Source organism: Pseudomonas citronellolis, from assembly GCF_001586155.1.
GTDB classification, from domain to species: domain Bacteria; phylum Pseudomonadota; class Gammaproteobacteria; order Pseudomonadales; family Pseudomonadaceae; genus Pseudomonas; species Pseudomonas citronellolis.
Window position 1 is genome coordinate 3,207,108 of sequence record NZ_CP014158.1, and the last position, 55,635, is coordinate 3,262,742.

Below are 55,635 nucleotides of genomic sequence, written 5' to 3' on the forward strand. Positions count from 1 at the left end.
GATCCTCCTTGGCTCCACCATCTCCGAATCGTTGTAAAGCTCAGACAGGAATGTTCGATAGATCGAACCTTGCTGTCTGGTCTTTGTACCGGAACCGTTCTTTAAAAATTTGGGTATGTGATAGAAGTAGACTGAATGATCTCTTTCACTGGGGATTGTTCAAGTCAAGGTAAAATTTGCGAGTTCAAGCGCGAATTTTCGGCGAATGTCGTCTTCACGTTCGAGACGTATGACCAGATTGCTTGGGGTTATATGGTCAAGTGAAGAAGCGCATACGGTGGATGCCTTGGCAGTCAGAGGCGATGAAAGACGTGGTAGCCTGCGATAAGCTTCGGGGAGTCGGCAAACAGACTTTGATCCGGAGATCTCTGAATGGGGAAACCCAGCCAGCACAAGCTGGTTATCACACACTGAATCCATAGGTGTGTGAGGCGAACCAGGGGAACTGAAACATCTAAGTACCCTGAGGAACAGAAATCAACCGAGATTCCCTTAGTAGTGGCGAGCGAACGGGGACTAGCCCTTAAGCTTCTTAGAATCTAACAGAACGCTCTGGAAAGTGCGGCCATAGTGGGTGATAGCCCCGTATGTGAAAGGTTCTTGGAAGTGAAATCGAGTAGGACGGCGCACGTGAAACGTTGTCTGAACATGGGGGGACCATCCTCCAAGGCTAAATACTACTGACTGACCGATAGTGAACCAGTACCGTGAGGGAAAGGCGAAAAGAACCCCGGAGAGGGGAGTGAAATAGAACCTGAAACCGTATGCGTACAAGCAGTGGGAGCCCACTTGTTGGGTGACTGCGTACCTTTTGTATAATGGGTCAGCGACTTATATTCAGTGGCGAGCTTAACCGAATAGGGGAGGCGTAGCGAAAGCGAGTCTTAATAGGGCGTTTAGTCGCTGGGTATAGACCCGAAACCGGGCGATCTATCCATGAGCAGGTTGAAGGTTAGGTAACACTGACTGGAGGACCGAACCCACTCCCGTTGAAAAGGTAGGGGATGACTTGTGGATCGGAGTGAAAGGCTAATCAAGCTCGGAGATAGCTGGTTCTCCTCGAAAGCTATTTAGGTAGCGCCTCACGTATCACTCCAGGGGGTAGAGCACTGTTTCGGCTAGGGGGTCATCCCGACTTACCAAACCGATGCAAACTCCGAATACCTGGAAGTGTCAGCGTGGGAGACACACGGCGGGTGCTAACGTCCGTCGTGAAAAGGGAAACAACCCAGACCGTCAGCTAAGGTCCCAAAGTTGTGGTTAAGTGGTAAACGATGTGGGAAGGCTTAGACAGCTAGGAGGTTGGCTTAGAAGCAGCCACCCTTTAAAGAAAGCGTAATAGCTCACTAGTCGAGTCGGCCTGCGCGGAAGATGTAACGGGGCTCAAACCACACACCGAAGCTACGGGTGCATCGCAAGATGCGCGGTAGAGGAGCGTTCTGTAAGCCTGTGAAGGTGAGTTGAGAAGCTTGCTGGAGGTATCAGAAGTGCGAATGCTGACATGAGTAACGACAATGGGAGTGAAAAACTCCCACGCCGAAAGACCAAGGGTTCCTGCGCAACGTTAATCGACGCAGGGTTAGTCGGCCCCTAAGGCGAGGCAGAAATGCGTAGTCGATGGGAAACAGGTTAATATTCCTGTACTTCTAGTTACTGCGATGGAGGGACGGAGAAGGCTAGGCCAGCTTGGCGTTGGTTGTCCAAGTTTAAGGTTGTAGGCTGGGCACTTAGGCAAATCCGGGTGTTCAAGGCCGAGAGCTGATGACGAGCTTTCTTTTAGAGAGCGAAGTGGTTGATGCCATGCTTCCAGGAAAAGCTTCTAAGCTTCAGGTAACTAGGAACCGTACCCGAAACCGACACAGGTGGTCGGGTAGAGAATACCAAGGCGCTTGAGAGAACTCGGGTGAAGGAACTAGGCAAAATGGCACCGTAACTTCGGGAGAAGGTGCGCCGGTGAGGGTGAAGTATTTACTGCGTAAGCCCACGCCGGTCGAAGATACCAGGCCGCTGCGACTGTTTATTAAAAACACAGCACTCTGCAAACACGAAAGTGGACGTATAGGGTGTGACGCCTGCCCGGTGCCGGAAGGTTAATTGATGGGGTTAGCGAAAGCGAAGCTCTTGATCGAAGCCCCGGTAAACGGCGGCCGTAACTATAACGGTCCTAAGGTAGCGAAATTCCTTGTCGGGTAAGTTCCGACCTGCACGAATGGCGTAACGATGGCGGCGCTGTCTCCACCCGAGACTCAGTGAAATTGAAATCGCTGTGAAGATGCAGTGTATCCGCGGCTAGACGGAAAGACCCCGTGAACCTTTACTGTAGCTTTGCACTGGACTTTGAGCCTGCTTGTGTAGGATAGGTGGGAGGCTTTGAAGCGTGGACGCCAGTTCGCGTGGAGCCAACCTTGAAATACCACCCTGGCATGCTTGAGGTTCTAACTCTGGTCCGTGATCCGGATCGAGGACAGTGTATGGTGGGCAGTTTGACTGGGGCGGTCTCCTCCTAAAGAGTAACGGAGGAGTACGAAGGTGCGCTCAGACCGGTCGGAAATCGGTCGCAGAGTATAAAGGCAAAAGCGCGCTTGACTGCGAGACAGACACGTCGAGCAGGTACGAAAGTAGGTCTTAGTGATCCGGTGGTTCTGTATGGAAGGGCCATCGCTCAACGGATAAAAGGTACTCCGGGGATAACAGGCTGATACCGCCCAAGAGTTCATATCGACGGCGGTGTTTGGCACCTCGATGTCGGCTCATCACATCCTGGGGCTGAAGCCGGTCCCAAGGGTATGGCTGTTCGCCATTTAAAGTGGTACGCGAGCTGGGTTTAGAACGTCGTGAGACAGTTCGGTCCCTATCTGCCGTGGACGTTTGAGATTTGAGAGGGGCTGCTCCTAGTACGAGAGGACCGGAGTGGACGAACCTCTGGTGTTCCGGTTGTCACGCCAGTGGCACTGCCGGGTAGCTATGTTCGGAATAGATAACCGCTGAAAGCATCTAAGCGGGAAACTAGCCTCAAGATGAGATCTCACTGGGAACTTGATTCCCCTGAAGGGCCGTCGAAGACTACGACGTTGATAGGTCGGGTGTGTAAGCGCTGTGAGGCGTTGAGCTAACCGATACTAATTGCCCGTGAGGCTTGACCATATAACACCCAAACAATTTGTGTGTTAGACGGTGAAGTCGACGAACCGAAAGTTCGTGAGAACCGCAAAGAAGACCTGTCACATACCCGAATCAGGGTGAGCGTGTGCGTAAGCCACGAGCATCCGAAAGAATTGCTTGACGACCATAGAGCGTTGGAACCACCTGATCCCATCCCGAACTCAGCAGTGAAACGACGCATCGCCAATGGTAGTGTGGGGTTTCCCCATGTGAGAGTAGGTCATCGTCAAGCACCTATCCCAAAACCCCTGATCAGCCTGGCTGGTCGGGGGTTTTGCTTTGGCGCGCGGAAAAGCCGGAACGGCAGAAGCGCTCCCGGCGTAGGGCGCATAACGCCTACGGCGTTATCCGCCGTTTGGCCTTGGCTCCCGGCGGCTCCGGGGTTGGCCTGGGCACGGCCTGTGGCCTCGGTGTATCGGCGGATAACCGCGAACGGTTATTCGCCCTACGGCTTGCCCTGGGCCGGCTGTGGCGATGGGTATCGCTTCGCTCAACGCCATCCTACGCGTCCCGCCGACGCCACCATCCTACGCCGCCCCACCTGCGCCATTCCCCCTGTAGGAGCGCGCCCTGCGCGCGAATCGCGAGCAGGGCCCGCTCAGCAGGCAGACGTTCGGAACTTCGCCTCGCTGTGTAGCGCCTATAGTCAGAAACAATAGGTAACAAGTTCCCGGCCACCGCCACTGCTCGCCGGGAGTCCACCGTCTGCAGGACGCGCTCTCGAGGATGGGGAGGCCCGGTCGTGGAGTCGGGTGCCGTGGCCAGGAGGGCCGGCGCCGATCTGGAGAAAGGTAGCCGCCATGAGCAAGAAACCCTTCTACAAGAGCCTCTACGTGCAGGTGCTGATCGCCATTGCCATCGGCATCGCCCTGGGCCACTTCTATCCGCAGACCGCGGTGCTGATGAAGCCCCTGGGCGACGGCTTCGTCAAACTGATCAAGATGGCCATCGCGCCCATCATCTTCTGCACAGTGGTCACCGGCATCGCCGGCATGCAGAGCATGAAGGCGGTGGGCAAGACCGGTGGCATGGCGCTGCTGTACTTCGAGGTGGTTTCCACCATCGCCCTGATCATCGGCCTGGCGGTGGTCAACATCGTCCAGCCGGGTGTGGGCATGCACGTCGACCCGGCCAGCCTGGATACCAGCAAGGTCGCCGCCTACGCCTCGGCCGGCGAGAAACAGAGCACCATCGAGTTCCTGCTCAACATCATCCCCAACACCGTGGTCGGCGCCTTCGCCAACGGTGACATCCTCCAGGTGCTGTTCTTCTCCGTGCTGTTCGGCTACGCGCTGCACCGCATGGGCAGCCTGGGCCAGCCGATCTTCCTGTTCATCGAGCGTTTCACCCAGGTGATGTTCAACATCATCAACGTGATCATGAAGGTCGCTCCTATCGGCGCCTTCGGTGCCATGGCTTTCACCATCGGCGCCTATGGCGTGGGTTCGCTGGTGCAACTGGGCGAGCTGATGGCCTGCTTCTACCTCACCTGCATCCTCTTCGTGCTCCTCGTGCTGGGCAGCATCGCGCGCTTCCATGGCTTCAACATCCTGCGTTTCATCAACTACATCCGCGAGGAGCTGCTGATCGTTCTCGGCACTTCCTCGTCGGAGTCCGCGCTGCCGCGGATGATCGCCAAGATGGAGAAGCTGGGTTGCGACAAGACCGTGGTCGGCCTGGTGATTCCCACCGGCTATTCCTTCAACCTCGACGGCACTTCGATCTACCTGACCATGGCCGCGGTGTTCATTGCCCAGGCCACCGATACGCAGATGGACATCATCCACCAGGTCACCCTGCTGGCGGTGCTGCTGATCGCCTCCAAGGGCGCGGCCGGCGTCACCGGTTCGGGCTTCATCGTCCTGGCCGCCACCCTGTCCGCCGTGGGCCACCTGCCGGTCGCCGGCCTGGCGCTGATCCTCGGCATCGACCGCTTCATGTCCGAGGCCCGCGCCCTGACCAACCTGGTGGGCAACGGCGTGGCCACCGTTGTGGTAGCCAAGTGGTGCAAGGAGCTGGACGAGGAAACCCTGCATCGCGAACTGGCCGCCGGACCCTCGGCGCTCGAAGCATCGATGGATCATTGAAAGCTTCACGCGCTACCCTCTACGGCGCCCCTGCACGGGGCGCTGTCGTTTCCTGAAGCCCGTCATGCAGGCAGTGGAGAAAGCCATGACCGAACGCAAGTCGAACTACCCGCTGTACACCCACTATTCGGGCCCGGCCCTGCTGGAGATGCCGCTGCTGAACAAGGGCAGCGCCTTCAGCCCGCAGGAGCGCATCGACTTCAACCTCATCGGCCTGCTGCCGCAGACCGTGGAGACCATCGAGGAGCAGGCCGAGCGCGTCTACCAGCAGTACCTGCAATGCGCCTCCGACCTCGACCGGCACGTCTACCTGCGCTCCATCCAGGACAACAACGAGACGCTGTTCTTCCGCCTGCTCGAAGGCCACCTGGAGGAGATGCTGCCGATCATCTACACCCCCACGGTAGGCCAGGCCTGCCAGGACTTCTCGAAGATCTACCGCACCCACCGCGGGCTGTTCGTCTCCTGGCCGGACCGCGAGCGCATCGACGACGTGCTGCGCAGCGCCACCAAGGACAAAGTGAAGATCATCGTGGTCACCGACAGCGAGCGCATCCTCGGCCTGGGCGACCAGGGCATCGGCGGCATGGGCATCCCCATCGGCAAGCTGTCGCTGTACACCGCCTGCGGCGGCATCAGCCCGGCCTACACGCTTCCCATCGTGCTCGACGTGGGCACCAACAACCAGGCGCTGCTGGACGACCCGCTGTACATGGGCTGGCGCCACCCGCGCATCAGCGGCAAGGACTACGACGACTTCGTCGAGCTGTTCATCCGCGCCGTGCAGCGCCGCTGGCCGGGCGTGCTGCTGCAGTTCGAGGACTTCGCCCAGACCAACGCCATGCCTTTGCTTGCGCGCTACCGCGACCAGCTGTGCTGCTTCAACGACGACATCCAGGGCACCGCCTCGGTGGCGGTCGGCACCCTGCTGGCGGCGTGCAAGGTCAAGCAGCAGAAGCTCAGCGAGCAGGTGATCACCTTCGTCGGCGCTGGTTCCGCCGGCTGCGGCATCGCCGAGCACATCATCGCCGCCATGCAACTGGAAGGGCTGTCCGAGGCGCAGGCGCGCCAGCGCATCTTCATGGTCGACCGCCACGGCCTGCTGGTGGAGGGCATGGACGGCCTGCTGGACTTCCAGCGCAAGCTGGCGCAGAAGGCTGCCGACGTGGCCGACTGGCAGCGCGGCGAGGACGGCATCGGCCTGCTCGAAGTGGTCAGCCGGGCCAAGCCGACGGTGATGATCGGCGTTTCCGGGCAGCGCGGGCTGTTCAGCGAGGCGGTGATCCGCGAGATGTACAAGCACTGCCCGCTGCCGCTGGTGATGCCGCTGTCCAACCCGACCTCGCGGGTCGAGGCGACGCCGGCGGAAATCCTCCAGTGGACCGAGGGCCGCGCGCTGGTCGCCACCGGCAGCCCGTTCCAGCCGGTGGAGCATGGCGGACGCAGCATCCACATCGCCCAGTGCAACAACTCCTACATCTTCCCCGGCATTGGCCTGGGGGTGATCGCCGCCGGCGCCCGGCGCGTGACCGAGGCGATGCTGATGGCCGCCTCCAACGCCCTGGCCGAGTGCTCGCCGGTGGTGACGGGGGAGGGCGATGCGGTGCTGCCGCCGCTGCGCGACATCCAGCAGGTCAGCCGGCGCATCGCCTTCGCCGTGGCCAAGCAGGCCCAGGCCGAGGGCGTGGCGCTGGAAACCCCGGACGACATGCTCCAGGCCGCCATCGAGCGCAACTTCTGGGTGCCGCGCTACCGCGAGTACCGCCGTCGCTCGTTGTGAGGTTGCCGCTACAGGCGTTGCGCTAGCGCTTCCAGCGCCCGTGGCGCTCTTCGCCTGCCGGGCGCCCTGCGCGGCGCTCCTGCAGGGCGAACTGCAGGGCCTTGGCTGCGCCGGCGCCGAGCAGTCCGCCCAGCAGGGTGGCGACGACCTGCAGCAGCAGGCCCAGCGCGCTGGCGGCGTTCATCTCGCGCAGGAAGGTCGCCGCTTCCGGCCAGAGCGCCAGCCACAGGCCGACGAAGCCCAGCACCAGGTCGTACCAGAAGGCGCCGACCCCGGCGGGGCGGTAACCGCGAACGAAGAGGATGAAGGCACTGAAGGCCAGCGCCAGGAGCAGAGTGCCCAGCGTCTGGTTGAGCGCATCAGGACCGGACATGGCCATCACCTCCCTGCCTCGCGCAGACGCAGGCACTGGCGGCTGTGCAGCCCCAGGCGCACCTCGTCGAGCAGCGCCTCGGCACAGGACAGGGCCTGCTGGCTCGCCTTGTCCATGGGCGCGGCGGCGCGGCTGAAGTCATCGATGCGCAGGCCTTCGGTCAAGTCCGGCGCCTCCACCAGCGTCCAGTTCAGGCCGCTCACCTCCAGGCTGCGCGCAAGGCCGGCGCCGAGTTGCTCGTCGGCGGCATCTTGCGGCGCCACCAGCCACTGCCAGTGGCCCACCAGGAACAGCCGCGGCATGCCGGCGCGCAACGCACCGTCGATGAGCGCGCCGCACTGCGGCGGCAGCTGTTGCGGCGGTTGGTCGCCGAGCATGGCGAAGACCACGTCGAGCCCCGTCACCGCCTCGCTGACCTCGATGGACGACGCCAGGCCGCCCAGCTTGCAGCGCAGGCCGGGGCGCGCACGCAGGTCGTTGAGATCCTCCACCAGGGCGCTGACCTCGTGCTGCCGGTGCAGCGCGGCGGCGACCAGGGCCTGGCCGAGGCTGTCGAAGGGGCGGAACACGCTCAGCTTCAGCGTGGGGGTCTCGAGGTTGTGCATGGCGCTTCCTCCGATTGAAGGGCAGGGCGGGCCTATGCATATCGAAGCCTTGGCGAGGGCGGAGGTTCCGCCGGCCTGGCAGTTGGCCGGGGCAGGGTGCGGAACACGCAGTCCGGTGTCGAGTGCGGGCGGGTTCTTTCCGAGGGGCTTTTCCTCTATCTTCTGCGCTTGCGCCTTCCTTCCTCACGCAGACTCGTCGAATGCCCGTCCCGTCGTTCCTTTCGCCATCCCTCACCGCCGGTATCGAGGCGTTGACCCGTCACTACGCCGACACCGTCCTGCCGCTGTGGCGCGCCGCCGGCTGGAACGAGGCGCTGCAGCTGCCCTACGAGTCGCTCGACGACCGCAGCGGGCAGCCCCTGCCCGCGGTGCGCTACCGCGCCATGGCCTGCGCCCGCCAGCTGTTCGTCTTCAGCCACGCGGGGCCTGCCGGCGCTGCTCGGGCCGAGGCATTGTTCGACTCGCTGCAACGCCATTTCGGCGATGGCCACGGGGCCTGGCTCTATAGCATCGACGCGGCCGGCAAGCCGCTGGACAGCCGCCGCGACCTCTACACCTTCGCCTTCGTGGTGTTCGCCTGCGCGCAATATCACAAGCTCAGTGGCAACGCGGCTGCGCTGGAGCTGATGACGCGCACCACCGAGCTGATCGAGCAGCGCTTCGCCGATGGCCAGGGGTTGTACCTGTCCGCGCTGGCCGAGGATTTCGCAGACGACGGCGCGCCCGTGCTGCAGAACCCCATCATGCACCTCACCGAGGCCTATCTGGCGGCCTATGCCATCGCCGGCGAGCCCTGGTACGGGGAGCGCCTGCAGGCGATCGGCGCCGCGGTATTGGCGCGCTTCGTCGACCCGGCCAGCGGCTGCATCGCCGAGCTGCCGCAAGGCGAGGCGGGCAACCGCATCGAGCCGGGGCATCAGTTCGAATGGTTCTCGCTGGTCATGGGCGCGCCGGCGTTGTTCGCCGGTTCGGCCCTGGAGGCCGCGCTGCGTCGCGCCTTCGTCTTCGCCCGGCAGCATGGCGTGGCCGCCGATACCCTCGGCGTCAGTGCCGCACTGGCGGCGGACGGCACGCTGCAGGACGCCACCCAGCGCATCTGGGCGCAGACCGAGTTCGCCCGCGCCCTGGCCGTGGAGGGTAGCGCCCGGTCCCTCGATACCCTGGCGCTCTGGACCGAGCGCTTCCGTTCGCGCTTCCTCCACGACGGCGGCTGGCACGAGGTGCTGGGGCCGGACGGCGAGGTGCTGCGCGCGGACATGCCGTCCACCACGCCCTACCACCTGCTGGGCGCCTACCAGGCGCTGCAGGCCCTGGTTGGGCGCGTCTGACTCCTTGTACCGCCCGGCGGCCATGCCTTTGGCAGGGGCGATCCGGCGGAACCGCTGGCAAGCTGGAGAGTCCGTGAAAGGGTGGGCGAGCGTCCGCCATCTCGCGCAACTCCAGCCATGTGAACGGCCTGCCAGCGGGCCAGGGGGAACGATGCATGCAACAGCGAACCAGTGAGCCGAACTTCATGCCACCCAGCGAGTACACCACCTCCAGCGGGGTGGCGGTGCTCATCTCGCCGCGCTACGCCGGCCCCGGCAAGGTCGCCGAGATGCTGCTTTCGCTGGCGAAGGTGCCCACTAGCGTATCGCCGCTGGACGTGGTGATCGGGCCCTGGGAATCCCATGAGGCCGCCTTCGAGGCCTCCTTCGCCGCCGCCGAACGCTGGGTGGACCAGCTCGACGGGAGGGCCTGAGCCGGGCTTTTCGCGTTATCCATTAGCGCATTCCCGGGGCATATGGGGCGCCGAGGTGCTTTCGTTTCTTGCAGGCCGCGCTGGGATGCTCTTCGTATGAGCGAGCCATGCCCACCTCCGGCTCTACCTGTAGGAGCGCGCCCTGCGCGCGAATCGCGGGCAGGGCCCGCTCCTACAGGTGTTGGGAGACGCTTCCTGCGCGTCGTGGAAAGGCGACCGGCCGTCCAGAATCGCGATGCGGAAAAGAAAATGCTGTTCAAATCCGTCGAACCCTGTATTCTGCTGCCACTGCCTGCCAGTTTAGCGCCTCCGTCTTGATGTTCAGTCCGTTCTGATTTCCATCTCCTCGGTTTCTCTTCACTCTGCATTCAGTTTCAGCCAGGCATGTCGCCTGTGCTCGTTCCTACCTTGGAGATCTACATCATGGCAAACCGCCAAACTGGTACCGTCAAGTGGTTCAACGCTGAGAAGGGCTTCGGCTTCATCACCCCGGAAAGCGGCCCGGACGTCTTCGTTCACTTCCGCCAGATCGAATCCACCGGCTACAAGAGCCTCGACGAGGGCCAGCGCGTCAGCTTCCTCGTGACTGCCGGCGCCAAAGGCCCGCAGGCCGAGCAGGTTCAAGCCCTGTAAGCGCACCTTCTGGTGCCCGAAGCCCCGCATCGCATTGCGGGGCTTTTCGTTTGTGCTCGAAAAATTCCCTCTCGCAATCGAAACTCCGCTACCTCGGCCGGGCAATCTGGTACTCGATGACCGACGCCGTCGCCTGTCTCGCCCCTGACCGGGCGCTCCGTACCTCCGCGCAGACGCTGTCCGTGGACGGTCGCTGCATCTAGCAGCGTCGCTGCCCTTCCTCTTCCTCCTCTTCCCGCCGATGTCGTTTTCATGCTGTCGCCAGCGCCGGGCCTGGGCGCTCGCGGGCGAGGCCATGTCGTTTTTGCTCATACCCATGGCGATCCTGGGCAAATGCCCGGATAACGCCCTGGAATAGGGTTGTGCCCGCGTCCTGCAGTCCGGGACGCCCGCCAGGTGGCGCCTTGCCACCGCATAACAAATTCAACAAAGGCCGACCGATGAGTATTCCAAGTGCGAAAGGCGCCAGTGGCGAACTGGTCCAGGGCTTCAAGCCGCGCCATGTGACCATGCTGTCCATTGCCGGGATCATAGGCGCGGGGTTGTTCGTCGGTTCCGGCCATGCCATCGCCGCCGCGGGGCCCGCCGCCATCCTGGCCTACGCGCTGTCCGGGCTGCTGGTGGTGCTGGTGATGCTGGTGATGCGCATGCTCGGCGAGATGGCCGTGGCCCGCCCCGACACCGGCTCCTTCTCCGCCTACGCCGACCAGGCCATCGGCCGCTGGGCCGGCTTCACCATCGGCTGGCTGTACTGGTGGTTCTGGGTGCTGGTGATCCCCATCGAGGCGATCGCCGCCGGGGTGATCTTCAACAGCTGGTTCCCGCAGGTGCAGACCTGGGTGTTCGCCCTGGTGATGACGCTGCTGCTGACCGTCACCAACCTGTTCAGCGTGGCCAAGTACGGCGAGTTCGAGTTCTGGTTCGCCATGCTCAAGGTGGGCGCCATCGTGCTGTTCATCAGCCTGGGCGCGGCGGCGCTGCTCGGCGTGCTGCCGGGGCACGAGGTCAGCGGCCTGGGCAACCTGATGCGCGGGCACGGCGGCTTCCTGCCCAACGGCTGGGGCGCCATCTTCACCGCGTTGATCACCACGCTGTTCAGCTTCATCGGCACCGAGGCGGTGACCATCGCCGCCGCCGAATCCAGCGACCCGCGGCGCAACATCGCCAAGGCCACGCGGGCGGTGATCTGGCGCATCAGCGTGTTCTACCTGCTGTCGATCCTGGTGATCATCTCCGTGGTGCCCTGGAACGACCCCATGCTCGCGGCGCAGGGCTCCTACCAGCGCGCCCTGGAACTGATGAATGTGCCCCACGCCAAGCTGATGATGGACGTGGTGGTGCTGGTGGCTGTGGCCAGCTGCCTGAACTCTTCGATCTACATCGCCTCGCGGATGATCTACTCGCTGAGCCGCCGCAACGACGCGCCGGCCTTCATCCAGCGCACCTCGGCGGGGGGAGTGCCGCGGGCGGCGGTGATCGCCAGTACGCTGATCGGCATGCTCACCACCGTGCTGAACTTCATCGCCCCGGCGCGGGTGTTCGACTTCCTCCTCGCCAGCTCCGGCTCCATCGCCCTGCTGGTGTACCTGGCCATCGCCGTCTCGCAGCTGCGCATGCGCGCCAATCTGCAGCGCAGCAACCAGGAGATCGCCTGCCGCATGTGGCTGTTCCCCTGGCTGACCTGGGCGGTGATCGCTTTCATCGCCTCCGTGCTGGTGGTGATGTTCATCCTGCCGGAGCACCGCGTCGAAGTGAGTTCCACCCTCGGCCTGACCGTGGCCACGGTGCTGCTGAGCTTCACCACCCGGCGCCAGGACGCCCATGCCGGCAGCCGCTTCGACCCGTTGCGTTCGGCCGGCTGAAGACAGGAGTCGCGATTGGTAGAACGGCGGCAATTCAGCGGCGCCATGCAGGGCCGCAACCTCAGGTTCCTTTCCGCGCCCCGGGCGGGCGCACAACGCCAGGGGCGGGTGGGTTTCCTGCTGCTGGAGCATTTCTCCCTGCCGGCCTTCACCCAGGCGCTGGACACCCTGGTCACCGCCAACCTGATCCGCGCCGGGGCCTTCGCCACCAGCACCTTCAGTCTGGGCGGCGAATCGGTCACCAGCGACCTGGGGCTGGTCATCTGCCCCGGCTCGGCCCTGGCGCCCGCGCACCTGGCGGGGCTGGACCTGCTGGTGGTCTGCGGCGGCCTGCGCACCCCGCTGCGCGCCGCGCCGGAACTGACGCGCCTGCTGCAACTGGCGGCGGAGAAGGGCGTGGCCCTGGCCGGGTTGTGGAACGGCGCCTGGTTCCTCGGCCAGGCCGGTCTGCTGGACGGCTACCGCTGCGCGGTGCATCCGGAGAGCCGCGCGGCCCTGGCGGAGATCGCCCGGCACAGCGAAGTCACCAGCGAGAGCTACATGGTCGACCGCGACCGCCTCACCGCGGCGAGCCCGACCGGGGCCTTCAACATGGTGCTGGAGTGGATGGACGCGCTGCACGGCCGCGACTGGTGGAAGCCGTGGCGGACATCCTCGCCTTCGAGGAATCGCGCTTCCGCCGCGCCCGGCCGGCGTTGCACGAGAAGCTCAGCGAGCCGCTGCGCGAGGCCATCAACCTGATGAGCGCCAACATCGAGGAGCCGCTCAGCCAGGAACAGCTGGCGCGCTACGTCGGCCGCTCCAAGCGGCAGATCGAGCGGCTGTTCCAGCAGCAGCTGGGCACCACGCCGGTGCGCTACTACCTGGAACTGCGCATCACCGAGAGCCGCCGTCTGCTGCAGCATTCGGACCTGCCGATGTTCGAGGTGGGCCTGGCCTGCGGCTTCGTCTCGCCCAGCCATTTCAGCAAGTGCTACACGTCCTTCTACGGGTATCCGCCGTCGAAGGAAGTGCGCCATGGATGTGTGAAGTCGGTGCGGTAGGTTGGCTTGCGGAAATGGCGGATAACGCTGGGGCGTTCGACCCGTACGCCCTCAGCCGGCGCCTGTTCGAGCGCTTCCTGCGCCTGCCGCAGGTGTTCTATAGCTTCGGCCACGGCCATATCGGCCTGACCTTGGGCGCCATCACCGGTCAACTACTGGCCGGCCCGGAAATGGGTGTGCCCTTATGAAGCATCTGGTACCTGCCGGGTATGCTCCTGCCGACGCTGCTGGGCGCCATGCTGGGGCCGCGTTTGTTGCGTTGGTGAGGGTGCCCGGGGTCGGCAAAAGCGTTCGATCCTGGCGGCCGTTCCCTCACCCCAGCCCTCTCCCAGAGGGAGAGGGGGCCGTTCGGAGTGGGCGGTGAGTTCGGCGTCATCGAACGCCTAACCCCACCTCATCATGCCCGTCGAATCGTGGACGGAGTCCGCTCCTATGCTTACAGGAGTGCCCGGGCGTAGGGAGCGGACTCAACGCCTCCGCCCTACGTTCCTGCGTTCGCAGGCATAACGGGGCTGGGACCAGAGCCTGAAACCAAATTCCAACCAAACAAAAACCTACCCACACACTGCCGACTGTCGGCTCGTCCGCTGGCCAGGCCAAATCGGAGCTATTCCTGCACTGCTCCAGCCGACAATGGAGGAGGAAATGGAACGACTAAGGAAGGTGTTGCTGGCTTCTGCCATCAACGAGACGTCTGCCGTCCAGGTCTTGCGCCAGGCCGCGGCGGAGGCCGTCTCGCCCGTTACCGCCGCGGCCCTGCTCACCGCTGCGAAACGCCTTGAGGAGAATGCCGATGCGCTGCTTCATGCCGCGCATCGGATCGAACTCACATTGCACCCCGACACCCGGGAGGAGGGCGTGGCCGGGCTCGCGCCACTGGACTGAGCCTGCCTTGCCGGCGCGCTCGTCAGGCTGCGGTCGTCGAGGTCCCCTTGCCGTGGACCATCACCCGGTTCCTGCCGGCCTGCTTGGCCTGGTAGAGCAGCTCATCCGCCTCCTTGAGCGTGGCGGCGACGTCGGACCGGTCCGCCGTCCAGCAGGCCACCCCCAGCGACAGGGTGACCTGCCCGGCCGGAGGCATGACGGCCTCGGCCAGCGAGCGCCGGATCCGCTCCGCCACTTCCGCGGCGTCGGCGAGGCCGGTCAGCGGCAGCAGCAGGATGAACTCCTCGCCACCCACCCGGCAGGGCACGTCGCCGTCGCGGCAGTTCTGCCGCAGCAGGTCGGCGAAGGCCTGCAGCACCTTGTCGCCGACGTCGTGGCCGAAGGCATCGTTGACCCGCTTGAAATGGTCTATGTCCATGCTAATCACCGCGAAAGGCTTCTCCAGCAGCGCCCAGTCGCGCAGGCAGTCCTCCAGCATCCGCCGGTTCGCCAGGCCGGTCAGCGGGTCGCTGAGCACCTGGTGGTTGAGCTTGCCGATGCGCTCCTGGGTCAGCAGCGCGCCCTGGATCAGCGCGCGGCGGATGCGCCAGGCCTCGTAGTACCAGGCGCTCACCTGGCCGATGCCGCGGGAGTCGTCCAGTTGCTCGGCGTAGTCGGCGAGCCTGCTCAGGGGCTGGCTGATCCGCGAGGCGGCCCACCAGAGCAGGACCAGCCCCAGCAGGATCATCGGCACTATGCCCTGCACCACCTGGAGCATCAGCGCCCGCAGGGCGGCGAGGGGCGCGCTCATCGGTTGCTGGACGACCACCCCCCAGCCGCTGTTGGGCACCGGGGCATAGCCCGCCAGCATCTGCACCCCGTCGGCATCGGTGACCTGCGTCGCGCCGCTCTCGCCGCGCAGCACGGCGTCCACCGCCGCGTTGCGGCCCACGGCCTTGCCGATGTGGTCGGCATCGGGATGGAACAGCAGGTGGCGGTTGCCGTCCACCAGGTACAGGTGCGAGGCGTCGGTCTGGAAGTGCTTGCTGACGATCTCGTTGAGCGCGTTGTTCTTGCGCAGGTAGATGGTCCCGCCGACCAGCCCCAGGTACTCGCCTTGCGGGCTGCGGATGGGGTGGGAGACGAAGACGATCAGGTTGCCCACCAGCGAATTGAAGGCCGGGCTGATCATCGCCTGGCGCCGCTCCAGCGGCTCCCGCGAGCGCAGGTTCTGGCCGGCCACGCTGAGCGCCGGCGGGTGCGAGGCGAGAATCCGGCCCTGGGCATCGGCGATCACCAGGGTGTTGAAGCTCTGGTCCTGCTCCGCCAGGCGCCGGGCCTCGGCCTGCATCGTCGCCCGGGAGGCGAAGTCCTTGCCCATCACCTGGGCGCTGTAGCGCAGCCGGCCGAGGTCGGCGTCGAGGCTCTGGCCGAGGGTCAGGGCGACTTTCGCCGCATAGGCGCGGTTGGTCTCCAGCGAATTGCGCACCAGCGTCTCGCGCTGGATCCGGTAGGTGGCATAGAGGTCGTTCAACAGCGTGGCGAGGATGGCCAGCGAGGTGAACAGCAGGATCAGCGTGCGCAGGTTGAGCTTGGGGATGGCCCCGGATGGCATGGACGTATTCCAGTGGCGCGTGGTAGATGGCGGCCGGAAACGGCGGGGCCGCCGGGTTCTGGCAAGGCAGCGGCCCGTCAGCGGCCGGTCCTCCGGTGCTGCGTCCGTCTATCCTGCCAAGGTTCATGTTAGGTGAGAAATTGGTGGCATATAGCCATTATTTGACCAATGGCGTGCGACGGCTTGTCCGTTCGCGGTTTGCTCTGGCCCGCCGGTTGGCGAACCGGGCCTTCGTCGGGCCGGGGCACTCGGTCGCCAGGCATGAGCTTAGAACCGCCAGCGATTTGTCGACGGGCCCGGGAAACCCCAGGATAGGCCGGTAATGGTGACGAAGGCTGCCCAGCCGGCCTCCGCTTGAAAAGAACCACGGCATTGGAAGTATCGATACATGCACGAGATCGGCAAACAGAACGAGAACGGCCCGGCAGGCTGGCAACTGGAGCGCATCGTCGAGGAACTGCGCGCGGCGCGCAGCGAATGGCGCAGCCGCAGCGGTCGGCCGCGGGAGCAGGGCGGGCGCGAGCTGCCTTCGCGGCGTTCCATCGAGGAGATCGTCGAACGCCTGGCCAGTGCGCTCTTCCCCATGCGCCTGGGGCCCAACGACCTGCGCGACGAGAGCGAGGACTTCTTCGTCGGGCGCACCCTGGACAGCGCCCTCAACGCGCTGCTGATCCAGGCGCGCCTGGAGCTGCGCTACAGCGCGCGCCAGCGCGGCGAAGCGGAGGACGGCATCGAGGAGCGGGCGCTGGGGATCGTCCGTGACTTCGCCCTGGCCCTGCCGCTGCTGCGCCAACTGCTGGACTCCGACGTGCTGGCCGCCTACCAGGGCGACCCGGCGGCGCGCAGCGTCGACGAGGTGCTGCTGTGCTACCCGGGGGTGCTGGCCATCATCCACCACCGCATGGCGCACCACCTGTACCGCGCCGGCCTGCCGCTGGTGGCGCGGATCATCTCCGAACTGGCGCACTCGGCCACCGGCATCGACATCCACCCCGGCGCGCAGATCGGCGGCAGCTTCTTCATCGACCACGGCACCGGCGTGGTGATCGGCGAAACGGCGATCATCGGCGAGCAGGTACGCATCTACCAGGCGGTCACCCTGGGCGCCAAGCGCTTCACCGCCGACGAGACCGGCCAGTTGCACAAGGGCCAGCCGCGCCACCCCATCGTCGAAGACGAAGTGGTGATCTACGCCGGCGCCACCATCCTGGGGCGCGTCACCATCGGCAAGGGCTCCACCATCGGCGGCAACGTCTGGCTGACGCGCAGCGTGCCGCCGGGCAGCCAGATCAGCCAGGCCAGCCTGCAGCAGCAGGCCAACGACGCGGGGCTGGACTAGGCGTAGGGCGGATAATCGCGGACGGAGTCCGCTCCTACGACCCTGCTTCCTGGAACCGTAGCGGACTCCGTCCGCGATCGGTCCGATCCGTTGCACCGAACTATGCAACTGCACGGCCCTCGTAGGATGGGTTGAGCTTGCGAAACCCATGCGGTTGCGCTGATGGGTATCGCTTCGCTCAACGCCATCCTACGAAAAGCCGTGCTTCCTGGAACCGTAGGAGCAACTGTCTTGCGCCGAGGTGCTCTTCGTAGGATGGGTTGAGCTTGCGAAACCCATGCGGTCGTGGCGATGGGTATCGCTTCGCTCCACTCATCCTACGAAAAGCGTCTTGGCGCGGCCTCGTCAGCGAGGCCCCTGCGCCGGCGCCAGCTTGTCCAGCACCTGCCGGGCCAGGGCGTGGTACAGCGAGACCGGGGCGATCCAGCCGGAAATGCTGGCGGCCATGACCGTGGCGGCCAGCATGGGGATGACCAGGTCGGGGCTGTGGGAGAGTTCCAGGACGATCACCGAGGCGGTCAGCGGCGAGCGGGTCACGCCGGCGAGGTAGGCGCCCATGCCCAGCAGCGCGCAGGTCTGCGGGTTGACGTCGGGCAGCAGCGCCAGCAGCGGGGCGAAGGCCGCGCCTATGCTCAGCGAGGGCGAGAACAGGCCGCCGGGGATGCCGGAGAGGTAGGACACCACGTTGGCCAGGAACTTCCATAGCACGAAGCCCTGGTCGGTCATCGGGTGGCCTTCGAGCAGGGCGCGGGTTTCCTCGTAGCCGGTGCCGAACACGTGGTTGCCCGAGGCCAGCCCCAGCAGCGCCAGCAGCAGGCCGCAGGCGGCGGCGAAGCGTACCGGCCAGCGCTCGCGCAGGCGAAACATGCGGCCCAGCCAGCCGGCCTGGGTGGGCAGCACCAGCTTGACGTAGAGCCCGCCCAGCAGGCCGCCGAGCAGGGCGCAGGCCGGCACCTCGCTCCAGCCCCAGCCGGCCGGCAGGCTGCCGCCGATTTCGCCGAAATAGGAGTAATGGCCCATCAGGCCGAGGGTGACGGCGCCGCCGATCAGCACCGCGGTCAGCACCAGGCCGCTGAAGCGCTGCTCGAAGGTGCGGCTGAGTTCCTCGATGGCGAACACGATGCCCGCCAGCGGGGTGTTGAAGGCCGCGGCGATGCCGGCCGCGCCGCCGGCGAGGATCAGCCCGGCGATGGTGCGTCGGCCGTGCAGGCCCAGGCGCCGGCCGAAGGCGTAGATGACCGCGGCGCCGACGTGCACCGTGGGCCCTTCGCGGCCCACCGAGCCGCCCACCAGCAGCGCGCCCAGGGTGAAGAGCATGCGCACGGCGGCCACCGGCAGCGCCAGCACCCGGGCGCGGAAGCGCCGCGAGGGCGACTCCAGCGCGGCGATCACCTGGGGAATGCCGCTGCCCTTGGCCTCGCCGAACCAGCGCTGGGTGATCCAGGCCAGCAGGGCGAAACCCGCTGGGGTGAGCAGCAGCGGCAGCCAGGGCGTGATGCCGAGCATGCGCTTGAACAGCGCGAAGGACTGGTCCGCCAGCCAGGCGAAGGCCAGCGCCACCAGGCCCACCAGCAGCGCACCGACCCAGAACGCCAGGCGCTGTCGCCATTCCAGCCAGCGTGGCCGTCGGAAGCGCCGGAGGCGGGCGGTGGGGGCGGGTTCTGCGTTGGCAGGGCTGGGCTGTTCGGACATCGACGGGGCCTGGATCGCGGGGCAAGGGCGGATTATGGCCGTCTTGCCATCGCCTTGCACTTCGCGTTCAGGTGTCTCCACGTTCTCCCGTGCAGGCGCTCGCCCTGCATGCGAGTCGTGGACGGAGACGCGATGTTATCCCGTAGGAACAACTGTCTTGCCCACTGCGCCGGGGTGCTCGCTCCTACGAAAAGCCGTGCTCGCCTGCCGCGCAGGAGCGGACTTTGTCCGCGATTGTGCCGGCAGGGTAGGCGATGGGTTTTGCAAATGTTCTGCCGGGACACATAGGTAACGCCTGGGGCGTTATGCGCCCTACGGTTGGGCTGGCGAGCGGGCATAAGAATGCCCTCGTCCTTCCTGAACGACAGGCCCCCGCCAGGGCCTGGCCCAGGAGCCTGGCCGGGCCCGGCGGGGAGCGCTCGCCCGCAACGTGGCGGGCCAGTAGGTCATTGCATCGGAACACGAGAGCCGCCCGCCCGGAACCGGGTGGGCGACACCCCAGGTATAGCCGATGGCTGTGGCCGCTTCGCTGGCGAAGTGTGGCGCAGTCGAGGGTTTCGAGAGTTCGCTGCGCCGGGCCGACGACACGCGGCCAGTCGGCGGCGGCCATCGACACGATGTTGGCGTCGCCGTGCAGGCGCCGGTGCTCCGGGGGCGTCATGTCGAACCAGCGCTGGTGCGCCCGGCCTGCGAGCAGGTGGCCGACGAACTGCGCAAGCAGGGCTACGAGGTGGCGGTGGAGGAGCGCGACGACGGCCGCGTGAGCCTGGCGCTGGACCATGCCGGCGAAGGCCGCTTCCTCTACGAGGTGCGCCCGCGGGCCTTCGCCTCGCCCAGCTTCGTGGTGCAGGACAGCGACGAGGGCAACGACGCCCGCAAGTATTTCCGCGCCGAGGTGCACCTGCGCGAAGGCGGCCAGGACTACGACATCATGGGCTGGAGCCGCGAGGACGTGATCGGCGACATCCTCGACCAGTACGAGCGCCACCTGCACTACCTGCACATGGTGCGCTGAAGCCTCCGGCGCGAGCAGCCCGCGGGGCGCTTCGCCGCGCTCAGCGCAGGTCCAGGCGGCGCGCCAGCTTGCGCAGGTTGCTCGGGTCCATCTTCAGCGCACGGGCCGCCGCCGCCCACTTGCCGCCATGGCGCTGCAGCGCGCGTTGCAGCAGGCGGCGCTGGTAGTCGTCGACCACCTCCTGCAGGGAACGGGCGTCCTCGGTCGAGGGGGCGGTTATTTCGACGGCATCCTCGGCCGCCGGCAGCTCCAGGCCGAGCCCTGCCGCGTCGATGCTCAGCAGTTCGCGCCGCGAGGCCGCCTGGCTCAGGGTCTTGAGCGCCGCGCGGCTGATGAGATGTTCCAGCTCGCGCACGTTCCCCGGCCAGGCGTAGTCCAGCAGGGCCTGCTCGGCATCCGGCGTCAGGCGCAGGCAGCGCAGGCCCAGGCGGGTGCGGTTGAGTTCGAGGAAGTGCCCGGCCAGCACCAGCACGTCCTGGCCGCGCTCGCGCAACGGCGGGATGTGCACCGGGTACACCGATAGCCGGTGATAGAGGTCGGCGCGGAAGCGCCCTCCGCGCACCTCGTCGGCTAGGTGGCGGTTGGTGGCGGCGATGATGCGCACGTCGACGTGCTTGGGCCGGTCGGCCCCCAGGCGCTGGATCTCGCCGCCCTGCAGGGCGCGCAGCAGCTTGGCCTGGATCGACAGCGGCAGCTCGCCGATCTCGTCGAGGAACAGCGTGCCGCCGTTGGCCGCCTCGAAGCGGCCCTGGCGGTCCTGGGCGGCGCCGGAGAAGGCGCCGCGCACGTGGCCGAACAGCTCGCTTTCGGCGAGGGTTTCCGGCAGCGCCGCGCAGTTCACGTAGATCAGCGGCTTGCGCGAGCGCGGCGAGCTGGCGTGCAGGGCGCGGGCGAACAGCTCCTTGCCGACGCCGGTCTCGCCCTGCAGCAGCACCGGCAACTCGGAGTCGGCGACTATCTTCAGCTCGTCCAGCAACTGGTGCAGCACCGGGCTCTCGCCGAGGATGCCGGCGCCGGGTTCCAGGGCCGGCTCGGCCAGAACGCTGCGGGTCAGGCGCAGGCGGCGCACCTCGCTTTCCAGGCGGCCGACGCGCACGGCGGCCTCGATCAGCGGCGCGTAGTGCTCCAGGCGCCGGACCAGCGCCGGCGAGAAGCTGCCGGGGCGCAGGGCGTCCAGGGTCAGCGCGCCCCAGGCGCGGCCTTCCAGGTAGAGGCTCATGCCCATGCAGTCGTGTACCGGCAGGGGCTTGTCGGGGCTGTCCTGGAGCAGGCCGTCGTAGGGATCGGGCAGCTCGCTGTCGGCGCTGAACTGCAGCGGCTCGCGCTGCGCGAGGATGTGCGCCAGGCGCGGGTGGCTGGCCACGGCGAAACGCCGGCCGAGCACTTCGCGGTCCAGGCCCACGGCGGCCTGGGGCTGGAGGCTGTCGCCATCGAGCTGCAGCAGCACCACGGCGCTGCAGGCGAACTCGTCGCGCAAAGCCACCACCAGCCGCTGCAGGCGCTCGGCGGTGGGCAGGTCGTCGGCCAGGTCCGCCAGGAGTCTGTCCAACAATGAGGTATTTTTTACCTTTACGAGGTCATTTGAACCCGTTCCGGGTGCGGTCATTTCGACTCGTGAGTTTCGCAAGTTATTGATCCTGAGAGGTTTATGGGATGGCACACAGCTTGCGATAGCGCAAGCAGTGCCTGACCAAGGAGCCATCCCATGCACGTCCCGCTCAGCAACATCCCAGGCCGCCGCGCCTACGTCAAATCCGCCAGCCCCATTCGCCCGGTCGCCGGGGAGGAGCGCCATCATGGGTGAATACCGCAAGTTGTGGTGGGCGCTGATCGCCGTGCTCGGCGTGACCTTCTGCATACTCGGCTGGTTCGGCCGCGAGGTCTACCGCCAGGCGCCACCGATCCCCGCGCAGGTGCGCAGCGAGACCGGCGAAACCCTGTTCACCGGCACCGACATCCTCGACGGCCAGACCGCCTGGCAGAGCGTGGGCGGGATGCAGCTCGGCTCCATCTGGGGCCACGGCGCCTACCAGGCCCCGGACTGGACCGCGGACTGGCTGCACCGCGAGCTGAGCGCCTGGCTCGACATCGGCGCCCACGAGCAGTACGGCAAGGCCTTCGGCGAACTGGACGGCGACCAGCAGGCCGTGCTGCTCGCCCGCCTGAAGCGCGAGTACCGCGGCAACCGCGCCGAAGATGGCGTGCTGACCTTGAGCGCACGCCGCGTCGAGGCCATCCGCCACACCGCCGACTATTACGTCGCGCTGTTCGGCGACGACCCGGCGTTGCAGCACAGCCGCAAGAGCTTCGCCATGAAGGAGGGCACCCTGCCGGACCTGGCGCGGCGCCAGGAACTGACGCACTTCTTCTTCTTCTGGACCGCCTGGGCCGCCGCCACCGAGCGCCCGGGCTCGGCCGCCACCTACACCAACAACTGGCCCCACGAGCCGCTGATCGGCAACCAGCCGACCGCCGAGAACGTCATGTGGTCCATCGTCAGCGTGGTGCTGCTGATCGCCGGGGTGGGCTTCCTGGTCTGGGCCTGGGCCTTCCTGCGCGGGCATGAGGAGGCGGAACCGGAGCCGCCGCTGCAGGACCCGCTCAGCCTGGTGGCGCTCACCCCGTCGCAGCGGGCGCTGGGCAAGTACCTGCTGCTGGTGGTCGGGCTGTTCGGCTTCCAGGTGCTGCTGGGCGGCGCCACCGCGCACTACACGGTGGAAGGCCAGGACTTCTACGGCATCCCGCTGTCGCAGTGGTTCCCCTATTCGCTGCTGCGCACCTGGCACATCCAGAGCGCGCTGTTCTGGATCGCCACCGGCTTTCTCGCCGCGGGGCTGTTCCTGGCGCCCGTCATCAACGGCGGCAAGGACCCGAAACACCAGAAGCTCGGCGTCGACGTGCTGTTCTGGGCACTGGTCGTGGTGGTGGTCGGCTCGTTCATCGGCAACTACCTGGCCATCGCCCAGCTGATGCCACCGCAGTGGAACTTCTGGCTGGGCCACCAGGGCTACGAATACGTCGACCTGGGGCGCCTGTGGCAGATCGGCAAGTTCCTCGGCATCGCCTTCTGGCTGCTGCTGATGCTGCGCGGCATCCTGCCGGCCTTCGGCAAGCCGGGCGACAAGAACCTGCTGGCGCTGCTGTCGGCCTCGGTGATCGCCATCGGCCTGTTCTACGGCGCCGGCCTGGCCTACGGCGAGCGCACCAACCTGTCGGTGATGGAGTACTGGCGCTGGTGGGTGGTGCACCTGTGGGTGGAGGGCTTCTTCGAGGTCTTCGCCACCACCGCGCTGGCCTTCATCTTCTCCAACATGGGCCTGGTCTCCGGCCGCGCCGCCACCACCGCCAGCCTGGCCTCGGCCTCGCTGTTCATGCTCGGCGGCGTGCCCGGCACCTTCCACCACCTGTACTTCGCCGGCACCACCACGCCGGTGATGGCGGTGGGGGCCACCTTCAGCGCCTTGGAAGTGGTGCCGCTGGTGGTGCTGGGCTACGAGGCCTGGGAGAACTGGCGCCTGAAGAACCGTGCGGCCTGGATGCAGCGGGTGAAATGGCCGCTGGCCTGCTTCGTCGCCGTGGCCTTCTGGAACATGCTCGGCGCCGGGGTGTTCGGCTTCATGATCAACCCGCCGGTGGCGCTCTACTACATCCAGGGCCTGAACACCACGCCGACCCACGCCCATGCCGCGCTGTTCGGCGTCTACGGCTTCCTCGCCCTGGGCTTCACCCTGCTGGTGCTGCGCTACATCCGCCCGCAGCTGCACTTCAACGAAAGGCTGATGAAGACCGCCTTCTGGTGCCTCAACGGCGGCCTGGTGCTGATGCTCGCCACCAGCCTGCTGCCCATCGGCATCATCCAGTTCCACGCCAGCGCCAGCGTCGGCCTCTGGTACGCCCGCAGCGAGGAGTTCATGCAGCAACCGCTGCTGCAGACCCTGCGCTGGGTGCGCACCTTCGGTGACCTGGTGTTCATCGTCGGGGCCCTGTCGATGGCCTGGCAGGTGGTGACCGGCGTGCTTTCCCCGAGCGGCAAGCCCGTGAAAGTCTTCGCGGAAGGAGGTGTGCAGGAACAGGTCTGACGATTCGTTAGGAATATGCGTTGGTAACGCACGTGGCCCGCCAGGGAGGTGGGCCGCGTGCGTTTTTGCATGTGCGGCGGAGTCCGCTTACGTGGCAGGCGAGCATTCCGGTGCGGTCGGCAATGCACCCTACCCCCTTGTAGGAGCGCGCCCTGCGCGCGATTCGCGGGCATGGTCCGCTTACAGGTCGATGCCGAACAGTTTTCGTAGGATGGGTTGAGCTTGCGATACCCATGCGGTCGCGGTGATGGGTATCGCTTCGCTCGACCCATCCTACGGGACTGCGCCTAGACGCTTTTCATAGGTTGGGCTGGCGGCCCCGGTCAGTCATTGGGGTCGATCAGCCCCTGGCGCACCGCGTAGAGCACCAGGTTGGGCACGTCGTGGATGCGCAGGCGGCGCATGATCTGGGCGCGGTGGGCTTCCACCGTCTTCACGCTCAGGCCCAGGCCGGTGGCGATGGCGCGGGTGGAGGCGCCGCGGCTGATCAGGCGGAGGATCTCGATCTGCCGCTGGGTCAGCTCGGGGTCGTTGGCCGCCGGCTTCTGCCGGGCCAGGGCCTGGGCGATGACCGGGGCGGCGATGGCCGAACTCAGGTAGCGCTGGCCGCGGCCCACGGCGCGCAGGGCCATGTGCAGTTCGTTGAGGGCGGCGTCCTTGAGCAGGTAGCCCTGGGCGCCGCGCTCCAGGGCCGCGAGCACCACCTCGGCGTCGGTGTGCATCGACAGCATCAGCACCCGCGAGGCCGGCGCCACGCTGCCCAGTTCGCACAGGGCGTCCAGGCCGCTGGAGCCTTCCATGGTGACGTCCAGCAGGATGATGTCCGGGCGCAGGGCACGGGCCAGTTCCACCGTCTGGCGGCCGTTCTCCGCTTCGCCGATGATCTCGTAGCCCTCCAGGCTGGCCACCATGGCGCGCACGCCGAAGCGGATCAGCGCATGGTCGTCGGCCAGCAGCAGGCGGCAGCTCATGGCCGTGCGACCTGCCCCCGGGCGTTCGCCGGGCCTCGGGCAGTCGACCGTTGTGGGTTCATTGCGACAAGCTCCTGTATCCATGTTCCATGGCCGCGCGCGACGGCCTTCGCTTCAGGACAGAGCCTTTTTTCCGGCCAAGGTTCGGCTCTTGCGCGCGGGCGGCGCGCTCATTCGTCGCCGCCCGCGAACTGAAGGATAGCCCGTGGCAGGTTGGCCAGCCGCTCGCTGGCCTGGGCGGCGCCCAGCCGCAGCGCTTCGCGCGGCATGCCGAACACCACGCAGCTGGCCTCGTCCTGGGCCAGGGTGCGCGCGCCGGCCTCGCGCATGCTCAGCAGGCCGCGGGCGCCGTCGTCGCCCATGCCGGTCATGATCACCCCCAGGGCGTCGGGCCCGGCGTGCCGCGCCACCGAACGGAACAGCACGTCCACCGAGGGCTTGTGGCGGTTGACCGGCGGGCCGTCGAGCACTTCGACCAGGTAGTGCGCGCCGCTGCGCCTGAGCTGCATGTGCAAGCCGCCCGGCGCCACCAGGGCCAGGCCCGGACGCAGGCGGTCCAGGTGGCGCGCCTCGCGTACTTCGATGCGGCACAGGCCGTCCAGGCGCTGGGCGAAGGCGGCGGTGAACTTCTCCGGCATGTGCTGGACGATGACGATGCCCGGGCAGTCCTCCGGCAACTGGCGCAGCACCTGCTCCAGCGCCTGGGTGCCGCCGGTGGAGGTGCCCAGGGCGACGATGCGCTCGCCGGCGAGCCGGCCGCTGCGGGTGGCTGGCGGTACGGCCGTGGCCGGCGCGCGCGGCGGCGTGGCCCGTGGGTGGCTGCGGGCGGCCGCCTCGATCTGCCGGATGAGTTCGCCGGCCAGTTGCTGCAGGCTTTCGCGCAGGCCCACGCTGGCCTTGGCGAAGACGCCCACGGCGCCGGCCGCCAGGGCCTCCAGGGTGACGGCCGCGCCGGCCTGGGTGAGGGTGGAGCAGATGATCGCCGGCGTCGGCCGCTCGGCCATGATCCGGCGCAGGAAGGTGATGCCGTCCATGCGCGGCATCTCCACGTCCAGCACCAGCACGTCCGGCCATTGCTGGCGCATCTTCTCCAGGGCGAACAGCGGGTCGGCCGCCTGGCCGATGACCTGGATGCCCGGGTGCCCGCCCAGGCAGGCGGTGAGCACCTGGCGCACCAGCGCCGAGTCGTCGACGATGAAGACCTTGATCACGCCCGTGCTCCTCTCATCGCGTGCGTTCGAAGACCGACGGGCACAGCGTGCGCACCGGCAGGCCCAGGCCGTGCAGGCTCTCGGCGTGGCCGATGAACAGCAGCCCGCCCGTCACCAGGCGCTGCAGCAGCCGGGCGAGCATGCCGCGCTTTTCCTCGGCGCCGAAGTAGATCAGCACGTTGCGCAGGAAGATGACCTCGAAGGGGCCGACGTCCGCCGGCAGTTCGCGGGCCAGGTTCAGTTCGGCGAAGGCCACCCGCTCGCGCAGGTGCGCGCCGATGCGGAAGTTGCCGGCGCTTTCGCCGATGCCGCGCTGGCAGTGGCGTTCCAGCCAGCCCCGCGGCAGGTGGGCCGCCTGTTCCATCGGGTAGATGGCGCGCCGGGCCTTCTCCAGCACCCGCAGGCTGAGGTCGGTGGCTAGGATGGACCAGTCCGCCGCGCCGCGCTCGGCCAGGGTCATGGCCATGCTGAAGGCTTCCTGCCCCGAGGAGGCGGCGGCGCTCCACAGCCGCAGCGGCCGGCGCCGGCGCGCGGCCCAGTCGCCGAGCACCTCGAAGTGCTGCGGCTCGCGGAAGAAGAAGGTCTCGTTGGTGGTGAGCAGGTCCACCACCAGGCGCCGCTCGGCGGCCTCGGCCGGCTGCGCCAGCAGGCGCAGGTAGGCGCCGTAGTCGGGCTGCCCGCGCGCCCGCAGGCGGCACATCAGGCGGCCGGCCATCAGGGTGCGTTTCTGTTCGCCCATGCGGATGCCCGAGGCCTGCTGCATCAGGCGCTGCAGGCGGCGGAAGTCCTCGTCGCCCAGGCGCGGCAGGTTGCGCGTGGGCATCAGCCGGCCTGCGCGGCCAGGCCGAGCTGGCGGATGTCGTCCAGCGACAGCGCGCGGCGCACGTCGAGGACGATGGTGAAGCCCGCCTCGTCGCGGGCCATGCCGGCGATGAACTCGGTGCGGATGCCGGCGCCGAACGGCGGCGCCGGCTCTATGCTGGCGGCCTCGATGTCCAGCACCGCGTCCACGGCGTCCACCACCAGCCCGGTGCGCTGCTGGCTGTCGCCCAGCTCGAGTTCGATGATGACGATGCAGGTGCGCTTGTCCGGCACGCTCAGCGGCATGCCGAAGCGGGCGGCCAGGTCCAGCACCGGCACCACGTTGCCGCGCAGGTTGATCACGCCGTGGATGAAGCCGGGCATCATCGGCACTGCGGTGATCTGGCCGTATTCGATGATCTCGCGCACCAGTTCGATGGGCAGCGCGTAGCGCGCCTGGCGCACGCGGAACGACAGGTGCTGTACCGCGCCGGGCGCCGTGCTCTGCAGGTTGTCCATGCTCGCTTTCCTCAGTCGAAGCTGACGAACTGGCCTTCGTCCACCCGCGCGGCGGCCGCCTTGCGCATCGGTCGATGGGGTTCGCGCGGGGTGCCGGCGACGCTGCCGCGGTAGGGCGCGTGGGCGCGGGCCTGCTCGTCGAAGCGGAAGTAGCCGATCAGTTCCAGCAACTGGCTGGCCTGGGCGTTCATTTCTTCGGCGGTGGCGGCCAGCTCCTCGGAGGCCGAGGCGTTCTGCTGGGTGATCTGGTTCATCTGACCCATGGCGATGTTGATCTGCCCGGCGGCGGCGCTCTGCTCCTGGGATGCGGCGGTGATTTCCTGGACCAGGTCGGAGGTCTTCTGGATGTTGGGCACTATCTCGTCGAGCAGGTGGCCGGCCTGCTCGGCCAGCTGCACGCTGCTGCCGGCCACGCCGCCGATCTCCTGCGCGGCCACCTGGCTGCGCTCGGCCAGCTTGCGCACCTCGGCGGCCACCACCGCGAAGCCCTTGCCGTGGTCGCCGGCGCGGGCCGCTTCGATGGCGGCGTTGAGGGCCAGCAGGTTGGTCTGGTAGGCGATGTCGTCGATGATGCCGATCTTGTCGGCGATCTGCTTCATGGCCTGGACCATCTCGCGCACCGCGCGGCCGCCGTCCACCGCGTCGCTGGCGGCCTTGCCGGCGATGCCGTCGGTGACCTGGGCGCTCTCGGTGTTCTGCGCGATGGAGGCGGACATCTGTTCCACCGAGGCGGTGGTTTCCTCGACGCTGGCGGCCTGCTCGGTGGCCGCCTGGCTGAGGGACTGGGAGGTGGCGCTGACTTCCTCGGAGGCCGAGGAGAGGGCGTCGGCGGCGCCGCGCACGTCGCCCATGACGTTGCGCAGGCGCTCGGCCAGGTGGCCCATGGAGCCCAGCAGGCGGCCGGTTTCGTCCGCGCTGTCGACCTCCACGCGCACGCCCAGGTCGCCCTCGGCGAGGCTGTTGGCCACGCCCATGGCGCGGTTGAGCGGGCGCACGATGCTGCGCGTGACCAGGATGCCGATGGCGAAGCCCAGGCCGGCGGCGACCAGCACCAGCACGAGCATCTGCAGGCGCGAGGCGAGGTAGATGTCGGTGATGCTGTCGTTGGCCTGGCGGGCGCGCTGTTTCTTCTGCTCCACCAGCGCGCTCATGTTGTCGTCGGCGGCGTTGCTCAGCTGGCGCAGCTTCGGCAGCAGGGCGCTGGCCTCGCTGCCTTCGCCGAGGCGGCCGCTGGCCTTGTTCAGGTCGAGGATGTGCAGGGCGGTCTTCTCGTACTCCGCCAGTTGCTGGTCCAGCTGCGCCAGGCGCGCCTTGGCTTCGTCGCTGACGAAGCTGGCGCGGGCCGCCTCCAGGTTGTCGTGCAGGGTCTTGATGGCCTGGGGCACCTGGGCCATGGTCGCGTCGCGTTCCTCGACGCTGGCGGCCAGCAGCGAGCTGCGCAGGTGGCGGCCGATGTACACCAGGTTGAGGTTGGCCACCTGCATGGCGTCGAGGGCGAGCATCTCGCGGTTGTACATCTGGTCGGAGAGGTCGTTGACCTTGCTCAGGTTGAAGATGCCCAGCGCGCCCACCGCGGTGGTCAGGGCCACCACCAGGGAGAAGCCGGCGATCAGGCGGATGCCGATCCGGAGGTTACGGATGAATTTCATGGGGTGTCTCCTGCGCACCGGCGGCTTGCGGGTGCCTGTGGCTCTGCTGTGGATCGCTGTCCACGGGGTGGTGCGTCGGCTGTTCGTCGAGGCTGGCGAAAAGCGTGGCGATATCGAGGATCAGGGCGACCTGGCCGGAGCCGAGGATGGTCGAGCCGGCGATGCCCTGCAGGTGCTGGAACAGCGGGCCGAGCGGCTTGATCACCGTCTGCAGCTCGCCGTGCAGGTGGTCGACCACGAGCCCGGCCTGCTGCCGGCCGTGGCTGACCACGACTATGTTGCGGCGCCCGCCGCGGCTGCCCGGCAGGCCGAAGTGCGTGGCCAGGTCGATGCACGGCAGCGGCCGGCCACGCAGATCGATGTAGCCGCAGGCGCCGTCGCCGGCGTGGGGCGGCAGCTCCATGCATTCGGTCACCAGGCCCAGCGGCACCACGAACTGTTCGTCGCCCAGGCTCACCTGGAAGCCGTCGATGATCGCCAGGGTCAGCGGCAGGCGGATGCGGAAGGTGCTGCCCTGGCCTGCGCGCGAGTCGATCTCGATGCTGCCGCGCAGCGCTTCGATGGCGCTGCGCACCACGTCCATGCCCACGCCGCGGCCGGACAGGTCCGAGACGCTGTCGGCGGTGGAGAAGCCGGCGGCGAAGATCAGCCGCTGCAGCTCCTGCTCGCTCAGGGTGGCGCCGGCCTCGATCAGGCCCCGCTCGACGGCCTTGGCGCGGATGCGCCGGGTGTCCAGGCCGCGCCCGTCGTCGCTGACTTCGATGACCACCGTGCCCGACTCGTGGAAGGCGTTCAGGCGCAGCAGGCCCTCGGGCGCCTTGCCCGCTTCGATGCGCTGCCCGGCCGGCTCGATGCCGTGGTCCATGGCGTTGCGCACCAGGTGGGTGAGCGGGTCGGCCAGCTTGTCGATCACCGACTTGTCCAGCTCGGTGTCGGCGCCGTGGATCTCCAGGCGAATGCGCTTGTCCAGTTGCTGGCTGACGTCGCGCACCACGCGGTGGAAGCGCGAGAAGGTCTCGCCGATCTCGACCATGCGCAGCTTCAGTGCTGCCTCGCGGATCAGCTCCACGTGGCGGTTGACCGTCTGCGCGCTTTCGCTGCTGGCGCTGTCGCCGCTGGCGCGGGCGTGCAGCTGGGCGGCGGCCGCGCTGATCACCAACTCGCCCACCAGGTTGATCAGCTCGTCGAGCTTGTGCGCGGCGACGCGGATCAGGCTGCTTTCCGGGGCGCGTTCGCGGACCTTCTGTTGCTGCGCCAGGGCGGCGTTCACCGCCTGCGCCGGCACCAGCCCCTGGTCCACCAGCACGCTGCCCAGGGCGGGCTTGAGCGCGTCGCTGTGCTGCGCCTGCAATGCCAGGCCGCGAGCCAGGTCCCGTTCGTCGAGCAGGCCGCTGGCGACCAGGATGGCGCCGATGCGCTCGTCGCTTTCCGGCAGCTCGCGCATCAGCGCCAGGTAGTCGTCCACCTGGCTGCCCGGCGGCAGGATGCGCAGGCTGCAGAAGTCGCGGATGAATTCGAAGGCTTCCTCGATGGCGGCGCGTTCCGCCGAGGTGCACAGGGCGATCTCCAGGCCCAGGTAGCAGCGCTCGGCGTCGAGCTCTTCCAGGGCCGGCACGGCGTCGTCGATCAGGTGCAGGCAGAGCACTTCGCCCAGGCGGCCGAGGTAGCGCACGAAGGTGGCGGGGTCGAAGCCGTTGCGCAGCAGCTCGCCGTCGAAGCGCAGCGAGATGTGCCAGGCGCCTTGCGCCTCGCAGCTGGCGCAGGCGTCCAGGCGTCCGCGGGCCGGGCAGTCGATGGCTTGCGTGGGGATCGGTTCCGGCTCGTTGCCGGTCAGTGCGGCCAGGGCGTCTAGCAGTTCGCGCTGGTGCGCCGCGTCTACCGGCAGCTCGCCGCTGGCCGGGTCGATCAGCGCGACCATCGAGGTGATCTCGTCCAGGCAGCGCAGCATCAGCGAGACCAGCTCGGCGGTCAGTACGCGCTCACCGTCGCGCACGGCCATCAGTAGGTTTTCCAGGTGGTGGGTGAAGTTCACCAGCGGCAGCAGCGAGAACAGCCCGGCCGAGCCCTTGAGGGTGTGCATGGCGCGGAACAGGCGGGTGATGGCTTCGCCGTCGGCCGGGTTACGCTCCAGTTCCAGCAGGCATTCCTCGGCCTGCCGGGCCAGGTCGCGGGCTTCTTCGATGAAGCCGCGCAGCAGTTCGCTCCATTGTTCGCCGTCGAGCATGGCATCAGGCCTCGGGCTGGGCCGCTGCGGCGGCATAGGGCAGGGCGGCGTGCAGCCGCAACAGGTCGACCAGTTCGCGCACCGCCTCGCTGGGCGCGTGCAGCGCCAGTACGGCGCCGTGGCGCTGCAGTTGCGTGCGCAGCGCCAGCAGCAGTTGCACGCCGGCGGTGTCGATCTCGTCGAGGCGGGACAGGTCCAGCGGCCATTGCCCGGCCACTTCCAGGCGGGCGCCGGCGACCGCCTCGCGCAGGGCGGCGCAGGCCTGGCCCACCTCGTAGATGGTCAGGCTGCCGGCCAGCGCCAGGGGGCGGCCGGGCTCGTCGCAAAGGTGCAGCATCTCAGCCCACCAGCCGGTCCACGGCGGCCAGCAACTGGGCCGGCTGGAACGGCTTGACGATCCAGGCGCGGGCGCCGGCGGCCTGGCCTTCGGCCTTCTTGCCCTGTTCGCTTTCGGTGGTGAGCATGACGATGGGTGTGAAGCGGTACTCGGGGCGCGCCTTCAGCGCCTTGACCAGGCCGATGCCGTCGAGGTTGGGCATGTTCAGGTCGCTGATGACCAGGTGCACCTTCTGGCCGCCGAGCTTGGCCAGGGCGTCGCGGCCGTCGATGGCCTCGATGACCTGGTGGCCGGCGCCGGCGAGGGTCATCTTGACCAGTTGGCGCATGGACGTGGAGTCGTCGACGATGAGAATGGTCTTGGCCATGTTGGGCTCCGGGGCGGTCAGAAGAAGGTGACGTCCGAGGCGGCGCCGCGGCTCGCCGGGCGGGCGCTGCGTTCCTCGTCGGTGGTGAACTGGCGGCGCATCTCGCCGAGCCAGCGTTGCGGCTGGGCGAGGGCGGCATCGCTGCTGGCGACGGCCTGGTGCAGGCGGCCGATGTCGCCCTGCAGGTGGTCGAGGATCTGGTCGCTGCGGTCCTGGAACTGCAGGCCGACGATGATTTCCTGGATGTCCGCCTGGGTGACGCGGGTGTCGTGCTGCAACTCGCCGGCGCTGGCGCTGAGCGCTTCGAGGTTGCGCGAGAGGTTCCGCAGGATGTCGGCGGCGACGCCGTCCAGGTAGTCGAGGTTGTCTTCCTCGCGGCTGGACAGCTCCTGCGCCGCGGTGACGGTGGCGTGGATGGCCTGGTTGATCTCGCCGACCTTCTCGACCATGCGCTGGCCGGTCTCGGCCGAGAGCCTGGACAGCTTGCGCACCTCGTCGGCCACCACCGAGAAGCCGCGCCCGTACTCCCCGGCGCGGGCGGCCTCGATGGCGGCGTTGAGGGCCAGCAGGTTGGTCTGGCTGGCGATGTCCTGCACGTGCTTGGACATGCCCTGCAGCTCGCTGGCGTAGCCGCTGAGGTTGCCGATGGTGGCCAGCAGCTCGTTCTTGCGCACGCTGGCGGCGTGGAAGGCCTCGGTGACTTCGTGCAGGCGCTGCTGGGCCTGGCGCAGGTCGTGGCTCAGGCCTTCGCCGCCGGTGACGCTCTCGGAGCGGGCCAGTGTCTGCTGCAGGCGCTCGGCCAGGGCGGCGAAGCGCGCGAACAGCTCGCCGACGTTGCCGGCCAGCAGCTTGCGCACCTGCTCCAGGTTCTGCTGCCAGGCCGGCAGCACGGCGTGCAGCAGGGGCTGGCAATCGACGGCGGCAGGGGCCTCGGCGGCCGGCGCGGGAAGCTCGGCCGGCAGTTGTGCGCGGGGGCGCAGGACGATGCCCGCGGCGCCGGCCATGGCCAGCCCGGCTGCGGCCAGCCACGGCTGGGTGAAACCCAGGCCGGCGAGGCCCAGGGCGATTCCTGTCCAGAAGATCGAATAGGCGAACACGGCGGCGCTCACGCAGTAGGAGATATGGCTGCGAACGATAGGGCCGGCGCGGTGGCGCGAAAATCGGGGAAACCCCTACGGGCCCCTAGGGGGAGGTGAGGGCGGGGCGTAGGGGGCCATTTCAAGAGCCCCTCACCCTAACCCTCTCCCGCAAGCGGGAGAGGGGACGTTGGGCAGGAACGGGCATTACGGCGTCAGCCGGCGGCTCCAGCGTTGCCGACTGGCATCGAATCCTCTCCCGGCACGGGCTGGCCCCCTTCAGGAGGGGGGCTCAGCCACGTAGGGCGAATAACCGTTCGCGGTTATCCGCCGTTTGACCATGGCCGAATCCCCCTCGGAGGTGAGCTGGAAACGCCACCCCGCATCGCCGGAAAACGCCAACGCATCATGCGCCACGAAAAAAAGGGCCCACCTCACGGAATAACGAGGTGGGCCCCGAAAAGTGCCAGACAGGCACGCGGGAGGGATCCGTCCCTGGATCGGGTAAATCAGGCCCGCAGGCGGCACTCGCGGCGCGGGTCGAACAGGCGCTCGCAGCGCTGGCCGGTGGCGGCGCTCATCCGCGCGGCGGCCTCGGGGTCGTCGGCGAAGGGCAGCAGCGCCGCCTGTTGCAGATCGTGGCGGCTGGCGCGGCGCAGGTGCAGGCAGGGGGCGACGGCCACGACCAGCAGCGTGGTCAGGGCGAGCAGCAGTTGCATGGCGGGCTTCCTCAGGCGGCGCTGGCGATGGGCATGCGGTCGATGCGCTGGCCGGCGCGCACGGTCAGCCAGGTGTTGCCGGCCATCAGGAACATGCCGCTGGCGAACAGGGCGCCGCCGAACAGCCGCACCATGTAGCCGGGGTGGCTGGCCTGCAGGGCTTCGACGAAGGAGTAGGTGAGGGTGCCGTCGGCGTTGACCGCACGCCACATCAGGCCCTGGGTGATGCCGTTGACCCACATCGAGGCGATGTAGAGCACGGTGCCGATGGTGGCCAGCCAGAAGTGCGCATTGATCAGCCCGACGCTGTACATCCGCTCGCGGCCGTAGAGCTTGGGGATCATGTGGTACAGCGCGCCGATGGAGATCATCGCCACCCAGCCCAGGGCGCCGGCATGCACGTGGCCGATGGTCCAGTCGGTGTAGTGGGACAGCGAGTTCACCGTCTTGATGGCCATCATCGGGCCTTCGAAGGTGGACATGCCGTAGAACGCCAGGGACACCACCAGGAAGCGCAGGATCGGGTCGGTGCGCAGCTTATGCCAGGCGCCGGAGAGGGTCATCATGCCGTTGATCATGCCGCCCCAGCTCGGGGCCAGGAGGATCAGCGACATCACCATGCCCAGGGACTGCGCCCAGTCCGGCAGCGCGGTGTAGTGCAGGTGGTGCGGGCCGGCCCAGATGTACAGGGTGATGATCGCCCAGAAATGCACGATGGACAGGCGGTAGGAGTACACCGGCCGCTCGGCCTGGCGCGGCACGTAGTAGTACATCATGCCGAGGAAGCCCACCGAGAGGATGAAGCCGACCACGCTGTGGCCGTACCACCACTGGATCATGGCGTCGGTGGCGCCGGAGTAGATCGGGTAGGACTTCAGCAGGCTGACCGGGCGCGCCAGGTGGTTGACCACGTGGACCATGCCGGTGACCACGATGAAGGCGCCGTAGAACCAGTTGCCCACATAGATGTGCTGCACCTTGCGGCGGGCGATGGTGCCGAAGAACAGGTAGGCGTAGGCGACCCACACCACGGTGACCCAGAGCGCGATGGGCCACTCCATCTCGGCGTATTCCTTGGAGGTGGTGATGCCCAGCGGGTAGCTCGCCAGCATCGCCAGGATGCTCGCTTGCCAGCCCCAGAACACGAAGTTGGCCAGGCTGTCGGAGACCAGGCGCACCCGGCAGGTGCGCTGCACTACGTAGAAGGAGGTGGCGAACAGCGCGCTGCCGCCGAAGGCGAAGATCACCAGGTTGGTGTGGATCGGGCGGATGCGCCCGAAGCTGGTCCACGGCAGGCCGAGGTTGAGTTCCGGCCACACCAGCTGGGCGGCGATCACCACGCCCATGCTCATGCCCAGCACGCCCCAGAACAGGGTGGTGAGGGTGAAACGGCGGACGATCTCGTAGTTATAGGTGTCGTTCTTGTCGAGGGCTTGCACGCTGGCCATCTTGGGTTCCGTCGAAATGCGCGGTGACTGGCTGCTCCCCCCACTGCACGGGGAACGTGGCAGCGGGTGCAAGACCCTGGTCGGAGTGGGGGGCCAGAACCTTTGCAGGGAGCCGATACAGTCTGCGGAACGTCAAAGCATGCAACAAATTAATAATAATGAAGGCTGAATAAACTTATTTTGATATGAACGCTGCAACCGTCGCCCGCGCGACCCTTTGCCGCAGGCGGGCATGGGCAAGGAAAGCGTGGCTTGCAGGGGGTAGATCCGGTTTTTCGAATACGGCTTACATATTCATTTTAATGAACTAATCGGCCATTAAATTTCATTTAAATTCAGTTAAGCCCAAGGCCTACCATTGTCCTGTCGCCGCTCTGCCTTGCGGCTTCAGGAGTACCGCCATGCCTCATCCCGCGCTGAACACCCCCCTGGTCGAACTCCTGGGTTGCCGGGTCCCCATCCTCTGCGCCGGCATGGGCGGCGTGGCACGCCATGAACTGGTCGCGGCGGTGAGCAACGCCGGCGGCTTCGGCTGCCTAGGCATGGTGCGCGAGCCGGTGGCGCTGATCCGCCGCGAGGTGGCGGCCTACCGCGAGCTCAGCCACGAACCCTTCGCCGTCAACCTGATCCCCGCGGCCACCCCCGCCGAACTGCTGGAGGCGCAGGTGGCCGTCTGCCTGGAGCTGCGGGTGCCGGCGGTGGCGCTGTTCTGGGACGTGCAGGCCGACGTGGTCCGCCGCTTCAAGGACGCCGGCATGCTGGTGCTGCACCAGGTGGGCCACCGCGCCGATGCCGAGGCCGCGCTGCGCGCCGGGGTGGACGTGCTGATCGCCCAGGGCGTGGAAGCCGGCGGGCACGTGCGCGGCCAGGTTTCCACCTTCGCCCTGGTGCCGGAGCTGGTGGCCCTTGGCGAGGTGCCGGTGGTGGCCTGCGGCGGCATCGCCAGCGGCGCCGCCATCGCCGCGGCGCTGGCCCTGGGCGCCCAGGGCGTGGCCTGCGGCTCGGCCTTCCTCGCCACCGACGAATCCTACGCCCACGACTACCACAAGCGCTGCCTGGTCGAGGCCGAGGCGGAGCAGACGCTGCTGACCGAGGCCTTCTTCCGCAACTGGCCGATGCCGGCGCCGGTGCGCGTGCTGCCCAACGCCGTGACCCGCGGCGACTACGCGAACCTGCACGAGCGCCGCGAAACGCCGGTGATCGGCGAGCAGGACGGCGGCCCCATCTACCTGTTCTCCACCGACTCGCCATTGCGCGGCGCCTATGGCCGCCTGGAGGACATGCCCATCTACGCCGGCCAGTCCTGCGCCCAACTGCACGACATCCGCCCGGCCGCCGAGCGCCTGGCGCAGCTGGTGGCGGAGGCCGATGCCTGCCTGGCGCGCCTGCAGGGTGGCGACGAAGACGCCGACCTCATCGACTGGCTGCAGGAACTGCTGAGCGCCGAGCGCGCCGGCGCCCGGGTGATGCTCGACAGCGCCCGGCAGACCGAGGATCCACAACTTCTGGAGCGCCTGCACGCGCTGCACCAGGGCGAGGCGGAAAGCTGCCGCCGCCTGCGCCGCAGCCTGCAGCGCCTGGGCGCCGAGCCCGGACGCGAACTCGGCGCCTTCCATGCCAAGGCCATGGCCATCGAGGAGATGGCCGAGCGCCTGCGCTTCGTCGCCCGCGGCCAGCGCTGGGTGGCGCGGCGCCTCGCCCAGCGCCTGCCGCGCATCCGCCAGGCCTGGCTGCGCGAGGAACTGCGCGCGGTCCTGCGCCTGCACCGCGACGACGCCTGAGCGCCAACGGATATCTAGAAAACACAAGGGAAACACCATGCCTTCCGAGCTCTCCACCTCCCGCCCGACCCCGGCGGCTGCCGACAGCCGCGCCCAGCGTTTCGCCCGCTCGCTACTCGAGCAGGCCGGCCTGGGCCTGGACGGCCACCAGCCCTGGGACATGCGCCTGAACCACCCCGGCGTGCCGCAACGCGCCCTGGCCCAGGGCAACCTCGGCCTCGGCGAGGCCTACATGGACGGCGACTGGGACTGTGACCAACTCGACGAGTTCTTCGCCCGCCTGCTGCGCAGCGGGGTGGTCGACCAGGTCAGCCCGGCCTCGCTGATCTTCCACGCCCTGCAGGCGCGCCTGTGCAACCTGCAGACGGCGAACCGCGCCTGGGCGGTGGGCGAGCGCCACTACGACCTGGGCAACGACTTCTACGCCGCCATGCTCGACCCGCGCATGACCTACACCTGCGGCTACTGGAAGGACGCCGAGGACCTGGCCCAGGCCCAGGAGGCCAAGCTCGACCTGGTGTGCCGCAAGCTCGACCTGCGCCCGGGCATGCGCGTGCTGGACATCGGCTGCGGCTGGGGCAGCTTCATGGCCTTCGCCGCCGAGCGCTACGGCGTGGAATGCGTGGGCGTGACCATCTCCCGCGAGCAGTGCGAATGGGCGCGCAAGCGCTACGCCGGGCTACCGCTGGAGTTCCGCCTGCTGGACTACCGCGACCTCGACGAGCGCTTCGAACGCATCGTCAGCATCGGCATGTTCGAGCACGTCGGGCGCAAGAACCACCGCACCTTCATGGAGGTCGCCTCGCGCTGCCTGGACGACGACGGCCTGTTCCTGTTGCACACCATCGGCAAGAACCAGCGCCGCAGCGTGCCGGACCGCTGGATCGACAAATACATCTTCCCCAACGGCGACCTGCCCTCCATCGGCCAGATCGGCGACGCCGCCGACGGCCTGCTGGTGGTGGAAGACCTGCACAATTTCGGCGCCGACTACGACCGCACGCTGATGGCTTGGGCGCGCAACTTCGAGGCCAGCTGGCCGCGCTTCGCCGAGGAGCTGGGCGAGCGCTTCTACCGCATGTGGCGCTACTACCTGCTGTCCTGCGCGGGGGCCTTCCGGGCGAGGGATATCCAGCTGTGGCAGTGGGTGTTGTCGCGGCGCGGGGTGTTGGGTGGGTATCGGCGGGTGAGCTGAAGGGGCTCCCCGGGGCTTCGGTGCCAAGGCAGAGCACCCTCTCCCTAACCCTCTCCCTGAAGGGAGAGGGGACCGTTCGGTGTGCGCTGGTGTTTCCGTGTCAGCCGATATGCGCCGGCGTAAACCAATTCTTCCAGCAGGCACAGACAAGCCCCCTCTCCCTTCAGGGAGAGGGCGGGGGGAGAGGGTTGCGGACCTTCACCCAATACCATTCCCCACCGGAAAAAACCACCGTCATTCCCCCAGCAGTCCCCCCACCCTGGTTTAGAATGCCGCCACCCGCCCCCAGCCCCGCCCCACAGCATGGACATCGACCTCACCCGCACCTTCCTGGAAATCGCCCGCCACGGCAGCTTCGTCGCCGCCGCCGAGCGCATGCACGTCACCCAGACGGCCATCACCGCGCGCATCCAGAAGCTGGAAAGCCACCTCAACTGCAAGCTGTTCGTGCGCAACCGCGCCGGCGCGCGCCTGACCGCCGACGGCGAGGCTTTCATCATCTACGCCAACCAGATGCTGCAGACCTGGGAAGCCGCGCAGCGCGACCTGCCGCTGCCCGAGGGCGTGGACAACGTGCTGCACATCGGCGGCGAGGTGAGCCTGTGCAACCCGCTGATGCTGCGCTGGGTCAGCCGCATCCGGCAGACCATCGACAGCTACGCGGTGCGCGCCGAGATCGGCAGCGGCGAGGTCCTGCTGCGCCAGTTGGAGCTGGGCGTGCTGGACGCCGCGCTGGTGTACCAGCCGCACTACTGGCCGGGCATGCAGGTGGAGCAGTTGCTGGAAGAGAAGCTCATCCTGGTGCGCGCCAAGAACCCCGAGCCCTACGTGTACATCGACTGGGGCGAGGGCTTCCGCCAGCAGCACGACAGCGCTTTGCCGGACAAGGCCCGCGCGCCGGTGGCCTTCAACCTCGGGCCGCTGGCGCTGCAGTACATCCTGGAGAACGGCGGCTCGGGCTACTTCCGCACGCGGGTGGTGCAGAGCTACCTCGACAAGGGCGTACTGCGCCGCGTGCCGCGGGCCCCGGAGTTCAGCTACCCGACCTACCTGGTGTATTCCCGCGAGCGCGACTCGGCGCAGTTGCAGCAGGCCTTCACGCTGCTGCGCGAGCTGGTGCGCGAGGACCCGGACTGGTCGCAACGCTGGGACCCGACGCTCTGACGGGGCACGGGGCTACACTGCCCAACGGCTAGCCTGTTTCCCCCGGGCGCGCCAACCTTCAGCGCCTCGGGAGGCCAGGCAAGGGCGGCCTGGGCGGCGGCCTCGGTGGCGGCGGGGGAGCGGGCGTGGCGCTGCCGCTGGACGGCGAGCGGGACCACCACGGCTAGGCGCTTCATGAAGAAGCCCGGCGGAACCTGGAGCTCCGCCGGGCCCGCTCAGGGCTACGGCCTAGCTCCTGCCGCCGCCGTGGCTGTGCTGGCCACCCTTGCGGCCGGCCTCCGCGGCTCTTTCACGGTCATTGGCGAAGTTGCCGCCACTGCGGGAGCCGCCTTTCTTGCCGGCTTCCGAGGCTTTCTCGCGGTCGTTGGCGAAGTTGCCGGGGTTGCTGCTCTTCGAAGTCATGATGAACTCCTCAGGGTTGGTTTCCACTGAATGGGCGAACCGTCATCGGCCCGCACATGTAGTGGGAAGGCCACGTGGCCGAATGGTTCGAAGAAGTTTCGCCAGCGGTTGCTCGGGGCCTGCCGGGCGGCAGGCGATCGATCGGTTTGAACCCTGGCGGCGCATGGGCTTCTTACCCTGATACCCATGCTTCGAGAGGGAGAGGCCCATGGCACGCTGGAAGATCAGTTACCACAAGGACAACAACACGAGCGTCCTGTCCATGCCGTCCGCGCACAAGCCGAGCATGCAGGAGGCGGAGCGCTACCTGCTGGAGTGGGCGCGCCGCAACCTGGAGAAGGGCGAGTACGGCGCCGCCCACGAGACTCCCGAGGGCGACGCGACCGATGCGTTGCTGCGCCTGTATGGCATCACCATCACGGGCATCACCCGCGAATGACGGGCCGCCGGGGAATGGCTCCCTGTGGCGAAGGGGAAATGGCTCTTTGTAGTGGACCAATCCCCGCGCATCATGGGGGCCTTCCCAGTACCCGGAGAACGGCATGTACCTGCCCGAGCATTTCCGCGAGACCCGTGTCGACGCGCTGCACCGCCTGATCCAGGCCCACCCGCTGGGCATGCTGGTGCACGACAGCGGCGGGGGGCTGGACGCCGACCACATTCCCTTCGAACTGCTCCCCGAAGAGGGTTGCCTGCGCGCCCACGTGGCCCGGGCCAACCCCTTGTGGCAGCACGCCGATGGCAGCGAGGTGCTGGTGGTGTTCCGCGGCGCGGAGCACTACATCTCGCCCAACTGGTACCCCAGCAAGCACCTGAGCCACGAGCAGGTGCCCACCTGGAACTACCAGGTGGTGCACGTGCGCGGCACCCTGCGGGTGGTCGACGACGAGCGCTTCGTCCGCGGCCTGGTGGGCCGCCTCACGCGCACCCACGAGGCCGGCGAGGCGCGGCCCTGGCGCATGGCCGACTCCACCCCGGAATTCATCGCCGGGATGCTGGCCAAGGTGGTCGGCATTGAGGTGCAGATCCACGAGCTGGTCGGCAAGTCCAAGCTCAGCCAGAACAAGGTGGCCGACGACGTTCGCGGCGCGGCCGGGCGCCTGGACGAGGAGGGCGCCGCCGAACTGGCCGGGGCCATGCGCGAGCAACTGCCGTCCTGACGCGGAGCTGGCCGGCCCCGCCGCCGCCGGCTATCGTTGGTCCTTTTCCATCGCTACCGGGGAGTTCCACCATGTCCGTCGCCCTGCTCGTCATCGACGTCCAGCACGCCCTGTGCGGCGGCGCCGACGCCTGCTTCGACCACCAAGGCGTGGTCGAGCGCATCAACGGCCTGGGCCGGCGCGCCCGCGACCTCGGCCTGCCGGTCATCTTCGTCCAGCACGAGGAGCCCGAGGGCGACTTCCGCCATGGCAGCGAGGGCTGGCAACTGGCTCCGGCGCTGCAGGTGGCCGATGGCGAGCCGCGGGTGCGCAAGACCACACCCGACTCCTTCCACGGCACCGAGCTGGATGCCCTGCTGCGCAAGCTGGGCGTGACCGGCCTGGTGATCTGCGGCATGCAGACCGACTTCTGCGTCGACACCACGGTGCGCCGCGCCCTGGCCGAGGGCTACGACGTGGTGCTGGCCGGCGACGCCCACAGCACCCTGGACAACCGCGTGCTGCGCGCCGAGCAGATCATCGCCCACCACAACGAAGTGTTCAGCCGCATGAGCAGCTTCGCCCCGCGCCTGGACGTGCTGCCCAGCGCCGCGGTGGCCTTCGACTGACGCCTGCCGTGCGTCCGGCCGCCAGCCCCGCCGGCGGCGCTGCGGATAAGGTGGAGTAGGGCGCCGGCGACTTTCCCGCGCCGGCGGCGCCCGTGGCGGAGGGATAGTCGATGGCCAGCCGAGCGACAGCCTGGCGACCGCTGCGCTGCCTGTTGCTGGCGGCGTTGCTGGCGCTTGCGGCCTGCGCCGGGCACAAGGCCGCCGAGCCGCTGGCGCCGGTGACGGCGGCCACCTGGGCACAGGTGGACCGCGACATCGCCTCCGCTTCCATGGCCGCCGCCGACAAGGCCGAGGACTACGCCCGCGGCGCCATGGAAAACTGGATGGACCTGGTCTACCAGCGCACCGACAGCGACTTCATCCCCTGGTTCTCCGGCTACTGGACGCAGCAGTGGCTGGGCCTGCGGGTGGCCTGGTACAAGCTTGGCGACAGCCAGAAGAGCCCGGCGGTCAGCCGCCTGTCCGTCTACCTGCAGGGCCAGTACCAGCGCCGCGTGCTCGAACCGGTGGCGCGGCAGGTCGACCCCGCCGCGGTGATGGAGGCCGCCACCCGTTTCTACGTGCAGGCCCTCGCCGGGCAGCTGGACGCCATCCCCGAACGCCTGGGCGTGCCGCGCGCGCAGCTGGACCAGCGTTTGCAGGCCATCCCCGCCATCGCCCTGGGCCCACCCGCCACACGGGATGCCTCGCTGTACCAGCTGTTGCAGGCGAAGCGCCTGGAGCAGTTGCCGGCCTACCAGGCGTTGATCGCCCGGGTGCACGATGCCTCGACGCGCACCGGCGTGGACGTGGACGAGCCGGACCAGGGCGTGTCCGCCGTGGCCCGGCGCACCAGCGAGAAACTGTTGGGCGAGGTGACCGTCAGCGGCGCCGTCGGCGCCATCGCCGCGGCGGTGGGCAAGGCGGCGGGTACGGTGCTGTCGCTGGGCAGCGCCGGCTTCACCGCGCTGTCCCGCGACCGCGAGCGCCCGCAACTGGAGGCGCAGCTGCGCAAGGACCTCAACGACGCCTTCGACCAGCAGTGGCTGGCGCTGATGGGCAACAGCCAGAGCGGCGTGCTGGCCGGCGTGCACTACCTGTCGCTGCAGGTGGAGGCGGGCGTGGCCACGCCCTGGACCGCGCAGCCATAGAGGGCGCGGCGCGGAACGGGTAGATTAGGCGCACTTTCCGCCGCCCTCCCGGAGCCGCCCCATGTCCACCGCCGCGCCCGCCAGGTTCATGCCCAGCCTGGATTCGATCATCGCCGCCCATGCCGAACTGCGCGCCGCGCGGCCGCTGGTGCAGTGCCTGAGCAACGTGGTGTCGGCCAACTTCATGGCCAACGTGCTGCTGGCCGCCGGGGCCTCGCCGGCGATGGTCGACAACCCTGAGGAGGCGGCCGGCTTCGCCCGCGTGGCCGGCGCCGTGCTGGTCAACCTGGGCACCCCGACCAGCGCCCAGGTGGAGGGCATGCGCCAGGCGGTGCGTTCGGCGGTGGTCCATGGCACGCCCTGGGTGCTGGACCCCATCGGCGCCGGCGGCCTGCCCTGGCGCGGCGGAGTGGCCGCCGAGCTGCTGCAGCAGCGCCCGGCAGTGGTGCGCGGTAATGCGTCGGAAATCATCGGCCTGGCCGGGCTGGGGCAGGGCGCGCCGGGCTTCGACAGCTCCGACGACCCGGCCCGCGCGGTGCCGGCGGCGGTGGAATTGCTGCGCAACTGCCAGGCGGTATCGGCCTCGGGCGCGGTGGACCACCTGCTGGGCTGGGTCGGCGATAGCCGCGAAAGCGCCGTGCCGCGCCTGCTGCGCATCGGCGGCGGCAGCGCGTTGCTGCCGCGGGTGACCGCCTCCGGCTGCGCCCTGGGCGCGCTGGTGGCGGCCTACACGGCGGTGGCGGTGGACGCCTTCACCGCCCTGGCGGCGGCCCACGTGCATTTCGCCGTGGCCGCGGAAATCGCCGAGGCGGCCAGCCGCGGGCCGGGCTCCTTCGCCGTGGCCTTCATCGATGCCCTGGACGCGGTGGACGCCAACCTGCTGCGCCAGCGCGCCAGGCTCATGTCGGTGCAATCCACGGCCTGAGGCGAGGCGTGTTCAGTCGTCGCGGGTCAGCACTTCCAGCAGCTCGATTTCGAAGATGAGGTTGGAGTTCGGCTTGATGTGCGCGCCGATCTGCCGCTCGCCATAGGCCAGGTGCGCCGGCACGAAGAGCTTGCGCTTGCCGCCGACGCGCATGTTCATGAGGCCGACATCCCAGCCTTTGATGACGCGTCCGGTGCCGATCACGCACTGGAAGGGGCGGCCCTTGTCGTAGGAGGAATCGAAGACGGTGCCGTCTTCCAGGGTGCCCCGGTAGTGGGTGGTGATCAGCGCGCCCTTGACCACCGCCTTGCCGTCGCCGGGGCGGATGTCCTCGATACGCAGTTCGTCGCTCATGTCTGTGCCTCTGTCGCAGGTGGCGGCCCGGCCGGGCCGTTTCGGGGCGCCGTTTTCGCAGGAAACGCCGCGCAAGGCAACAGGCGCGCTCAGGAATCCTTGTTGAGCAACGCGGCCAGCCCGGCCAGGGCCTTGTGCGTGACCTTCGGCCCGCTGGCGCCGGCGTCGTTGCCCTGGTAGTGGGCGTCGACCTGGCGCTGGTGCTCGTTGTCGTGGCAGTAGAGGCACAGCAGCTCCCAGTTGGAGCCGTCCTCGGGGTTGTTGTCGTGGTTGTGGTCGCGGTGGTGCACGGTCAGCTCGCTCAGGCGCTTGCCGGAGAACTCGCGGCCGCAGCGCCCGCAGATCCAGGGGTACATCTTCAGGGCCTTTTCCCGGTAGCTGCTTTCGCGGCGCTGCTGGGCCTCGGCCAGGAGCTGGTCGACCTTGCTGGTGGGTTTGGCGGGGGTGGACATGGTGGTGGCTCGGGTGGTTGGGGAGAGGTTTTCAGCATACCTCCGTTGGGGGGAATTTGCTTTTTGTAGGGGGCTTGGGGGACTTGCGGATGGAGTATCCCGGCTGCGCTGGTGCCAGGATTAAGAACGCCCTCTCCCTAACCCTCTCCCTGAAGGGAGAGGGGACCGTTCGGTGCGATCTGGTTTTCCCGAGTCAGCCGGCAAACACGGCGGTTTCCAGCTGAAACCATGCCTTATCTCGGCACGGACTAGCCCCCTCTCCCTTCAGGGAGAGGGTTGGGGAGAGGGAGCGGAGCAACCGGCAACACCATGGCCCTCGGCGAGCACGGTTCGCGAGCAAGCTCGCTCCTACAAGAGCCTGCCTGCCCTACGAATTCCGCTCTGACCCCGTCGCCGGCCGCTCATCCGGCCGCGACCAGATCCACAGGTTGCCGACCGCCATGCCCAGCACCACCGCATACAGCCAGTAACCATGGGGCAGGGTGAGCAGCATGATCGCCAGCGCCGCGAGCATCGCCAGGCTGGCGGCGACCTTGGCCCGGCGGGCGATGGCGCGGCCGTTGCGCCAGTTGGCGAGGATGGGACCGAACAGCCGGTGGTTCTCCAGCCAGGCGCTGAGCCTGGGCGAGCTCTTGGCCGCGGCCCAGGCCGCCAGCAGGACGAACTCGGTGGCCGGCAGGCCGGGCACCACCAGGCCGACCATGCCCACGCCCAGGCTGGTGTAGGCGAGCAGGGCATAGAGCAGGCGGACGGTGCGCGAACGGGCGGGCTGGGACATCGGGACGGCAGCGACGGGGGTGAAGGGCGCATCCTGGCGGCTGCCGGGATGCGCGTCAATCATCGCGTCAGGCGTGGGCGGCGGCATGCTCGTAGGCGTGTTGCAGCAGGGTGCCGAAACGCTCGAAGGCGGCCAGGGCGCCGGCTTCGGCCGCGCGTTCTTCCTCGGCGCTCAGCGCCAGGCCGTCGAGGGTGCGGGTGAAGCGCTTCCAGCCTTCGGCGCGGCCGCCGGCGGGCTCGCCCAGGTGGCGGGCGCCGAAGTTCTCGTCCAGGCCCAGGGCGGCCACGCGCTTGATCAGGAAGGCGGCGCCGAGCTTGGAGCCCTCGGAGACGAACAGCCAGCCCAGGGCCTGCGCGCGGGATGGGTTGGCCAGGGCGCCGGCCACCGGCGCCGGGACCTGGGCGCCAAGGTCGGCGAGGTCGGCCTTCGCCTGTTGGGCGCGGCAGCGTTCGGGCAGGTCGGGGAAGATCGCGCCCAGCTCGGCGTCCTGGTACAGCGCCTGCAGTTCCGACTGGAACAGGTACTGGGCGACGACGAAGGGGGTGAAGTTCTCGCGGCTGGCGAAGGGATCATGGGCCTTCACCGCGGCGTCCAGGCGCTGGTGCGGGGCGTGGGTCGCCAGGTTCAGGCGCTGGGAACGCAGGGCGGGGGCTTCCAGGGTGGTCATGCAGCAGGTTCCTTGAGCGATGGATTCACAGAAGACGAGACGAACGAGAGCGGGAAAAACGTAAAGAACGGATGAGAGGTTCCCCTGTAGGAGCGGGCCCTGCCCGCGATTTCGCGCGCAGGGCGCGCTCCTACAGGTGAATCTGGAGGTGCGCATGGCGTAGCGGATCTTATCCGCGAATCGCGCCGGTGGTTCCGGTTATCGCGGACAAGGTCCGCTCCTACACCGTCGGTACCCGCAACACTCCGTAGGATGGTGTTGAGCGAAGCGATACCCATCGCCACGACCGCATGGGTATCGCAGGCTCGGCCCATCCTACGAAGAGCGCTTACCTCAGATATCCCACACCAGGTTGACCGAGAAGTTGCGCCCCGGCTGGGTCAGGCGGTCGAGGTTGGCCGGAGCCAGCACCGAGGCTTCGCCGACGCTGTCGTAGCCGCGCACGTCGTCCCACAGCCAGTACTTCTTGTCGGTGAGGTTGTACACGCCGGCGTTCAGCGTCAGGTCGTCGGTCAGCTTGTAGTAGGCGGTCAGGTCGAGGATGCCGAAGCCGGGGGTCTTGAACTGGCTGCTGGTGCCGTCCGGGGCGTTGAAGGTGGTGTCGTCGACACGGTCCTTGCGCTTGACCAGGGTCCAGTTCAGCAGGCCGCCGTAGACCTGGCTGGGCGCGTCGTAGCCCAGGCCGAACACGCCGGTCAGCGGGTTGACGCTGTTGAGCGGCTCGCCGGTGTCCTTGTTGCGGCCGTAGGCGTAGGCCACCGAGCCCTTGCTGTAGAGGCCCTGCGGCGCGCCGAACGGGGCCAGTTCCAGGCGGCCCTTGAGTTCCACGCCCTTGATGATGGCGTGCTTGATGTTGTTGCTCTGGAAGGTGACCTCGTTGTAGCCGGCGGTGATGGCGTCTTCGTTAATGAAGTCGCGGTACTTGTTGTAGAACACCGAGACGTCGAACGAGCCGATGTCGAAGGTGCCGCGCAGGCCGGTCTCGTAGCTCTGGCTGCGTTCCGGGTCGAGGTCCGGGTTGGGCTCCACGCGGTAGCCGCTGGTGGGGTTGTCGAAGCGGCCGTACAGCGCCTTGGCGGTCGGGGTGCGGAAGCCCTGGGCGTACTGGCCGTACCACAGGTAGTTGTCGTCGAAGGCGTAGGTCACGCCGAGCTTGGGCGAGAGCTGGTGCCAGGTCTTGTCCTCGCTGCTGACCTCGCCGTCGCCGCTCTGGTCGGCGGTGTTGAGGAATTCCTCGGTGATGTGCGGCTTCAGCCGGGTGTAGTCGTAGCGCAGGCCGGGCAGGAAGGTCCAGGCGTTCCAGCGGATCTCGTCCTGGGCGAACAGGCCGTAGGTGTCGATGGTCGGGTCCGGGAAGTCGCTGCTGCGCGCCAGGGCGTCGCTGGCGCTGCTGGCGCCCACGGCGGTGCAGCCGCGGCCCACGGCCAGGCAGGTGCCGCTGCCTTCGCGGTAGCCGGTGACCTTCTGCCGCTTGAGGTTGGTGCCGTAGGTCAGCAGGTGGTCGGTCTCGCCCAGCTCGAAGCTCTTGTCCAGCTGCAGGTCGAACACCCACTGGCGTTCCTTGTAGAGGGTGTCGCGGGTGCGCAGGACCTGGCGGGTCATGGGGTAGTAGAACTCTTCGGTGCCCTGGTCGGTCTTCGCCACCTGGTAGTTGAAGGTCCACTTGGCGTGGTCGGCCAGGGCGCTGTCGACGAGGAACTGGTGGTCCAGGCCGAAGCGTTCGCGGGTGATGGTGTCGCTGGCCTTGCGCCACTGGTACATGCCGCCGGGCAGGATGCTCGGCGGCAGGGCCGGCGCGCCGTTGGAGTAGGGGCCGCCGTAGGCGCTCTTCTGGTCGGAATCGACGTCGTCCTTATAGTGCTCGTAGGTCAGGCCGAAGCGCGAGCCTTCGGCGTAGTTCCAGCCCAGCTTGGCCAGCACGTTGGTGGTGCGCACGTCCTCGGGGTTGGCCTCGGTGCGGGAGAGGCCGGTGCCGCCGTGGCTGCCGTAGGACTCGGTCTCGTGGCCGTTGCGCTGGCTGACGTGGAGCAGGGCGTCGAAGTCGTCGTGGCGGCCGGCGACGGTGGCGGAGGTCAGCCAGCTGTCGTCGGCCGAGCTGTAGCCGGCCTTCAGGCGCGCGCCGACGTCCTTGCCGTCCTTGATGATGTCGCTCGGGTCGAGGGTGAAGTAGCTCACCGCGCCGCCGATGGCGTTGCTGCCGTACAGCGCCGAGGCCGGGCCGCGGAGGATTTCCACGCGCTTGACGATCTCCGGGTCGACGTAGTTGCGCTCGGTCTGGGCGTAGGGGCCGTTGAAGAAGGAGCCGGGAATCTCGACGCCGTCGATTTGCGTCAGCACGCGGTCGCCGTCGATGCCGCGGATGTTGTAGCCGGTGATGCCCGAGCGCTGGCCGGTGCCGCCGACGCTGACGCCGGGTTCGTCGCGCACCAGGTCCTTGATGCTGTTGACGTTGTTGCGGTCCAGGTCGGTGCGGCTGCGCACGCTGACGGTGTTCGGCACCTCGTTGACGTTCTGCGCCTGGCGGGTGGCGGTGACGGTCTGCGGTTGCAGCTCGATGGCGCGGGCGCCCGGGGCGCGGAACAGCACGACGTTGCGCTCGGAGACCTGGCGATAGTCCAGGCCGCTGCCGGCCAGCAGGCGCTTGAGCGCCTGCTCGGCGCCCAGGCGGCCGCTGACGCCGGGGGAGGTGACGCCGCTGGCCAGTTCCGCCGGCAGGGCCACCTGCCAGCCGGTGACCGAACTGAAGGCGTTCAGCGCGCCGGCCAGGGGCTGGCGCTCGATGGCGAAGCGGTAGCCGGCCTGGGCCTGGTTGCTGGGCTCGGCGGCCTGGACGCCGGCGGCGGGCACGGCGGCCAGGGCGACGGACAGCGCCAGCAGCGACAGGTTGGCGGGTGCACACAGGCGTTGCAGGGGGGAGCGTCGGGCGTGGGTGGTCATCGAAGGCTCTCTTCTGAAGTTTCGCCGCATTTAAAATGCGAATCAGTTGCATTGGCATCTGACGAAACGAACGAGGCTTCGGGATCGCGTAAAAATAGTTTTCGGGGGGCGGCCGGGGGGCAATCGCGGACGGAGTCCTACAGTTCCAGGAGGCACTGCTTTTCGTAGGATGGCGTTGAGGGAAGCGATACCCATCAGCGCAACCGCATGGGTTTCGCAAGCTCAACCCATCCTACGAAAAGCGCCTTGGCGCAGCCGGCGAGACAAGTTGCCCCTACCGCTCTTGCTTCCAGCTTCGTAGGGCCAATAACCGTTCGCCGGCGGGAGTAGGAGGACGCTGTCCGCGATTCGGCGCCTGGCTCAGAACCCCAGCAACTGCCCCACCTGGTCCCCCTGTGGATTATCGCTGCGGCTCACCAGTGCATAGTTGTAGTCGCCCTGGCTCCAGTAGCGCGTCAGCAGCTCGCCGTCCTGCCGCTGGCCGTGGGGCAGCAGCAGGTGGCCGGGGCCCGGCGGGCGGATGAAGAAGCTCAGGCGATGGCCCTGGGCATCCTCGTAGATCACCAGCGCCGCCGCGCCCTGCTCGGTGGCCAGCAGGCGCGCGCCGACGCTGCGCAGGCCCAGGCGGTCGAGGTCGGCGGGCAGGTTGGCGTTCTCCAGGTAGCGGCCGAGCCAGTTGCGCACGTTCTCGCCGGCGCGGGTGTCCAGCGGGGCGCTGCTGCCGTTGGCGGCGAACAGGCGGTAGGCCTGCACCGCGTCCTCCATCGGCTTGCCGTGCCTGACCAGGCTCATTTCGCGGGCCTGCCAGCCGCCCAGGCTGCCCACGCCCAGGGCCAGCAGCAGGGCGGCGGCGGTGGCCAGGCGGGCGCGGCGGCGTTCGCGCAGCTGGCGGCGGATGCGCGCCGGGTCCAGCGCCGGGCCGGCCGGCGGCAGGGCGCGGCTGGCCAGGGCGGCGCGCAGGTGCTGGGCGTCCTGCCGCCATTGCTCGACGCGGCGGGCCTCCTGCGGGTGGCTGGCCAGCCAGGCCTCGATCCATTGCCGGCGCTCGGCGTCCAGCTGGCCGTCGAGGTAGGCGTGTAGGTCGCTTTCGGTAGGCGTCAGTTCGCTCATTTGAGTACCCGTAGGGAAGGGGCGCCGCTGCTGCCTTCGCTGAGCGCGCGCAGGGCCTGGCGTGCGCGCGACAGGCGCGACATCACGGTGCCGATGGGGATCTGCAGGGCCTCGCCGACCTCGCGGTAGCTCAGCCCCTCGACGCTGACCAGGGTGAGCAGGGCGCGCTGTTCGGCCGGCAGGCGTTCGAAGGCCTCCAGGGTGGAGCGCGCGCTGACGATGTCCTCGGCGGAGGGGCTGCGTTCTTCCGCGCCGCCGAACAGCGCGAGGATGCGCGCGTAGCGGCGGGCGCGGCGCTGGCCGTCGACGAACAGGCGGTAGAGGATGGCGAACAGCCAGGCGCGCAGGTCGCCGTCGCCGCGCTTGCCGCCCCAGGCCGACAGGGCCTTTTCCAGGGTGGCCTGGACCAGGTCGTCGGCGCTGGCCGCCTCGCGCGTCAGGGACAGCGCGAAGCGCCGCAGGCGCGGCAGCAGTTCGCGCAGTTGCTGGTCATCCAGTTCGTTCATCGCGCCGTGGCCGTCGGCCGTCTCCGTGGTTCGTCGAGCCGGTGGGACGAATCCCCGCGCAGTTTATTCCACCGCCGGTCGGCTTTCGGGCGAATTTCCGCTGCCGGGAATAACCCGGCGCCTGGTGCGTCGTACGGGCTCATCGAACCTGGCCCAATGAGGACCTACCCATGACCCAACCCGACTCGGCGCCGCCGAACCTGCCCCTGCGCCTGGCGACCATCGCCCTGGCCGTAGGCGGCCTGGCCGCAGCCTTCGCCTATGCCGCCGGCTGGATCGGCCCGCAACGCCTGACCCCGGCGCGCCTGGTGGACAGTCTGGAGCAGAACGCCGGCGTCTACCCGGCCTACCGCCGCAACCATGCCAAGGGCCTTTGCGTGGTCGGCCATTTCGACAGCAACGGCGCCGGCGGCGAAGTCTCCCGCGCTGCGGTGTTCGCCAGGGGCAGCGTGCCGGTGGTGGGGCGCCTGGCGATTCCCGGCGGCAACCCGGCCGCCAGCGACGGTGCCGCGCCCATCCGCAGCCTGGCCCTGCGCTTCCTGCCCGGGCACGGCGGGGAATGGCGCACCGGGATGAACGCCATGCCGGTGTTCGTGGTGAACAGCGTGCAGGGCTTCTACGCGCTGCAGCAGGCCTCGCAGCCGCAGCCGGGCAGCGGCAAGCCCGACCCGGCGAAGCTGGCCGCGTTCTTCCAGGCGCATCCGGAAACCGCCGCCTTCCGCGCCTGGGTGAAGAGTTCCACGTCTTCGTCCAGCTACGCCAACAGCGCCTACTACGGCCTCAACGCCTTCCTCCTGGTGGACGGGCAGGGCCGCGAGCACCCGGTGCGCTGGTCGGTGCAGCCGGAAGCGCCTTACCAGCCGATGAGCGCCGAGCAGCGCGGCGAGGCCGACTTCCTCGCCGCCGAGCTGCAGCAGCGCCTGGCCCAGGGGCCGCTGAAATGGCGGTTGATGCTGACCCTCGGCGAACCCGGCGACTCCACCGCCGACGCCACCCGGGCCTGGCCGGCGCAGCGCCGCAGCATCGACGCCGGCGAGCTGGTCATCGAGCGCGCGCTGCCCGAGCAGGGCGGCCCTTGCCAGGACGTCAACTACGACCCGCTGATCCTTCCCGACGGCATCCGCGCCTCGGACGACCCGCTGCTGAGCGCGCGCTCGGCGGCCTATTCGGAATCCTTCAACCGCCGTACCCGCGAGCAGGCCGCCATGCCGGCCAAGGAGCCGCAGCCGTGAACGCCGAACCCCGCTACTTCCCCTTGCCGCTGCGCGTGTTGCACTGGCTGATGGCGCCGCTGGTGATCGCCATGCTGCTGATCGGCCTGGCCATGGTCGCCAGCGCTTCGCCCGCCCATGCCACCCTGGTGGCGATCCACAAGCCCCTGGGCGCGGCGCTTCTGGTGCTGGTGCTGCTGCGCCTGGCCATCCGCCTGAGCCGGCGGGTGCCGGCGCTGCCGCGGGAAATGCCGGCGTGGCAGCAGCGCCTGGCCCACGCCTCGCACTACCTGCTGTACGCGCTGCTGATCCTGCAGCCGCTGGTGGGCTGGACCATGCAGTCGGCCGGCGGCTACCCGGTGGTGCTGTTCGAGGGCCACGAGCTGCCTGCCCTGGTCGACCCCTCGGTGTGGCTGCACAGCCTGTTGCGCAGCGCCCACAGCGTGATCGCCTACCTGCTGATGGCGACCATCCTGCTGCACCTGGCGGCCGCGCTGTTCCACGGCCTGATTCGCCGAGACGATGTGCTGCCCAGCATGACCGGCGGCCGCCTGCCGAGCGGCGCGGACGAGCCCTGAGGGGCTTCAGCGCGGCGTCACACCAGTTGGCTGTCGATATGGATTTCGCCGCTGAGCAGCTTGTGCACCGGGCAGGCGTTGGCGATTTCCAGCAGGCGCTGGCGCTGGGCGTCGTCCAGCGCGCCGTTCAGGCCGATGTCGCGGGCGATGCGGCTGTTGCCGGGTTTCTCCTGGCTGAGCCTGAGCTGCACCTGGATGCCGTCCAGCGGCCATTGCTTGCGCCGCGCGTACATGGCCAGGGTGATGGCGGTGCAGGCGCCCAGGGACGACAGCAGCAACTGGAAGGGCCCCGGGCCCTGGTTGCCGCCGCCCAGCTCGGCGGGTTCGTCGGCCAGCCACTGGTGCAGGCCGTCGGACAGGCTGACTTGGTAGGGAATGCCGGCGTGGCTGGCGGTGACGGTGGCGTCGCTCATGGCAAGGCTCCTTGGCCTGGAAGGGGAGGCCTGGGAGTCTAACCGCTCTGCCACGGGCTTACACGGCGGCTCGGATTCAAGCCCCGCGCATCTGCTGCAACCTGATATGCCGCCGCGCACTGCGCGCCAGGCGGATGCCGAGCAGGATCGCCGCGCAGGTCAGGCCGACGATCAGGCCTTCCCACAGCCCGCGCGGGCCGGTGGGCTGTTGCAGCCAGTCGGCGAGGCCGAGGCTGTAGCCCACCGGCAGGCCGATGCCCCAGTAGGCGAACAGGGTGATGAGCATGACCGCGCGGGTGTCCTGGTAGCCGCGCAGGGCGCCGGCGGCGGTGACCTGCAGACCGTCGGAGAACTGGAACAGCGCCGAGTACACCAGCAGCGCGGCGGCCAGCGTCAGCACCTCGGGGTCGCGGGTGTAGAGCGCGGCGATGTGTTCGCGGAACACCAGCATGGCGCTGGCCGAGATGGCCGCCCAGGCCAGCGCCGTGGCCATCCCGGTGCCGGCGGAGAAGCGCGCGTCGCGCGGGCGGCTGGCGCCCAGGGCCTGGCCGACGCGCACGGTCACCGCCATGGCCAGGGCGTAGGGGATCATGAAGGCCAGGGCGCTGATGTTCAGGGCGATCTGGTGCCCGGCCACGACCTTCTCGCCCAGCTCGCCGATCAGCAGGGCGATCACCGAGAAGATGCTCGACTCGGCGAAGATGGCGATGCCGATGGGCAGGCCGACGCTGACCAGGCCGCCGATCACCTTGCGGTCGGGCTGTTCCCAGCGCACGAACAGGGCGCTGGGCCGGTACACCCGGGCGCTTTTCACCCACACCAGCATGCCCAGCAGCATGAACCACATCACCGTGCCGGTGGCCCAGCCGCAGCCGGCGCCGCCCAGGGCCGGGACGCCCAGGTGGCCGTAGATCAGCACGTAGTTGAGGGGGATGTTCAGCAGCAATCCGCAGATGCCCAGCACCATGCTCGGCCGGGTGCGCCCCAGGCCATCGCTGAAGCAGCGCAGCACGTGGTACAGGGCCACCGCCGGCAGGCCGCAGGCGATGCCGCGCAGGTAGAAGCGGCTGGGCGCGATCAGCGCCTCCTCGACCTTCATCGCCCGCAGGATGGGCTCGGAAAGGAACCACAGCGCGGCCGCCGCCAGCGGCCCCACCAGCAGCGCCAGCCATAGCGCCTGGCGCACCAGCGGGCCGGTACCGGGCTGGTCGCCGGCGCCGAAGCGCTGGGCGACCTTGGCGGTGGTGGCCAGCAGGGTGCCGGTCATCAGCAGGAACACCGGAATCCAGATGGAGTTGCCCAGGGCCACCGCGGCCAGGTCGCGGGGGCCGACGCGGCCGGCCATGACGGCGTCGACGAAGCCCATGGCGGTGGTGGCCAGCTGGGCGATCATGATGGGCGCGGCGAGGGTGAGCAGCTCCCTGAGTTCGGTGGCGATGCGCCGTCCGCGCGAGACGGGCTGGGCAATGGCAGTCACGGCTGTCCTTGGCTGAGCTTACGTGGGGAAGCCGGCCAGTCTATCGCCTGACGGTAGGGTCAGGAAAGCGCCGCGCACGCGGGCCGCGACCCCCGGCCGTGGCGCTGGTAAAGTGGCGGGAATCATCCGTAGGAGCTTTCCCCAAGAGGAGCTTTCCCATGCGCATCCTTGCCGACGAGAACATTCCCCTGGCCGAGGCCTTCTTCGGCGCCCAGGGCGAGATCCGCCGCGTCCCCGGGCGCGCCATCGACCGCGCCACCCTGGGCGACGCCGAGGTGCTGCTGGTGCGCTCGGTGACCCAGGTCGACCGCGAGCTGCTGCAGGGCAGCGCGGTGCGCTTCGTCGGCACTTGCACCATCGGCACCGACCACCTGGACCTGGGCTACTTCGCCGAGGCCGGCATCGCCTGGTCCAGCGCGCCGGGCTGCAACGCCCGCGGCGTGGTGGACTGGGTGCTGGGCAGCCTGCTGGCGCTGGCCGAGGCCCACGGCGCGGACCTGAGCAAGCGCCGCTACGGCGTGGTCGGCGCCGGCCAGGTCGGTGGGCGCCTGGTGGACGTGCTGCGCGGCCTGGGCTGGGACGTGCGGGTGTGCGACCCGCCGCGGCAGGCCGCCGAGGGCGGCGACTTCGTCAGCCTGGAAGAGATCGTCCACGAATGCGACGTGATCAGCCTGCACACGCCGCTGACCAGCATGGGCGCGCACATGACGCGCCACCTGATCGACGCCGAGCGCCTGGCCCACCTGCGCCCCGGCGCCTGGCTGCTCAACGCCAGCCGCGGCGCGGTGGTGGACAACCTGGCGTTGCGCCAGCGCCTGGAGAGCGGCGCCGACCTCGATGTGGCGCTGGACGTGTGGGAAGGCGAGCCCCAGGCCGACCCCGAGCTGGCCCAGCTGTGCCGCATCGCCACCCCGCACATCGCCGGCTACAGCCTGGACGGCAAGCTGCGCGGCACGGCGCAGATCTACGAGGCCTTCTGCGCCTGGCGCGGCATTGAACCCGGCGTGCAGCTGGACGACCTGCTGCCGGCGCAATGGCTGATGGAGCTGAGCCTGGGCGAGGACTGCGCGCTGGACTGGGCGCTGGGCCTGCTGTGCCGCGCGGTGTACGACCCGCGCGGCGACGACGCGGCCTTCCGCCGTAGCCTGGTGGGCAGCGCCGAGGCGCGCCGCGAGGCCTTCGACGCGCTGCGCAAGCACTACCCGCCGCGCCGCGAGATCACCGGCCTGTGGGTGGACATCCAGGGTGAAGCGCCGGCGCTGGAGCGCCTGGTCCAGGCGCTGGGCGCCAACCGCGTCGGCGAGTAGGCAGGGGAAAGGGCCCGCCAGGGCGGCGGGCCGGAGGGGTCAGCGCGCGCGCTTCTGCACGCAGCTGCCTTCCAGTTCGCGGCAGGCGCGCTGGATCATGTCTTCGGTGATGGGTATCTCGCGGCCCTGGGCGTCGATGATCGAGCCGCCCACCGGCTGGTCCGGGGCGGGACGCGGGGGTTCGCGACGCGGGGCGTTGTCATGGGTGGGGTGCGAGCTCATGGCCAAACTCCTCATCGAAAGCTGCTGCAGTCTAGGCAGAATCACA

47 protein-coding genes, 1 tRNA gene, 2 rRNA genes and 5 pseudogenes (1 of these 55 cut by a window edge) are annotated in these 55,635 nt (G+C 68.3%); 27 read left to right on the forward strand and 28 right to left on the reverse strand.

Going from position 1 to position 55,635, the window contains the following annotated elements; translation table 11 throughout:
• From PcP3B5_RS14165 to PcP3B5_RS14185, 5 genes are all read left to right on the forward strand, one after another.
• Window positions 1-20, forward strand: a tRNA-Ala gene (locus tag PcP3B5_RS14165); it begins 56 nt to the left of the window's first position.
• Window positions 21-254: 234 nt separating this feature from the next.
• A 23S ribosomal RNA gene (locus tag PcP3B5_RS14170) occupies window positions 255-3,144 on the forward strand.
• 134 nt (window positions 3,145-3,278) lie between these two features.
• A 5S ribosomal RNA gene (gene rrf, locus PcP3B5_RS14175) occupies window positions 3,279-3,394 on the forward strand.
• Between the two features lie 568 nt (window positions 3,395-3,962).
• Window positions 3,963-5,249, forward strand: coding sequence for a dicarboxylate/amino acid:cation symporter (locus PcP3B5_RS14180; protein WP_009620163.1), 1,287 nt, complete (start codon window positions 3,963-3,965; stop codon window positions 5,247-5,249).
• A gap of 85 nt (window positions 5,250-5,334) precedes the next feature.
• Window positions 5,335-7,029 carry an NAD-dependent malic enzyme gene (locus PcP3B5_RS14185; RefSeq protein WP_043272928.1) on the forward strand — a complete coding sequence of 565 codons (1,695 nt, stop codon included), beginning with the start codon at window positions 5,335-5,337 and terminating at the stop codon, window positions 7,027-7,029.
• Window positions 7,030-7,051: 22 nt separating this feature from the next.
• Here PcP3B5_RS14185 and PcP3B5_RS14190 read toward each other — a convergent pair whose 3' ends face one another.
• Complete coding sequence (locus tag PcP3B5_RS14190) at window positions 7,052-7,402, reverse strand: hypothetical protein (protein ID WP_061563262.1); 351 nt, start codon at window positions 7,400-7,402, stop codon at window positions 7,052-7,054.
• A gap of 5 nt (window positions 7,403-7,407) precedes the next feature.
• On the reverse strand, window positions 7,408-8,007 hold the full coding sequence (locus PcP3B5_RS14195) for an NAD(P)H-binding protein (RefSeq protein WP_061561624.1): 600 nt from the start codon (window positions 8,005-8,007) through the stop codon (window positions 7,408-7,410).
• A gap of 200 nt (window positions 8,008-8,207) precedes the next feature.
• Between PcP3B5_RS14195 and PcP3B5_RS14200 the strand changes: the two genes are divergently transcribed.
• The 8 genes and pseudogenes from PcP3B5_RS14200 to PcP3B5_RS14225 all read left to right on the forward strand — a co-directional run bounded on the left by PcP3B5_RS14200 (window position 8,208) and on the right by PcP3B5_RS14225 (window position 14,171).
• A complete protein-coding gene (locus tag PcP3B5_RS14200) occupies window positions 8,208-9,335 on the forward strand; it encodes an AGE family epimerase/isomerase (protein WP_009620167.1) in 1,128 nt (375 codons plus the stop codon).
• A gap of 155 nt (window positions 9,336-9,490) precedes the next feature.
• The gene (locus PcP3B5_RS14205) at window positions 9,491-9,748 is read left to right on the forward strand and encodes a hypothetical protein (RefSeq protein ID WP_043317991.1); all 258 of its coding nucleotides are present in this window, start codon (window positions 9,491-9,493) and stop codon (window positions 9,746-9,748) included.
• Between the two features lie 423 nt (window positions 9,749-10,171).
• On the forward strand, window positions 10,172-10,381 hold the full coding sequence (locus PcP3B5_RS14210; RefSeq protein WP_009620169.1) for a cold-shock protein: 210 nt from the start codon (window positions 10,172-10,174) through the stop codon (window positions 10,379-10,381).
• A 440-nt stretch (window positions 10,382-10,821) separates the two neighbouring features.
• A complete protein-coding gene (gabP, locus tag PcP3B5_RS14215; RefSeq protein ID WP_061561625.1) occupies window positions 10,822-12,243 on the forward strand; it encodes a GABA permease in 1,422 nt (473 codons plus the stop codon).
• A gap of 45 nt (window positions 12,244-12,288) precedes the next feature.
• Window positions 12,289-13,286: pseudogene (locus PcP3B5_RS14220) on the forward strand (GlxA family transcriptional regulator).
• A 14-nt stretch (window positions 13,287-13,300) separates the two neighbouring features.
• Window positions 13,301-13,474, forward strand: coding sequence for a hypothetical protein (locus PcP3B5_RS32165; RefSeq protein ID WP_237143126.1), 174 nt, complete (start codon window positions 13,301-13,303; stop codon window positions 13,472-13,474).
• 12 nt (window positions 13,475-13,486) lie between these two features.
• Window positions 13,487-13,552, forward strand: a complete 66-nt coding sequence (locus tag PcP3B5_RS32575) for a hypothetical protein (protein WP_420820169.1) — start codon at window positions 13,487-13,489, stop codon at window positions 13,550-13,552.
• Window positions 13,553-13,931: 379 nt separating this feature from the next.
• Window positions 13,932-14,171: a hypothetical protein gene (locus PcP3B5_RS14225; protein WP_009620201.1), complete on the forward strand. Its 240-nt coding sequence runs from the start codon at window positions 13,932-13,934 to the stop codon at window positions 14,169-14,171.
• A gap of 22 nt (window positions 14,172-14,193) precedes the next feature.
• On the opposite strand, the gene PcP3B5_RS14230 is transcribed toward PcP3B5_RS14225, so the two are convergent.
• Window positions 14,194-15,765, reverse strand: a complete 1,572-nt coding sequence (locus tag PcP3B5_RS14230; RefSeq protein WP_058072158.1) for a GGDEF domain-containing protein — start codon at window positions 15,763-15,765, stop codon at window positions 14,194-14,196.
• 388 nt (window positions 15,766-16,153) lie between these two features.
• Between PcP3B5_RS14230 and epsC the strand changes: the two genes are divergently transcribed.
• Window positions 16,154-17,104, forward strand: coding sequence for a serine O-acetyltransferase EpsC (gene epsC, locus PcP3B5_RS14235; protein ID WP_009620203.1), 951 nt, complete (start codon window positions 16,154-16,156; stop codon window positions 17,102-17,104).
• A 345-nt stretch (window positions 17,105-17,449) separates the two neighbouring features.
• On the opposite strand, the gene PcP3B5_RS14240 is transcribed toward epsC, so the two are convergent.
• Entirely contained in the window at window positions 17,450-18,796 is a 1,347-nt protein-coding gene (locus tag PcP3B5_RS14240) for a chloride channel protein (RefSeq protein ID WP_061561626.1), read from the reverse strand.
• Window positions 18,797-19,469: 673 nt separating this feature from the next.
• Here PcP3B5_RS14240 and PcP3B5_RS14245 point away from each other — a divergent pair.
• Window positions 19,470-19,811 (forward strand): annotated as a pseudogene (locus tag PcP3B5_RS14245) (choline transporter); the annotation flags it as partial.
• Window positions 19,812-19,851: 40 nt separating this feature from the next.
• Here the strand turns inward: PcP3B5_RS14245 and norR are convergent.
• The gene (gene norR, locus PcP3B5_RS14250) at window positions 19,852-21,417 is read right to left on the reverse strand and encodes a nitric oxide reductase transcriptional regulator NorR (RefSeq protein ID WP_061561627.1); all 1,566 of its coding nucleotides are present in this window, start codon (window positions 21,415-21,417) and stop codon (window positions 19,852-19,854) included.
• A gap of 190 nt (window positions 21,418-21,607) precedes the next feature.
• Between norR and PcP3B5_RS14255 the strand changes: the two genes are divergently transcribed.
• Window positions 21,608-23,890, forward strand: a complete 2,283-nt coding sequence (locus PcP3B5_RS14255; protein ID WP_061561628.1) for a nitric-oxide reductase large subunit — start codon at window positions 21,608-21,610, stop codon at window positions 23,888-23,890.
• 323 nt (window positions 23,891-24,213) lie between these two features.
• Here the strand turns inward: PcP3B5_RS14255 and PcP3B5_RS14260 are convergent, their stop codons facing one another.
• The 12 genes and pseudogenes from PcP3B5_RS14260 to ccoN all read right to left on the reverse strand — a co-directional run bounded on the left by PcP3B5_RS14260 (window position 24,214) and on the right by ccoN (window position 35,212).
• Window positions 24,214-24,861 carry a response regulator gene (locus tag PcP3B5_RS14260; protein ID WP_009620218.1) on the reverse strand — a complete coding sequence of 216 codons (648 nt, stop codon included), beginning with the start codon at window positions 24,859-24,861 and terminating at the stop codon, window positions 24,214-24,216.
• Between the two features lie 170 nt (window positions 24,862-25,031).
• Window positions 25,032-26,072: a protein-glutamate methylesterase/protein-glutamine glutaminase gene (locus PcP3B5_RS14265; RefSeq protein WP_061561629.1), complete on the reverse strand. Its 1,041-nt coding sequence runs from the start codon at window positions 26,070-26,072 to the stop codon at window positions 25,032-25,034.
• 13 nt (window positions 26,073-26,085) lie between these two features.
• Window positions 26,086-26,895, reverse strand: coding sequence for a CheR family methyltransferase (locus tag PcP3B5_RS14270; protein WP_043272606.1), 810 nt, complete (start codon window positions 26,893-26,895; stop codon window positions 26,086-26,088).
• The gene (locus PcP3B5_RS14275) at window positions 26,895-27,392 is read right to left on the reverse strand and encodes a chemotaxis protein CheW (protein ID WP_061561630.1); all 498 of its coding nucleotides are present in this window, start codon (window positions 27,390-27,392) and stop codon (window positions 26,895-26,897) included. Before PcP3B5_RS14275 ends, PcP3B5_RS14270 begins: the two co-directional genes overlap by 1 nt.
• Before the next feature lie 11 nt (window positions 27,393-27,403).
• Window positions 27,404-28,444 (reverse strand): annotated as a pseudogene (locus PcP3B5_RS32580) (methyl-accepting chemotaxis protein); the annotation flags it as partial.
• A 93-nt stretch (window positions 28,445-28,537) separates the two neighbouring features.
• Window positions 28,538-29,041: pseudogene (locus PcP3B5_RS32585) on the reverse strand (MCP four helix bundle domain-containing protein); the annotation flags it as partial.
• Window positions 29,025-31,265 (reverse strand): chemotaxis protein CheA, encoded by a 2,241-nt coding sequence (locus PcP3B5_RS14285; protein WP_061561632.1) that lies wholly within the window; start codon window positions 31,263-31,265, stop codon window positions 29,025-29,027. The pseudogene PcP3B5_RS32585 and the gene PcP3B5_RS14285, both read right to left, overlap by 17 nt.
• 4 nt (window positions 31,266-31,269) lie before the next feature.
• Window positions 31,270-31,602: an STAS domain-containing protein gene (locus tag PcP3B5_RS14290; RefSeq protein ID WP_009620231.1), complete on the reverse strand. Its 333-nt coding sequence runs from the start codon at window positions 31,600-31,602 to the stop codon at window positions 31,270-31,272.
• 1 nt (window position 31,603) lies between these two features.
• Complete coding sequence (locus PcP3B5_RS14295) at window positions 31,604-31,969, reverse strand: response regulator (RefSeq protein ID WP_058072147.1); 366 nt, start codon at window positions 31,967-31,969, stop codon at window positions 31,604-31,606.
• A 17-nt stretch (window positions 31,970-31,986) separates the two neighbouring features.
• Entirely contained in the window at window positions 31,987-32,973 is a 987-nt protein-coding gene (locus PcP3B5_RS14300; RefSeq protein WP_412536106.1) for a methyl-accepting chemotaxis protein, read from the reverse strand.
• A 581-nt stretch (window positions 32,974-33,554) separates the two neighbouring features.
• On the reverse strand, window positions 33,555-33,764 hold the full coding sequence (locus PcP3B5_RS14305) for a hypothetical protein (protein WP_061561634.1): 210 nt from the start codon (window positions 33,762-33,764) through the stop codon (window positions 33,555-33,557).
• 11 nt (window positions 33,765-33,775) lie between these two features.
• Entirely contained in the window at window positions 33,776-35,212 is a 1,437-nt protein-coding gene (ccoN, locus tag PcP3B5_RS14310; protein WP_061561635.1) for a cytochrome-c oxidase, cbb3-type subunit I, read from the reverse strand.
• Window positions 35,213-35,613: 401 nt separating this feature from the next.
• Here ccoN and PcP3B5_RS14315 point away from each other — a divergent pair, with 401 nt between their 5' ends.
• From PcP3B5_RS14315 to PcP3B5_RS14325, 3 genes are all read left to right on the forward strand, one after another.
• Entirely contained in the window at window positions 35,614-36,993 is a 1,380-nt protein-coding gene (locus tag PcP3B5_RS14315) for a nitronate monooxygenase (RefSeq protein ID WP_061561636.1), read from the forward strand.
• A gap of 37 nt (window positions 36,994-37,030) precedes the next feature.
• Window positions 37,031-38,188, forward strand: a complete 1,158-nt coding sequence (gene cfa / locus PcP3B5_RS14320) for a cyclopropane fatty acyl phospholipid synthase (RefSeq protein ID WP_061561637.1) — start codon at window positions 37,031-37,033, stop codon at window positions 38,186-38,188.
• Between the two features lie 303 nt (window positions 38,189-38,491).
• Window positions 38,492-39,352: a LysR family transcriptional regulator gene (locus PcP3B5_RS14325; RefSeq protein WP_061561638.1), complete on the forward strand. Its 861-nt coding sequence runs from the start codon at window positions 38,492-38,494 to the stop codon at window positions 39,350-39,352.
• Window positions 39,353-39,580: 228 nt separating this feature from the next.
• Here the strand turns inward: PcP3B5_RS14325 and PcP3B5_RS14330 are convergent.
• Window positions 39,581-39,730 (reverse strand): annotated as a pseudogene (locus PcP3B5_RS14330) (con-10 family general stress protein); the annotation flags it as partial.
• Between the two features lie 232 nt (window positions 39,731-39,962).
• Here PcP3B5_RS14330 and PcP3B5_RS14335 point away from each other — a divergent pair.
• The 5 genes from PcP3B5_RS14335 (at window position 39,963) to thiM (ending at window position 43,577) form a co-directional block, all read left to right on the forward strand.
• Window positions 39,963-40,193 (forward strand): hypothetical protein, encoded by a 231-nt coding sequence (locus PcP3B5_RS14335; protein WP_009620247.1) that lies wholly within the window; start codon window positions 39,963-39,965, stop codon window positions 40,191-40,193.
• A 103-nt stretch (window positions 40,194-40,296) separates the two neighbouring features.
• Window positions 40,297-40,914: an FMN-binding negative transcriptional regulator gene (locus PcP3B5_RS14340; protein ID WP_061561639.1), complete on the forward strand. Its 618-nt coding sequence runs from the start codon at window positions 40,297-40,299 to the stop codon at window positions 40,912-40,914.
• A gap of 71 nt (window positions 40,915-40,985) precedes the next feature.
• The gene (locus tag PcP3B5_RS14345) at window positions 40,986-41,522 is read left to right on the forward strand and encodes a cysteine hydrolase family protein (protein ID WP_061561640.1); all 537 of its coding nucleotides are present in this window, start codon (window positions 40,986-40,988) and stop codon (window positions 41,520-41,522) included.
• A gap of 110 nt (window positions 41,523-41,632) precedes the next feature.
• A complete protein-coding gene (locus PcP3B5_RS14350) occupies window positions 41,633-42,652 on the forward strand; it encodes a hypothetical protein (protein ID WP_061561641.1) in 1,020 nt (339 codons plus the stop codon).
• Window positions 42,653-42,713: 61 nt separating this feature from the next.
• Entirely contained in the window at window positions 42,714-43,577 is an 864-nt protein-coding gene (gene thiM, locus PcP3B5_RS14355) for a hydroxyethylthiazole kinase (protein ID WP_099049055.1), read from the forward strand.
• 12 nt (window positions 43,578-43,589) lie between these two features.
• Here the strand turns inward: thiM and PcP3B5_RS14360 are convergent, their stop codons facing one another.
• The 7 genes from PcP3B5_RS14360 to PcP3B5_RS14390 all read right to left on the reverse strand — a co-directional run bounded on the left by PcP3B5_RS14360 (window position 43,590) and on the right by PcP3B5_RS14390 (window position 50,381).
• Complete coding sequence (locus tag PcP3B5_RS14360) at window positions 43,590-43,931, reverse strand: FKBP-type peptidyl-prolyl cis-trans isomerase (RefSeq protein ID WP_061561642.1); 342 nt, start codon at window positions 43,929-43,931, stop codon at window positions 43,590-43,592.
• An 89-nt stretch (window positions 43,932-44,020) separates the two neighbouring features.
• Window positions 44,021-44,383 carry a YajD family HNH nuclease gene (locus tag PcP3B5_RS14365; RefSeq protein ID WP_009620259.1) on the reverse strand — a complete coding sequence of 121 codons (363 nt, stop codon included), beginning with the start codon at window positions 44,381-44,383 and terminating at the stop codon, window positions 44,021-44,023.
• 367 nt (window positions 44,384-44,750) lie between these two features.
• Window positions 44,751-45,161, reverse strand: coding sequence for a YbaN family protein (locus PcP3B5_RS14370; protein WP_061561643.1), 411 nt, complete (start codon window positions 45,159-45,161; stop codon window positions 44,751-44,753).
• Window positions 45,162-45,228: 67 nt separating this feature from the next.
• Window positions 45,229-45,828, reverse strand: a complete 600-nt coding sequence (locus PcP3B5_RS14375) for a biliverdin-producing heme oxygenase (protein ID WP_061561644.1) — start codon at window positions 45,826-45,828, stop codon at window positions 45,229-45,231.
• A 333-nt stretch (window positions 45,829-46,161) separates the two neighbouring features.
• Window positions 46,162-48,765, reverse strand: a complete 2,604-nt coding sequence (locus PcP3B5_RS14380; RefSeq protein ID WP_061561645.1) for a TonB-dependent receptor — start codon at window positions 48,763-48,765, stop codon at window positions 46,162-46,164.
• 360 nt (window positions 48,766-49,125) lie between these two features.
• Window positions 49,126-49,875: an anti-sigma factor family protein gene (locus tag PcP3B5_RS14385; protein ID WP_061561646.1), complete on the reverse strand. Its 750-nt coding sequence runs from the start codon at window positions 49,873-49,875 to the stop codon at window positions 49,126-49,128.
• The gene (locus tag PcP3B5_RS14390) at window positions 49,872-50,381 is read right to left on the reverse strand and encodes a sigma-70 family RNA polymerase sigma factor (protein ID WP_058489505.1); all 510 of its coding nucleotides are present in this window, start codon (window positions 50,379-50,381) and stop codon (window positions 49,872-49,874) included. The genes PcP3B5_RS14385 and PcP3B5_RS14390 overlap by 4 nt, the downstream gene beginning before the upstream one ends.
• A gap of 170 nt (window positions 50,382-50,551) precedes the next feature.
• On the opposite strand from PcP3B5_RS14390, the gene PcP3B5_RS14395 reads away from it, so the two are divergent.
• Together PcP3B5_RS14395 and PcP3B5_RS14400 are read left to right on the forward strand one after the other, a co-directional pair.
• Entirely contained in the window at window positions 50,552-51,613 is a 1,062-nt protein-coding gene (locus tag PcP3B5_RS14395; protein WP_061561647.1) for a catalase family peroxidase, read from the forward strand.
• On the forward strand, window positions 51,610-52,170 hold the full coding sequence (locus PcP3B5_RS14400) for a cytochrome b (protein ID WP_061561648.1): 561 nt from the start codon (window positions 51,610-51,612) through the stop codon (window positions 52,168-52,170). The genes PcP3B5_RS14395 and PcP3B5_RS14400 overlap by 4 nt, the downstream gene beginning before the upstream one ends.
• A 17-nt stretch (window positions 52,171-52,187) precedes the next feature.
• Here PcP3B5_RS14400 and PcP3B5_RS14405 read toward each other — a convergent pair whose 3' ends face one another.
• Both PcP3B5_RS14405 and PcP3B5_RS14410 read right to left on the reverse strand, forming a co-directional pair.
• Window positions 52,188-52,583 carry an OsmC family protein gene (locus PcP3B5_RS14405; RefSeq protein ID WP_043272623.1) on the reverse strand — a complete coding sequence of 132 codons (396 nt, stop codon included), beginning with the start codon at window positions 52,581-52,583 and terminating at the stop codon, window positions 52,188-52,190.
• A 76-nt stretch (window positions 52,584-52,659) separates the two neighbouring features.
• Window positions 52,660-54,060 (reverse strand): MATE family efflux transporter, encoded by a 1,401-nt coding sequence (locus PcP3B5_RS14410; protein ID WP_061561649.1) that lies wholly within the window; start codon window positions 54,058-54,060, stop codon window positions 52,660-52,662.
• A gap of 158 nt (window positions 54,061-54,218) precedes the next feature.
• Here PcP3B5_RS14410 and pdxB point away from each other — a divergent pair, with 158 nt between their 5' ends.
• Window positions 54,219-55,367 carry a 4-phosphoerythronate dehydrogenase PdxB gene (pdxB, locus tag PcP3B5_RS14415; RefSeq protein WP_061561650.1) on the forward strand — a complete coding sequence of 383 codons (1,149 nt, stop codon included), beginning with the start codon at window positions 54,219-54,221 and terminating at the stop codon, window positions 55,365-55,367.
• A 39-nt stretch (window positions 55,368-55,406) separates the two neighbouring features.
• Here pdxB and PcP3B5_RS14420 read toward each other — a convergent pair whose 3' ends face one another.
• Window positions 55,407-55,589, reverse strand: coding sequence for a PA1571 family protein (locus PcP3B5_RS14420; protein WP_009620307.1), 183 nt, complete (start codon window positions 55,587-55,589; stop codon window positions 55,407-55,409).
• Window positions 55,590-55,635 lie beyond the last annotated feature (46 nt).

Bases quoted from the DNA above. Each gene is read 5' to 3' on its own strand.
- PcP3B5_RS14180 (WP_009620163.1), top strand. From the start codon at position 3,963: ATGAGCAAGAAACCCTTCTACAAGAGCCTCTACGTGCAGGTGCTGATC.
- PcP3B5_RS14185 (WP_043272928.1), top strand. From the start codon at position 5,335: ATGACCGAACGCAAGTCGAACTACCCGCTGTACACCCACTATTCGGGC.
- PcP3B5_RS14190 (WP_061563262.1), bottom strand. From the start codon at position 7,402: ATGTCCGGTCCTGATGCGCTCAACCAGACGCTGGGCACTCTGCTCCTG.
- PcP3B5_RS14195 (WP_061561624.1), bottom strand. From the start codon at position 8,007: ATGCACAACCTCGAGACCCCCACGCTGAAGCTGAGCGTGTTCCGCCCC.
- PcP3B5_RS14200 (WP_009620167.1), top strand. From the start codon at position 8,208: ATGCCCGTCCCGTCGTTCCTTTCGCCATCCCTCACCGCCGGTATCGAG.
- PcP3B5_RS14205 (WP_043317991.1), top strand. From the start codon at position 9,491: ATGCAACAGCGAACCAGTGAGCCGAACTTCATGCCACCCAGCGAGTAC.
- PcP3B5_RS14210 (WP_009620169.1), top strand. From the start codon at position 10,172: ATGGCAAACCGCCAAACTGGTACCGTCAAGTGGTTCAACGCTGAGAAG.
- gabP (WP_061561625.1), top strand. From the start codon at position 10,822: ATGAGTATTCCAAGTGCGAAAGGCGCCAGTGGCGAACTGGTCCAGGGC.
- PcP3B5_RS32165 (WP_237143126.1), top strand. From the start codon at position 13,301: ATGGCGGATAACGCTGGGGCGTTCGACCCGTACGCCCTCAGCCGGCGC.
- PcP3B5_RS14225 (WP_009620201.1), top strand. From the start codon at position 13,932: ATGGAACGACTAAGGAAGGTGTTGCTGGCTTCTGCCATCAACGAGACG.
- PcP3B5_RS14230 (WP_058072158.1), bottom strand. From the start codon at position 15,765: ATGCCATCCGGGGCCATCCCCAAGCTCAACCTGCGCACGCTGATCCTG.
- epsC (WP_009620203.1), top strand. From the start codon at position 16,154: ATGCACGAGATCGGCAAACAGAACGAGAACGGCCCGGCAGGCTGGCAA.
- PcP3B5_RS14240 (WP_061561626.1), bottom strand. From the start codon at position 18,796: ATGTCCGAACAGCCCAGCCCTGCCAACGCAGAACCCGCCCCCACCGCC.
- norR (WP_061561627.1), bottom strand. From the start codon at position 21,417: ATGACCGCACCCGGAACGGGTTCAAATGACCTCGTAAAGGTAAAAAAT.
- PcP3B5_RS14255 (WP_061561628.1), top strand. From the start codon at position 21,608: ATGGGTGAATACCGCAAGTTGTGGTGGGCGCTGATCGCCGTGCTCGGC.
- PcP3B5_RS14260 (WP_009620218.1), bottom strand. From the start codon at position 24,861: ATGAGCTGCCGCCTGCTGCTGGCCGACGACCATGCGCTGATCCGCTTC.
- PcP3B5_RS14270 (WP_043272606.1), bottom strand. From the start codon at position 26,895: ATGCCCACGCGCAACCTGCCGCGCCTGGGCGACGAGGACTTCCGCCGC.
- PcP3B5_RS14275 (WP_061561630.1), bottom strand. From the start codon at position 27,392: ATGGACAACCTGCAGAGCACGGCGCCCGGCGCGGTACAGCACCTGTCG.
- PcP3B5_RS14285 (WP_061561632.1), bottom strand. From the start codon at position 31,265: ATGCTCGACGGCGAACAATGGAGCGAACTGCTGCGCGGCTTCATCGAA.
- PcP3B5_RS14290 (WP_009620231.1), bottom strand. From the start codon at position 31,602: ATGCTGCACCTTTGCGACGAGCCCGGCCGCCCCCTGGCGCTGGCCGGC.
- PcP3B5_RS14295 (WP_058072147.1), bottom strand. From the start codon at position 31,969: ATGGCCAAGACCATTCTCATCGTCGACGACTCCACGTCCATGCGCCAA.
- PcP3B5_RS14300 (WP_412536106.1), bottom strand. From the start codon at position 32,973: ATGGCCGGCGCCGCGGGCATCGTCCTGCGCCCCCGCGCACAACTGCCG.
- PcP3B5_RS14305 (WP_061561634.1), bottom strand. From the start codon at position 33,764: ATGCAACTGCTGCTCGCCCTGACCACGCTGCTGGTCGTGGCCGTCGCC.
- ccoN (WP_061561635.1), bottom strand. From the start codon at position 35,212: ATGGCCAGCGTGCAAGCCCTCGACAAGAACGACACCTATAACTACGAG.
- PcP3B5_RS14315 (WP_061561636.1), top strand. From the start codon at position 35,614: ATGCCTCATCCCGCGCTGAACACCCCCCTGGTCGAACTCCTGGGTTGC.
- cfa (WP_061561637.1), top strand. From the start codon at position 37,031: ATGCCTTCCGAGCTCTCCACCTCCCGCCCGACCCCGGCGGCTGCCGAC.
- PcP3B5_RS14325 (WP_061561638.1), top strand. From the start codon at position 38,492: ATGGACATCGACCTCACCCGCACCTTCCTGGAAATCGCCCGCCACGGC.
- PcP3B5_RS14335 (WP_009620247.1), top strand. From the start codon at position 39,963: ATGGCACGCTGGAAGATCAGTTACCACAAGGACAACAACACGAGCGTC.
- PcP3B5_RS14340 (WP_061561639.1), top strand. From the start codon at position 40,297: ATGTACCTGCCCGAGCATTTCCGCGAGACCCGTGTCGACGCGCTGCAC.
- PcP3B5_RS14345 (WP_061561640.1), top strand. From the start codon at position 40,986: ATGTCCGTCGCCCTGCTCGTCATCGACGTCCAGCACGCCCTGTGCGGC.
- PcP3B5_RS14350 (WP_061561641.1), top strand. From the start codon at position 41,633: ATGGCCAGCCGAGCGACAGCCTGGCGACCGCTGCGCTGCCTGTTGCTG.
- thiM (WP_099049055.1), top strand. From the start codon at position 42,714: ATGTCCACCGCCGCGCCCGCCAGGTTCATGCCCAGCCTGGATTCGATC.
- PcP3B5_RS14360 (WP_061561642.1), bottom strand. From the start codon at position 43,931: ATGAGCGACGAACTGCGTATCGAGGACATCCGCCCCGGCGACGGCAAG.
- PcP3B5_RS14365 (WP_009620259.1), bottom strand. From the start codon at position 44,383: ATGTCCACCCCCGCCAAACCCACCAGCAAGGTCGACCAGCTCCTGGCC.
- PcP3B5_RS14370 (WP_061561643.1), bottom strand. From the start codon at position 45,161: ATGTCCCAGCCCGCCCGTTCGCGCACCGTCCGCCTGCTCTATGCCCTG.
- PcP3B5_RS14375 (WP_061561644.1), bottom strand. From the start codon at position 45,828: ATGACCACCCTGGAAGCCCCCGCCCTGCGTTCCCAGCGCCTGAACCTG.
- PcP3B5_RS14380 (WP_061561645.1), bottom strand. From the start codon at position 48,765: ATGACCACCCACGCCCGACGCTCCCCCCTGCAACGCCTGTGTGCACCC.
- PcP3B5_RS14385 (WP_061561646.1), bottom strand. From the start codon at position 49,875: ATGAGCGAACTGACGCCTACCGAAAGCGACCTACACGCCTACCTCGAC.
- PcP3B5_RS14390 (WP_058489505.1), bottom strand. From the start codon at position 50,381: ATGAACGAACTGGATGACCAGCAACTGCGCGAACTGCTGCCGCGCCTG.
- PcP3B5_RS14395 (WP_061561647.1), top strand. From the start codon at position 50,552: ATGACCCAACCCGACTCGGCGCCGCCGAACCTGCCCCTGCGCCTGGCG.
- PcP3B5_RS14405 (WP_043272623.1), bottom strand. From the start codon at position 52,583: ATGAGCGACGCCACCGTCACCGCCAGCCACGCCGGCATTCCCTACCAA.
- pdxB (WP_061561650.1), top strand. From the start codon at position 54,219: ATGCGCATCCTTGCCGACGAGAACATTCCCCTGGCCGAGGCCTTCTTC.
- PcP3B5_RS14420 (WP_009620307.1), bottom strand. From the start codon at position 55,589: ATGAGCTCGCACCCCACCCATGACAACGCCCCGCGTCGCGAACCCCCG.